This is a genomic window from Maribacter huludaoensis (assembly GCF_029350945.1).
In the GTDB taxonomy this organism is placed as follows: domain Bacteria; phylum Bacteroidota; class Bacteroidia; order Flavobacteriales; family Flavobacteriaceae; genus Maribacter; species Maribacter huludaoensis.
The window spans coordinates 417,655-475,325 of record NZ_JARKMS010000002.1; the positions used below are offsets into that span (position 1 = coordinate 417,655).

Annotated in this window: 49 protein-coding genes and 2 tRNA genes (2 of these 51 only partly in view); 33 read left to right on the forward strand and 18 right to left on the reverse strand. The window is 35.9% G+C overall.

Going from position 1 to position 57,671, the window contains the following annotated elements; translation table 11 throughout:
• The 14 genes from PXC01_RS06835 to tsaB all read left to right on the forward strand — a co-directional run.
• A protein-coding gene (locus tag PXC01_RS06835) for a cytochrome C oxidase subunit IV family protein (RefSeq protein ID WP_276471570.1) crosses the window boundary here: on the forward strand, positions 1–169 show its 3' portion. It extends 215 nt beyond the left edge of the window; the window shows 169 of its 384 coding nt (coding positions 216–384); its start codon lies beyond the left edge, outside the window; its stop codon occupies positions 167–169.
• Positions 170–294: 125 nt separating this feature from the next.
• Complete coding sequence (locus PXC01_RS06840; protein ID WP_276471571.1) at positions 295–924, forward strand: thioredoxin domain-containing protein; 630 nt, start codon at positions 295–297, stop codon at positions 922–924.
• Positions 924–1,658 carry an SCO family protein gene (locus tag PXC01_RS06845; RefSeq protein ID WP_276471572.1) on the forward strand — a complete coding sequence of 245 codons (735 nt, stop codon included), beginning with the start codon at positions 924–926 and terminating at the stop codon, positions 1,656–1,658. Before PXC01_RS06840 ends, PXC01_RS06845 begins: the two co-directional genes overlap by 1 nt.
• Before the next feature lie 4 nt (positions 1,659–1,662).
• Positions 1,663–2,196, forward strand: a complete 534-nt coding sequence (locus PXC01_RS06850; RefSeq protein WP_276471573.1) for a DUF420 domain-containing protein — start codon at positions 1,663–1,665, stop codon at positions 2,194–2,196.
• Positions 2,186–2,404 (forward strand): hypothetical protein, encoded by a 219-nt coding sequence (locus PXC01_RS06855; RefSeq protein ID WP_276471574.1) that lies wholly within the window; start codon positions 2,186–2,188, stop codon positions 2,402–2,404. The genes PXC01_RS06850 and PXC01_RS06855 overlap by 11 nt, the downstream gene beginning before the upstream one ends.
• A gap of 115 nt (positions 2,405–2,519) precedes the next feature.
• On the forward strand, positions 2,520–3,767 hold the full coding sequence (locus PXC01_RS06860; protein WP_276471575.1) for an ABC transporter permease: 1,248 nt from the start codon (positions 2,520–2,522) through the stop codon (positions 3,765–3,767).
• 39 nt (positions 3,768–3,806) lie between these two features.
• Entirely contained in the window at positions 3,807–5,063 is a 1,257-nt protein-coding gene (locus PXC01_RS06865) for an ABC transporter permease (protein WP_276471576.1), read from the forward strand.
• A 30-nt stretch (positions 5,064–5,093) separates the two neighbouring features.
• Entirely contained in the window at positions 5,094–6,209 is a 1,116-nt protein-coding gene (locus PXC01_RS06870; protein ID WP_276471577.1) for an efflux RND transporter periplasmic adaptor subunit, read from the forward strand.
• Positions 6,210–6,304: 95 nt separating this feature from the next.
• The gene (locus PXC01_RS06875; protein WP_027064946.1) at positions 6,305–7,006 is read left to right on the forward strand and encodes an ABC transporter ATP-binding protein; all 702 of its coding nucleotides are present in this window, start codon (positions 6,305–6,307) and stop codon (positions 7,004–7,006) included.
• Positions 6,999–8,228 carry an ABC transporter permease gene (locus tag PXC01_RS06880; protein ID WP_276471578.1) on the forward strand — a complete coding sequence of 410 codons (1,230 nt, stop codon included), beginning with the start codon at positions 6,999–7,001 and terminating at the stop codon, positions 8,226–8,228. Before PXC01_RS06875 ends, PXC01_RS06880 begins: the two co-directional genes overlap by 8 nt.
• Position 8,229: 1 nt before the next feature.
• Positions 8,230–9,486 carry an ABC transporter permease gene (locus PXC01_RS06885; RefSeq protein ID WP_276471579.1) on the forward strand — a complete coding sequence of 419 codons (1,257 nt, stop codon included), beginning with the start codon at positions 8,230–8,232 and terminating at the stop codon, positions 9,484–9,486.
• Positions 9,487–9,530: 44 nt separating this feature from the next.
• Positions 9,531–10,655, forward strand: coding sequence for an efflux RND transporter periplasmic adaptor subunit (locus PXC01_RS06890; RefSeq protein ID WP_036151949.1), 1,125 nt, complete (start codon positions 9,531–9,533; stop codon positions 10,653–10,655).
• A 67-nt stretch (positions 10,656–10,722) separates the two neighbouring features.
• Positions 10,723–12,117: a TolC family protein gene (locus PXC01_RS06895; protein ID WP_276471580.1), complete on the forward strand. Its 1,395-nt coding sequence runs from the start codon at positions 10,723–10,725 to the stop codon at positions 12,115–12,117.
• Positions 12,118–12,202: 85 nt separating this feature from the next.
• Positions 12,203–12,883 (forward strand): tRNA (adenosine(37)-N6)-threonylcarbamoyltransferase complex dimerization subunit type 1 TsaB, encoded by a 681-nt coding sequence (gene tsaB / locus PXC01_RS06900; RefSeq protein ID WP_276471581.1) that lies wholly within the window; start codon positions 12,203–12,205, stop codon positions 12,881–12,883.
• Positions 12,884–12,941: 58 nt separating this feature from the next.
• Here tsaB and PXC01_RS06905 read toward each other — a convergent pair whose 3' ends face one another.
• The 4 genes from PXC01_RS06905 to PXC01_RS06920 all read right to left on the reverse strand — a co-directional run bounded on the left by PXC01_RS06905 (position 12,942) and on the right by PXC01_RS06920 (position 17,150).
• Complete coding sequence (locus PXC01_RS06905) at positions 12,942–13,769, reverse strand: mechanosensitive ion channel family protein (RefSeq protein WP_276472119.1); 828 nt, start codon at positions 13,767–13,769, stop codon at positions 12,942–12,944.
• Positions 13,770–13,847: 78 nt separating this feature from the next.
• Positions 13,848–15,899, reverse strand: a complete 2,052-nt coding sequence (locus PXC01_RS06910) for a thioredoxin domain-containing protein (protein ID WP_276471582.1) — start codon at positions 15,897–15,899, stop codon at positions 13,848–13,850.
• 67 nt (positions 15,900–15,966) lie between these two features.
• Complete coding sequence (locus PXC01_RS06915) at positions 15,967–16,167, reverse strand: dodecin family protein (protein ID WP_036151958.1); 201 nt, start codon at positions 16,165–16,167, stop codon at positions 15,967–15,969.
• Between the two features lie 71 nt (positions 16,168–16,238).
• Positions 16,239–17,150, reverse strand: a complete 912-nt coding sequence (locus tag PXC01_RS06920) for a NifU family protein (RefSeq protein WP_276471583.1) — start codon at positions 17,148–17,150, stop codon at positions 16,239–16,241.
• Between the two features lie 123 nt (positions 17,151–17,273).
• Here PXC01_RS06920 and PXC01_RS06925 point away from each other — a divergent pair, with 123 nt between their 5' ends.
• Positions 17,274–18,296 carry a PorP/SprF family type IX secretion system membrane protein gene (locus tag PXC01_RS06925; RefSeq protein WP_276471584.1) on the forward strand — a complete coding sequence of 341 codons (1,023 nt, stop codon included), beginning with the start codon at positions 17,274–17,276 and terminating at the stop codon, positions 18,294–18,296.
• A gap of 38 nt (positions 18,297–18,334) precedes the next feature.
• Here PXC01_RS06925 and PXC01_RS06930 read toward each other — a convergent pair whose 3' ends face one another.
• Positions 18,335–19,510: a vWA domain-containing protein gene (locus PXC01_RS06930; protein WP_276471585.1), complete on the reverse strand. Its 1,176-nt coding sequence runs from the start codon at positions 19,508–19,510 to the stop codon at positions 18,335–18,337.
• A gap of 202 nt (positions 19,511–19,712) precedes the next feature.
• Between PXC01_RS06930 and PXC01_RS06935 the strand changes: the two genes are divergently transcribed.
• The 7 genes from PXC01_RS06935 to PXC01_RS06965 all read left to right on the forward strand — a co-directional run bounded on the left by PXC01_RS06935 (position 19,713) and on the right by PXC01_RS06965 (position 31,296).
• Complete coding sequence (locus tag PXC01_RS06935; protein ID WP_276471586.1) at positions 19,713–21,917, forward strand: histidine kinase; 2,205 nt, start codon at positions 19,713–19,715, stop codon at positions 21,915–21,917.
• On the forward strand, positions 21,914–22,645 hold the full coding sequence (locus PXC01_RS06940) for a LytR/AlgR family response regulator transcription factor (protein WP_276471587.1): 732 nt from the start codon (positions 21,914–21,916) through the stop codon (positions 22,643–22,645). Before PXC01_RS06935 ends, PXC01_RS06940 begins: the two co-directional genes overlap by 4 nt.
• Positions 22,646–22,655: 10 nt before the next feature.
• A complete protein-coding gene (locus tag PXC01_RS06945; protein WP_300026121.1) occupies positions 22,656–23,165 on the forward strand; it encodes a gamma carbonic anhydrase family protein in 510 nt (169 codons plus the stop codon).
• Positions 23,166–23,241: 76 nt separating this feature from the next.
• A complete protein-coding gene (gene fabD, locus PXC01_RS06950; RefSeq protein WP_276471588.1) occupies positions 23,242–24,129 on the forward strand; it encodes an ACP S-malonyltransferase in 888 nt (295 codons plus the stop codon).
• A gap of 155 nt (positions 24,130–24,284) precedes the next feature.
• Positions 24,285–28,385 (forward strand): Calx-beta domain-containing protein, encoded by a 4,101-nt coding sequence (locus PXC01_RS06955; RefSeq protein WP_276471589.1) that lies wholly within the window; start codon positions 24,285–24,287, stop codon positions 28,383–28,385.
• An 8-nt stretch (positions 28,386–28,393) separates the two neighbouring features.
• The gene (locus PXC01_RS06960; protein ID WP_276471590.1) at positions 28,394–29,374 is read left to right on the forward strand and encodes a PorP/SprF family type IX secretion system membrane protein; all 981 of its coding nucleotides are present in this window, start codon (positions 28,394–28,396) and stop codon (positions 29,372–29,374) included.
• 11 nt (positions 29,375–29,385) lie between these two features.
• Positions 29,386–31,296, forward strand: a complete 1,911-nt coding sequence (locus tag PXC01_RS06965; RefSeq protein ID WP_276471591.1) for an OmpA family protein — start codon at positions 29,386–29,388, stop codon at positions 31,294–31,296.
• Between the two features lie 21 nt (positions 31,297–31,317).
• On the opposite strand, the gene PXC01_RS06970 is transcribed toward PXC01_RS06965, so the two are convergent.
• The 5 genes from PXC01_RS06970 to mutS all read right to left on the reverse strand — a co-directional run bounded on the left by PXC01_RS06970 (position 31,318) and on the right by mutS (position 36,270).
• Entirely contained in the window at positions 31,318–32,568 is a 1,251-nt protein-coding gene (locus PXC01_RS06970) for an NRAMP family divalent metal transporter (RefSeq protein ID WP_276471592.1), read from the reverse strand.
• Positions 32,569–32,616: 48 nt separating this feature from the next.
• On the reverse strand, positions 32,617–33,198 hold the full coding sequence (locus tag PXC01_RS06975; RefSeq protein ID WP_276471593.1) for a SanA/YdcF family protein: 582 nt from the start codon (positions 33,196–33,198) through the stop codon (positions 32,617–32,619).
• Positions 33,199–33,389: 191 nt separating this feature from the next.
• Positions 33,390–33,476, reverse strand: a tRNA-Leu gene (locus PXC01_RS06980).
• Between the two features lie 42 nt (positions 33,477–33,518).
• A tRNA-Gly gene (locus tag PXC01_RS06985) sits at positions 33,519–33,590 on the reverse strand.
• A 97-nt stretch (positions 33,591–33,687) separates the two neighbouring features.
• On the reverse strand, positions 33,688–36,270 hold the full coding sequence (gene mutS, locus PXC01_RS06990; protein WP_276471594.1) for a DNA mismatch repair protein MutS: 2,583 nt from the start codon (positions 36,268–36,270) through the stop codon (positions 33,688–33,690).
• Positions 36,271–36,436: 166 nt separating this feature from the next.
• On the opposite strand from mutS, the gene PXC01_RS06995 reads away from it, so the two are divergent.
• Positions 36,437–36,967, forward strand: coding sequence for an RNA methyltransferase (locus PXC01_RS06995; protein ID WP_276471595.1), 531 nt, complete (start codon positions 36,437–36,439; stop codon positions 36,965–36,967).
• Positions 36,968–37,085: 118 nt separating this feature from the next.
• Here PXC01_RS06995 and folK read toward each other — a convergent pair whose 3' ends face one another.
• The gene (gene folK, locus PXC01_RS07000) at positions 37,086–38,228 is read right to left on the reverse strand and encodes a 2-amino-4-hydroxy-6-hydroxymethyldihydropteridine diphosphokinase (RefSeq protein WP_276471596.1); all 1,143 of its coding nucleotides are present in this window, start codon (positions 38,226–38,228) and stop codon (positions 37,086–37,088) included.
• A 71-nt stretch (positions 38,229–38,299) separates the two neighbouring features.
• Here folK and sppA point away from each other — a divergent pair, with 71 nt between their 5' ends.
• Genes sppA through PXC01_RS07015 form a run of 3 tightly spaced genes read left to right on the forward strand, consistent with a single transcriptional unit; the run spans position 38,300 to position 43,555 of the window.
• On the forward strand, positions 38,300–40,060 hold the full coding sequence (gene sppA / locus PXC01_RS07005; protein ID WP_276471597.1) for a signal peptide peptidase SppA: 1,761 nt from the start codon (positions 38,300–38,302) through the stop codon (positions 40,058–40,060).
• Between the two features lie 3 nt (positions 40,061–40,063).
• Positions 40,064–40,780: a queuosine precursor transporter gene (locus PXC01_RS07010; protein WP_276471598.1), complete on the forward strand. Its 717-nt coding sequence runs from the start codon at positions 40,064–40,066 to the stop codon at positions 40,778–40,780.
• Between the two features lie 33 nt (positions 40,781–40,813).
• A complete protein-coding gene (locus PXC01_RS07015) occupies positions 40,814–43,555 on the forward strand; it encodes an AsmA-like C-terminal region-containing protein (RefSeq protein WP_276471599.1) in 2,742 nt (913 codons plus the stop codon).
• On the opposite strand, the gene PXC01_RS07020 is transcribed toward PXC01_RS07015, so the two are convergent.
• Positions 43,548–44,342: a DUF2797 domain-containing protein gene (locus PXC01_RS07020; RefSeq protein WP_276471600.1), complete on the reverse strand. Its 795-nt coding sequence runs from the start codon at positions 44,340–44,342 to the stop codon at positions 43,548–43,550. The two genes, PXC01_RS07015 and PXC01_RS07020, sit on opposite strands and share 8 nt — an antisense overlap.
• 79 nt (positions 44,343–44,421) lie before the next feature.
• On the opposite strand from PXC01_RS07020, the gene PXC01_RS07025 reads away from it, so the two are divergent.
• Both PXC01_RS07025 and PXC01_RS07030 read left to right on the forward strand, forming a co-directional pair.
• Entirely contained in the window at positions 44,422–45,936 is a 1,515-nt protein-coding gene (locus PXC01_RS07025) for a GH3 auxin-responsive promoter family protein (protein ID WP_276471601.1), read from the forward strand.
• Between the two features lie 254 nt (positions 45,937–46,190).
• Positions 46,191–46,748, forward strand: coding sequence for a hypothetical protein (locus PXC01_RS07030; protein WP_276471602.1), 558 nt, complete (start codon positions 46,191–46,193; stop codon positions 46,746–46,748).
• Between the two features lie 80 nt (positions 46,749–46,828).
• Here PXC01_RS07030 and clpX read toward each other — a convergent pair whose 3' ends face one another.
• From clpX to PXC01_RS07060, 6 genes are all read right to left on the reverse strand, one after another.
• Positions 46,829–48,064: an ATP-dependent Clp protease ATP-binding subunit ClpX gene (gene clpX, locus PXC01_RS07035; protein ID WP_276471603.1), complete on the reverse strand. Its 1,236-nt coding sequence runs from the start codon at positions 48,062–48,064 to the stop codon at positions 46,829–46,831.
• 88 nt (positions 48,065–48,152) lie between these two features.
• Entirely contained in the window at positions 48,153–48,833 is a 681-nt protein-coding gene (gene clpP, locus PXC01_RS07040; protein WP_036151998.1) for an ATP-dependent Clp endopeptidase proteolytic subunit ClpP, read from the reverse strand.
• A gap of 88 nt (positions 48,834–48,921) precedes the next feature.
• The gene (gene tig / locus PXC01_RS07045) at positions 48,922–50,244 is read right to left on the reverse strand and encodes a trigger factor (RefSeq protein ID WP_276471604.1); all 1,323 of its coding nucleotides are present in this window, start codon (positions 50,242–50,244) and stop codon (positions 48,922–48,924) included.
• Between the two features lie 100 nt (positions 50,245–50,344).
• Entirely contained in the window at positions 50,345–50,692 is a 348-nt protein-coding gene (locus PXC01_RS07050) for a phage holin family protein (protein WP_276471605.1), read from the reverse strand.
• A 26-nt stretch (positions 50,693–50,718) separates the two neighbouring features.
• Entirely contained in the window at positions 50,719–51,495 is a 777-nt protein-coding gene (locus PXC01_RS07055) for an alpha/beta fold hydrolase (RefSeq protein WP_276471606.1), read from the reverse strand.
• The gene (locus PXC01_RS07060) at positions 51,492–52,205 is read right to left on the reverse strand and encodes a pyridoxine 5'-phosphate synthase (protein WP_276471607.1); all 714 of its coding nucleotides are present in this window, start codon (positions 52,203–52,205) and stop codon (positions 51,492–51,494) included. The genes PXC01_RS07055 and PXC01_RS07060 overlap by 4 nt, the downstream gene beginning before the upstream one ends.
• 92 nt (positions 52,206–52,297) lie before the next feature.
• On the opposite strand from PXC01_RS07060, the gene PXC01_RS07065 reads away from it, so the two are divergent.
• The 5 genes from PXC01_RS07065 to PXC01_RS07085 form a co-directional block, all read left to right on the forward strand.
• On the forward strand, positions 52,298–52,954 hold the full coding sequence (locus PXC01_RS07065) for a CBS domain-containing protein (RefSeq protein WP_276471608.1): 657 nt from the start codon (positions 52,298–52,300) through the stop codon (positions 52,952–52,954).
• Between the two features lies 1 nt (position 52,955).
• A complete protein-coding gene (locus tag PXC01_RS07070; protein ID WP_276471609.1) occupies positions 52,956–53,837 on the forward strand; it encodes an NAD kinase in 882 nt (293 codons plus the stop codon).
• Positions 53,838–53,949: 112 nt separating this feature from the next.
• A complete protein-coding gene (gene porG, locus PXC01_RS07075; RefSeq protein ID WP_276471610.1) occupies positions 53,950–54,636 on the forward strand; it encodes a type IX secretion system protein PorG in 687 nt (228 codons plus the stop codon).
• An 8-nt stretch (positions 54,637–54,644) separates the two neighbouring features.
• Positions 54,645–55,385 carry an isoprenyl transferase gene (locus PXC01_RS07080; protein ID WP_276471611.1) on the forward strand — a complete coding sequence of 247 codons (741 nt, stop codon included), beginning with the start codon at positions 54,645–54,647 and terminating at the stop codon, positions 55,383–55,385.
• Positions 55,386–55,389: 4 nt separating this feature from the next.
• Positions 55,390–57,671, forward strand: the 5' portion of a protein-coding gene (locus PXC01_RS07085; RefSeq protein ID WP_276472121.1) for a BamA/OMP85 family outer membrane protein. The gene runs 316 nt beyond the window's last position; only the first 2,282 of its 2,598 coding nucleotides appear in the window; its start codon is at positions 55,390–55,392; its stop codon lies off the right edge, out of view.

A 57,671-nucleotide genomic window follows, 5' to 3' on the forward strand; every position in this document is an offset into this window, starting at 1 on the left:
CTATATCGCTTGGGATTTTATGCATTTACGTGATGAGAAGTCGGCTTTAAGACGGGCAATAGTTTGGACACCGATATTTTTGGTTATTTATTTGACATTTATACTGCTTGTAGAGGCAGATTATATCTATAACGTATATAAAGAAGGCTTCGTAGGTTGGAACTTCTAAGTTATAATTAACAGTATTAAAAGACGGTTTTATAGCCGTCTTTTTTATTTTTGTATAGTTTGTAATATATTGATTATCTCTGTTGTAACCGTTTAAGTGTTTCAGTGTACCAGTCTTCCTTATTTATGAAAAAGACCTTTGTTCTAGTTGTTTTATTTGTGCTGCCAATAGTGGCCTATTTATTCTTTGCTTCAGGTGTCACTAATTTTGGTAAGCTGTCTCAATTGACCAAAAATGTTGCAGAGCTTGGGTTTTCGGATTCAACAAAATTTAAAGATAAGATTACCGTTTTGGGTTTTTTAGGGGCTGATGTGGAAGGTAGAAAAGGTAATGCCTTTAACTTGAACCAAAAGATATATAAGCGTTTTTATGAGTTTACGGATTTTCAATTTGTAATGATGGTTTCTAATAATACCAATGAGGAAGTTAACGCCCTTAAAAAAGAGTTGGCTACCTTGGCGGACAATGATAAGTGGAAATTTGTTTATGCCAGTGATGAGGAGATAAAACAGTTATTCTCTAGCCTTAAAACCGATATTGAGTTGGATAAAAATAATAGTACCCCTTATGTATTTATTATTGATAAGGATTTAACTCTAAGAGGTAGGTCAGATGATGAGGATGATGGTACAAAGTATGGCTTCAATTCTACATTGGTATCTGATCTTAATAACAAAATGGTAGATGATGTAAAGATAATTTTGGCAGAATATCGTCTAGCCTTAAAAAAGAATAACGCAGAACGTTCTAAATAATGAATAAAAAGTATACTTACGTTTGGGTTTCACTGATCGTTCTAATTTTTGGGATTATAGTAATACCAAGAATTGTAGATAGACTGTCCTCTGGTTCGGTCGTTGAAAATGACCGATTAAATTCAGAAGGTAAAAATAGTGATGATGAAGAATTGGCCTATATTTTGTTAGATGGCAAAAGGAGAAAAGTGCCTTCCTTTGAATTTATAAATCAGGACAGCGTTTTGGTGTCCGATAAGGATTATTTGGGTAAGGTCTATGTGGTAGATTTCTTTTTTACCAGATGTCCAAGTATCTGTCCTGTAATGACGACTAATTTGGTAGGTGTTCAAAAGCATTTTAAGAATGCTGATGATTTTGCACTGGCTTCGTTTAGTATTACTCCAGATGTAGATACACCTCAAGTATTAAAAGCTTATAAAGAGAAGTATGGGGTTACCGGTGAAAATTGGAATTTTATGACCGGTGATCAAGAAGGTATTTATGAATTGGCAAACGCAGGTTTTAATATTTTTGCTGCTGAAATGCCAGATGTACCTGGTGGTTTTGAACACTCAGGTCTATTTGCCCTGGTTGATAAAGAGGGATATTTAAGATCAAGAATAGACGAGTACGGTAATCCAATTGTTTATTACCGTGGAGCTATATTAGAGGAAAAAGGGGTCAATGATCATGGTGAAACCGAAGAAATAGGTATTTTAAAGGTTGATATTCAAAAATTATTAGAGGAATAGGATTATGCAGACTAATGCAAAAGAAGAGAAAAAATTTAATAGGTTAATCACTGTAGTTTCAATTATAATACCAATTGTAGTGGCTATTCTTTTTGGAGTCAAGTTGCCAAACGTAGAGCCACTGTCCTTTTTGCCACCTATATACGCCACAATTAATGGATTAACAGCGGTTTTATTGTTGGTAGCGGTTTGGGCTATTAAAAATGGGAATGAAAAACTACATCAGTATTTAATGACAACAAATATTGTATTGTCATTACTGTTTTTGGTTATGTATATAGCATATCATATGACATCTGATTCTACTAGCTATGGAGGTGAGGGAGCAATTAAGTATGTGTATTATTTTATATTGATTACCCACATAGTGCTGTCAATTGCTTTAATTCCTTTGGTATTAAGGACATATGCCAAGGCATATTTAAAAAAGTTTGAAGAGCACAGGGTTTTGGCCAAGTATACTTTTCCTGTTTGGTTATATGTTGCCGTTACCGGTGTAGTGGTTTATTTAATGATATCTCCTTACTATGCGTACTAAACAGTTTTTCTTATTGATAGTGGTATCACTTTTATTGATTCCAATTGATGTAGAAGCGCAATGCGCTATGTGTAGAGCCGTTTTAGAAAGTGAGTCTTCTGGTAAAGCAGCTGAAGGTATTAATAATGGTATCGTTTACTTAATGGCCGTCCCTTATGTTTTGGTGGCCGGTCTTTTCTATTTTATATATAGAAAAATGAGGGCTTAAGCTTTTTTTTTATTTTTTTCCATAAAAAGTGTAACATTATCTTCTTTGGTTAGTCTTATGATTGTGTGATAGTTAAATCGCGCTCATCAATCAATCAAACTAATCAATCCATCTTATGTTCGACTTAGAACGTTGGCAAGAAATTTTCGATACTATTCGCAAGAATAAGTTACGTACATTTCTCACAGGACTTTCCGTTGCTTCAGGAATTTTCATTCTAGTTATTTTATTGGGTTTTGGTCAAGGTATGCAAAATGGTATTGCCAAAGAGTTTGAGCAAGACGCTGCCACAAGTGTTTGGGTTTGGCCCGGTGTAACCACTATTGGTTATAAGGGTATGAATCCTGGTAGGCCTATTCAGTTTAGGAATGAGAATTATGATATGTCCGGTACTTTGTTCGAAGATCAAATAGAGAACAAATCTCCAAGGTTATTTGTTAGAGATGTATTTGTAAATTATGGTAATGATGCTTTGGCATATAACGTGCAGGGCGTCTCTCATCAATTTCAGTTTATTGAAAATGAATTTATGACGCTGGGTAGATTTCTGAATCAGCAAGATGGCGATACTAAAGCTAAAGTGGCCATCATCAGCAACAAGATCAATAGAGAAGTGTTTCAAGAGTTGGAGACTCCCATAGGGGAGTTTTTAGATATTTCCGGTATTCCTTTCAAGATTGTTGGGGTTTATGGTGATATAGGAGGTGAACGCGAAGAGGATCGTATTTATATTCCCGTGAGCACTGCACAGCAAGTTTTTAATGGTGCGGATTATTTGAACAACCTCTCTTATACATTGCCTCCGGTAGACGATTTTGAAACTGCCGTAGCACAATCCATAAAATTTAAAAATGAATTGAAATCATATTTGCAAAATGCACATATGGTTGCACCAGAAGATACTAGTGCGATACAGGTCTATAATCCAATGGAAGAAGCCAAACGCTTTTATTCCTTAATGGGCGGTATTAAATTTTTCTTTTGGTTTGTTGGGGTATGTACCATAATTGCGGGTATAGTAGGTGTTAGTAATATCATGTTGATTGTGGTTAAAGAACGTACAAGGGAAATTGGTATTCGTAAAGCTCTGGGTGCAAAGCCATGGTCTATTGTGGGCATGATTTTACATGAAGCAATTTTTATTACGGCAATAGCAGGTTTTACGGGACTTATATTGAGTATGGGTCTTTTGGAAATTGTAGGTCCACATGTAGAGGTAGATTATGTTTTAAATCCCTCCGTAAATTTCAACGTAGCATTGACCACAGTATTTGTTTTGATTTTTGCAGGAGCTATTGCGGGATTTTTTCCTGCCTGGAGAGCAGCTAAAATTCATGTAATAGAAGCATTGCGAGACGAATAATAAAAAAAGAAAACTTAATTAACTAACTAACATGTAATCATGTTCAATAGAGACCGGTGGAAAGAAATTCTAGAAGTGCTGTCTAGCAATGTATTTAGAACATTGGCTACCTCTTTTGGCGTGGGGTGGGGTATATTCATTTTAATTATTCTGTTAGCGGCGGGTAAAGGTCTGGAGAATGGTATTCGTGCAGATTTTGGGGACATTGCTACCAATACCATGTTCATGTGGTCCCGTAATACGACCATGTCATATAAAGGTTTGCCAAAGGGCAGGCGCTTTAGTTTTAAATTAGAAGATGTGCAGGCCATAAGGGATAATGTTCCTAATTTAAGGTTCATATCCCCCCGAAACCAATTAGGCGGTTTTGGTGGCGGTAACAATGTGGTTCGTGGTTTAAAAACAGGGGCTTTCAATGTCTATGGGGATTATCCTGAAATAATACGTCAAGAGCCTATGACAATTACGGCCGGTAGGTTCGTTAACCATAATGATATACAAGATAAACGTAAGGTAGCAATTATAGGTAACGGCGTAAAAAATGAACTTTATGATCAAGACGAATCGGCTTTAGGTACTTATATAAAAATCCAGGGGGTCAACTTTATGGTCGTAGGTACCTATCAAAAAAAAGATGATGGAGGTGGGGAAGAAGGGCAAAAACAAATTTATGTTCCCTTTACGGCATTTTCACAAGCTTTTAATATGGGCAATGATGTGGGTTGGATGGCGATTACCGCTCAAGATGGAAATTCTATCTCAAATTTAAAAGAAGATATTGTTGGGGTGGTCAAAGAAAAAAGAAAAATTCACCCAGATGATAAACGTGCCGTTGGTTATTTTGATCTGTACGAGCAGTTTAATAGGGTGGAAAGTCTTTTTGGTGCGTTACGATGGGTGGCTTATTTCGTTGGGGTACTTGTTTTATTATCGGGAATTATTGGGGTAAGTAATATAATGCTCATTGTTATAAAGGAACGAACAAGAGAAATTGGAATACGTAGGGCATTGGGTGAAGGGCCATGGTCGATAAAAAAACAAATTTTAATGGAGTCTATTTTCTTGACGATTATTTCGGGAATGATCGGAATCGTTTTCGGGGCGATATTTATTTATGGCGTAAATGCGGTTTTAGATTCCGTAGGTCCCGTGGACATGTTCGTTAATCCTAGTGTAAGTTTGGGCGTGGTAGTAAGTGCTTTGGTCATTTTAATATTCTCTGGCCTGTTGGCAGGTTTCATACCTGCACAAAGCGCAATTAAAATAAGACCTATTGAGGCTTTAAGAACAGAATAAATTCATCAATAAAATATAATCGATCACAAAATGAAAAAGTCAACAACAATTGTAATTTTATTAATTATAGTACTGGCCTTTGGTGGCTCAATGTTTTATTTGTACTCAAAGAATGCGGAGGATCCGGTGGTGTATGATACGGAAGAACCTAGCAAGCAGACCATAATTAAGAAAACAATGGCTACGGGTAGTATTCTTCCATTAGAGGAAGTGCTTATCAAGCCAAATATTTCAGGGGTTATCGATAAGATTTTTGTAGAGGGCGGTGATTACGTGAAATCTGGTGATTTGCTTTGTACCATTAAAGTGGTCCCCAACTTAAGTGCTTTGAACGATGCTAGAAATACTATAGATGAAGCTAAAATAAATTTAGATGATCAATTGCGGAATTTGGAACGTCAAAAAGGTCTGTTTGCCAAAGGGGTCATTTCTAAAGTAGACCTAGAGCGTGCACAAGTAACTTATGACCAATCTAAACAGACCTATGCAGCCGCAAATAAACGCTATGATATTGTAAAGACCGGTACCACCTCTGGGTACGGTAATGCGGCAAATACCCAAATACGGGCTACGGTTAGTGGTATGGTATTAGAGGTGCCGGTAGAAGTAGGAAATCAGGTAATAGAAAGCAACAATTTTAATGAAGGTACTACCATAGCCGCAATTGCAGATGTAGATAAAATGATTTTTGAGGGTAAAGTAGATGAATCCGAGGTAGGAAAAATTAAAGAAAATCTTCCGCTAGAGATTACGGTTGGTGCTATTGAGGACAAGGTGTTCGATGCCGTTCTGGATTATATTGCACCAAAAGGAAACGAGGAAAATGGCGCTATTCAGTTTGAAATAAAAGGGACACTTAAAAAACAAGATTCCGTATTCATCAGGGCAGGTTTAAGTGCCAATGCCTCAATCATTTTGGCTAGGGCGGATAGTGTGTTGGCCGTGAAGGAGGCCTTGGTGCAATTTGATGATAAAACGAAAAAACCATACGTAGAAATTGCAACAGGTGACCAAGAGTTTGAAAGAAGGGATATTGAGTTGGGTATAAGTGATGGTATTCATGTACAGATCAATTCTGGCATAAACGAAGGCGATAAAATTAAGGTTTGGAACGAGGTAAAGCCCGATGAGCTTGCCGAAAATTAAAAACCAAAAAAAATTAATTCAATTCATGTAACAAATATTATACTACATAGTCTAATGAATAGGCAGTGTAAAAATTGTTCAAAACAACAACCAACATGATTCAAATTAAAGATCTTCACAAGTCCTATAAAATGGGCAAAAATTCACTTCACGTTCTTAAAGGAATAAATTTTAATGTTGAAGAAGGTGAGCTAGTAGCTATCATGGGTTCTTCTGGTTCGGGCAAATCTACCTTATTGAATATTTTAGGAATGTTGGATAGCTCTGATTCCGGAGAATATATATTAGATAATGTTCCCATAAAAGATTTAAACGAAACCAAAGCTGCCAGATATAGAAACAAATTTTTAGGTTTTGTTTTCCAGTCGTTCAATCTTATCAATTATAAAAGTGCCGCAGAGAATGTTGCCTTGCCTTTATACTATCAAAAAGTGCCAAGAAAAGAACGTCAAGAAAAAGCTTTAAAATATTTGGAACAGGTTGGTCTTAAGGAATGGGCGGGTCATTTGCCAAGTGAACTTTCCGGTGGTCAAAAACAACGTGTTGCCATTGCCAGGGCATTGGCGGCCGAGCCTAAGGTATTACTTGCCGATGAGCCTACAGGTGCATTGGACAGTAAGACATCTTACGAGGTAATGGACCTGATACAGAAAATTAACGATGCGGGGAATACCATATTGATAGTTACCCACGAGCCTGATATTGCTGATATGTGTAAGCGTATTGTGCATTTGAAGGATGGGGTTATCATAGAGGATAAGAAAATAGAACAAGTAAGAGCCGAGCAATATGTTTGATAGAGACATTTGGCAAGAAATATACCATAGTATAAGCAACAACAAGCTTAGAACTTTCCTAACCGGATTTTCGGTAGGTTGGGGTATTTTCATTTTGGTATTGCTTTTGGCTTCTGTAAAGGGAATGCAAAACGGCTTTACGCTTCAATTTAGTGATGACGCTACCAACTCCATTTTTGTAAGAACAGGTACAACTTCTTTGGCTTATGGCGGATTTGAAGCTGGGCGAAGAATTCAAATGACAAACGATGATGTTGAATATATTAAAAGAAGTTTTCCTAATGATGTAGAATATATAAGTCCTAGGGTATATCAAAATACATCGGCACGTTATAAGAGCGAAACGGGTAGTTACAATATACAAGCGGTTCACCCTGATCATCAGGCTATTGAAAAGACCATAGTCAACAAGGGGCGCTTTATTAATACCAACGATTTGATCAATGCCTCTAAGGTAGCGGTAATAGGTAGAAAGGTTGAAGAGGATTTGTTCAAGAGCGAAGATGCCATTGGTAAGTTTGTTGAGTTCAACGGTCTACCCTTTAGGGTCATAGGAACATTTACGGATGATGGTGATGATAATGCAGAAAGAAATATCTATGCGCCAACAACTACTTATCAAAAAATGTATGGGCAAACCGATCATATCGATCAAATTGCTTTGACTTATAACCCTAATTATGATTTAACCGAAGCACTTGCATTTTCTGATAGGTTGGAAAATGTTTTTAGAAGAAGGTTTAAAATTGCCCCACAGGACCAAGCAGGTATTCGAATCTTTAATTATGCAGAGGTTTTTGAGGATATCAGCAATTTTACTGGTGGTTTGGATATCGCCGTTATTATTGTGGGACTTTTAATTTTGTTATCTGGTATTGTTGGCATCGGTAATATTATGGTGTTCATAATTAAAGAACGAACAAAAGAAATAGGCGTACGTAAAGCACTTGGTGCCGAACCTTGGTCCATTATAAAATTAGTGTTGTTCGAGTCTGTTTTTATTACGGCTTTATCCGGTTTTATAGGACTGGGAATAGCAACAGGATTATTGGCTGCTATAGGACCTAATATTCAAACGGGCGCTTTTGCAAATCCTTCTGTAAGTATGTCCATGGTGGTAACCGCAACTATAATTTTGGTTGTGGCAGGTGTACTTGCAGGGTTGATTCCGGCAATGAAAGCGGCAAGAGTAAAACCAATTGTAGCATTAAGCGATAAGTAATATGTGGATATTTGATAGAGATTTATGGTCAGAGATTTTTGCCACATTAGGTAAGAACTTGTTTCGCACATTCTTAACCATGTTAGGGGTTATCATCGCTATGATAATTCTTGTATTGCTTTTAGGTGGTGCAAACGGAATGAGTAATGGTTTTCAAAAAATATTTGCAGGTACCGCATCTAACAGTCTGTTTGTATGGAGTCAAAGTACATCAGAGCCTTATAAAGGATTTGAAAGAGGACGTAGAATTCAATTTAAATTGGAAGATGCTACCATTTTAAAAGAACAGATTCCAGAAATAGAAGTTCTTGCCCCAAGAATAGAACTTGGTAGTCATAGAGGAGTGGTTACCGTATATAGAAATGGTTTGACTAGTGGTTCGGCAGTTTATGGTGATTATCCTAATGTCGATGAAATCATGAAGAAGAAGCTAGTAGAAGGTAGATTTCTAAATGAAAATGACATGACCGAGTCTAAAAAGGTGTGTGTTATTGGAGAAGAAACGTATAAACTATTATTTGAAAAAGGTGAAAATGCTATAGGGGAAGATGTTCGTATTAACGGAGTGTTTTTTAATATAGTAGGTATTTATAAGCCAAACCAAAACATAAATATTGACGGAGAGAATTCGGTTTATATTCCGTTTTCAACATTTCAAAAAGCATTTGGTTCTGGAGATAGAATGGGATGGATGGCAATCTCGGTTCAGTCAGATACCAAAGTACCTGTAGTGGAAAGTCAGATAAAACGTTTGCTGAAGAACAAATATGATATCAACCCAACAGACGAACGCGCCATTGGTAGTTTCGACATGTCTGAAGTGTTTAATAATGTATCGGCATTTACAGGTGTGTTACAAGGCGTCTCTTTCTTTGTTGGAATTTTGACTTTATTGGCAGGTGTCATTGCTATTAGTAATATTCTTTTAATTACCGTAAAAGAACGTACAAAAGAAATAGGAATTAGACGCGCCTTGGGTGCAACCCCTAAAGTAGTAAAGAGACAAATTGTACTGGAGTCTATCGTAATTACGGTATTTGCAGGTTTTGTCGGTTTTGCAATCGCAATCGGGTTTCTAGCTATTGCGAATAATATGATCGGCGAGAATAGTGATGTACCCTTTTATAACCTTATGATCAGCATACCACAATTTTTAGGTTCCTTTGTTTTAATGGTAGGTCTTAGTGTTTTAATAGGATTGATACCTGCGAATAGAGCCATTAGAATAAAACCAATAGACGCTTTAAGAGAAGAGTAACAGACCAAACAACAAAAGAATAAATAACAATCAAATAGTTGAGCATGAACAAGTATGTAAAGTACGTATTAATAGGATTAGTAGTTTTTGGAATACTGGCTGCAGTAGTCTATTTCATGAAAAAGAACAGCACTCCTTTAAAAACATATGAAACGGAGACCGTTGAAAAAAGAGATATTACCAACAAGGTTGTTGTTACCGGTAAGGTAATACCACAAGATGAAATTGAGATCAAACCTCAAATTTCTGGTATCATTCAAAAAGTATATTTAGAAGAAGGTGTTCAAGTTAAAGCGGGTGATCTAATTGCTACGATAAAAGTTGTACCTAATGAACAGTCTTTAAATCAGGCTCGTGGTAGAGTAAACAATGCCAAAATTTCTTTAAGTAATACAAAGATTGAATACGACCGAAATAAAACACTATTCGATAAAGGAGTGATTTCTAGTCAAGATTTCAATGCGTTGCAATTACGTTTTGATCAGGCTACGCAAGAACTGCAAAATGCTCAGGCAGACTATCAGATAATTAGAGTAGGTTCTGCAGGTGGCTCATCTAGTGCCAATACCAATATTAGGGCTACGGTAACTGGTACTTTATTAGAAATCCCAGTAGAGGTAGGTGATCAGGTTATTGAAAGTAATAATTTCAATGACGGTACTACGATTGCATTTATTGCAGATATGTCTAAAATGATTTTTGAAGGCGAAGTTGATGAAGCTGAAGTGGGGAAACTTAAAGTAGGAATGCCATTAGAAATTAGCATGGGTGCTTTACAAGATGAAAAATTTAATGCCAAATTAAAGTTCATAGCACCTAAAGGTGTTGAAGAAGAAGGTGCCGTTCAGTTTAAGATAGAAGGTGATTTGGTAGTGTCTGATAGTACTAATATTAGAGCTGGTTATAGCGCAAATGCAGCAATTGTCTTAGAAGAAAAGAAAGATGTGCTTTCTATTAAAGAAGCATTGTTGCAGTTTGATAAAGAAACCAATAAGCCATACGTTGAGGTAGAGACAGGTGATAATGAATTTGAAAAAAGAGAACTTGAGCTTGGTGTAAGTGATGGTATAGATGTGGAAATTGTTTCTGGTATCGATGAAGATTCTAAAATAAAAATCTGGAACAAGTTAGAAGCTAAGAGTGAAGACAATGGTCCGAACGAGGATTAAAAATAATCAATCAAATCAAAAAACGAATCGAGCAGCCTATGTATAGGTTGGTTTAAAAAAGAATAAAATGAAAGTAAAAATCACGGGATTACTACTATTATGTTCTGTTGTAATGGGTATGGCGCAGCAAAAGAAATGGACTTTAGAGGAGTGTGTGGCTTATGCTGTAGAAAATAACCTGACAATAGAACAATTGGAATTGGATTTGGCAACGGTTAAAATAGATAAATCAGATGCGGTCGGAGCATTTTTGCCTAATTTAAATTTAAGTTCTGGAGTTTCTGAAAGGTCAGGTTTAGTTGTTGACCCTAATAGTAATGCAAATGTTTCTGGAACTATATTTTCTGTTACTCCTGGTATTACCACTGGCGTTACACTTTTTGATGGTCTTCAAAATATCCATAGATTAAACAGAGCTAAATTAAATACTATAGCAAGTCAATTTCGTTTGGATGATTTGAAAGATGATATTCGACTTAGCGTGGCTAATTCATACTTGCAAATATTGTCCAATAAAGAGGCTTTAGAGGTAGCTAAAGCGCAATACGCAGTAACTGAGCAGGATTTAAAAAGAACTAAAGAGTTAGTGGATTCTGGAGTTGTGCCCAGAGTAGATTTATTGGAAATACAAGCTACAGCAGCTACCCAAGAACAACAAATAGTCAATAATGAAGGTCTAATTTTAATATCTAAGATTAGTTTGGCTCAGATTCTACAAATAACGGATTATGCTAATTTTGAGATAGCAGATGAAGAGTTTAATATACCTCTTTCAGACATTTTAAATAACTCGGCAAAGGATATTTTTTCTAAAGCATTAGAGTTTAGAAACGATATCAAGGTTTCAGAATCTAACGTCGCAATTGCTGAAAAAGATCAACAAATTGCCAAAGGGGCACTTTATCCTACCATAAATGCTTTTTTTAATTATAATACATTTTATACAAATCAATTTGCGCCAGTACCAGACCCTAATAATCCTGGGCAATTTTTGTTTGACCCCAATAATCAAGGCACACTTCTCTTAACTAGAGAATCAATTACTAACCAGTTTTATCTTAATGATGGTATTTCTTATGGTTTTCAAATTAATGTACCAGTCTTCAATGGATTCAGTGTAAAGAATAACATTAAACGTGCAGCGATTAATTTGGAAAGTTCAAAGCTTCAATTAGAACAAGATAAGCTTGCCTTGGAGGCAGAAATACAGCAAGCATATGTTAATGTGTCTACCTTTTTAAAATCATATGAAGCAGCCGAAAAAACTTTGGAAGCGACAACGTTGGCTTTTGAATATTCAAAAGAAAGGTTCGATGTAGGTTTAATGAACGCTTTCGAATATAGTCAGGCTCAATCAAGGATTGACAATGCAAAGGCAGATGTTATTAGAACGAAATACGATTACATATTCAGATTAAAAATATTAGAATTCTATTTTGGTATTCCTATTTCGTTAGAATAGAATAAACAAAACTATAATTGATGAGCCTGTAACATTTTAATGTATACAGGCTTTTTCATTTTATAGTATGTAATACCTTTGCAATATGGGAGTATTATTAAACCTAGAAACATCATCCACCAATTGTTCTGTGTGCGTTGCTAAAGATGGAGAAATTCTTGCAATAAGGGAATTGAACTCCGCTAACTATTCACATGCAGAAAAGCTACATATCTTCATAGAAGAAGTAATGCTGGAGGCTTCTTTAAGAATGGAAGATTTAGAGGCTGTAGCGGTCAGTAAAGGACCGGGCTCGTATACGGGTCTACGAATAGGCGTTTCTGCTGCAAAAGGTCTGTGCTACGCTCTGGGCATTCCTTTGGTAGCTGTTTCTACCTTAAAAAGTATGGCATCGCAAATTAAAATTAAAAACGATGCCGTTTTGATACCGGTTTTGGATGCTAGACGTATGGAAGTTTATTCCTGTGCGTTCGATGAAAACGGCAATGAATTAAGGGAAACAAGAGCGGAAATTATAGATGAAAACTCTTTTCAGGAATATATAAACGATAAACATATTCACTTTTTAGGAAGTGGTGCAGAAAAAATAAAAGAATTTTTTCCTTTAGAATCCATTACCTTCCATTGTGAAATAGTGCCTTCGGCCAAGCAAATGGCTACTATTTCATCGAATAAATTTTATGCTAAGGATTTTGAGGATGTTGCGTATTTTGAACCTTACTATTTAAAGGACTTTGTGCTTCAAACTAAAAAAGTAAAATCATAATATTTGAATATTAAAAAAGCCCTTGAGTAATCAAGGGCTTTTTTATTCAACAAATTGGTTAGTTCACTTTCATCTGTGTAACCACTCTTTGTGGGAAAGGAATTTCAATTCCTGCAGCATCAAAACGATATTTTATTTCTTCCATTACATAAAAATGTGCGGCCCAAAAATCAGCGTTGTTCGCCCAAAAACGTAAGGTAAGATTTACCGAACTATCACCTAATTCACCTACGTAAACTTCAGGGGCGGGAGTTTTATGTATTGTATCCCTTTCATTACAGATGGCCAAAAGAATTTCTTTAGCTTCTTTAATGTTAGAAGTGTAACCTATACCTACATCTATTTTATCCCTTCTGGTATCTTGTGCATTGTAATTGGTAATGGTATTGTTAGAGAGCTGACCATTGGGTATAATTGCAATTTGATTTCCAAATGTGCTTACTTTTGTAGTGAATATCGATATTTCTTTAACGGTACCATCCACACCTTGGGCAGATATAAAATCTCCAATTTTAAAAGGTTTAAAAAGTAATATTAATACTCCGCCGGCAAAATTGGCTAAAGAACCTTGAAGGGCTAGACCAATGGCCAAACCAGCAGAAGCTAAAATAGCGACCAATGAACTTGTTTGAACTCCCAATTGGGTAATAACGAGTATAAAAAGTATAATTTTTAAAGCTATACTGATAAAGCTTTGTAAAAAGGTTTCTAGCGCTAGGTCATAATCTTTATTGGCGAAGAACTTACGTATCATTTTATTTAAAAAACGTATTACATAGGTTCCGGCAATCAATAGAAATATTGCCCATAATATACTAGGCAACACGTCCCAAAGCCATGCTATTGCATTATCTGCATGTTCTTGCAGATTCATTATTTTATCCATCATTTTTGTTTAATTTTTTAATCAGCCAAGCAGACCAATAATGAATGACCCGGACATGTCATGTCTATTCTACGATTGTTATATATTAGAAGTAACAAGGTTTAAAGCTTTACTAGGTTCTTCAACGGGCATTTGACAGCTACCGTGATTACAAACATAGATAAGTGTCTTGTTCATAACATATCTGTTCATCAATAAAGGTAAATTGCTAATTTTAGCATTAGATGCAGCAAATATAGCGTTTGGCAAGTAGTTCTTTAACAGTGTTCTGCAAATGAGTTCAAAGTTTTCACCGATAACGACCAGTTCATAGAAATCCTCGCTCATTAGCTGTGATAAGTGAAGCCAATTGGCATGATTTTGTGGATTCTCAATAATTGATGATTTCATGCTTTGCATCATATTATGCAAGCGAACATCAAAATTATCTTCTGGAAAATATTTTGAAAGCTTATGTAGGTTGTGTGCCATCATAGAGTTGGATGACGGAATTACATTATCTGCTACTTCCAAGGTCTTTCTAATAAGGTTGTCATTGTTAATGCTAGTGAAATAGAAAAGACCCGTATCCGGATCTGAAAAGTTATCAATAACATATTTTGTTAGGTCCAAGCTTAAATTAAGCCACTTTTCATCAAAAGAAACTTCATATAAACCAATGAAACCGTCTATAACAGAAGCATAGTCTTCAAGAAAACCATGAATGGAACTTTTACCATTTTTAAAATTGCGGTATAGACCACCTTCTTGGGTAAGCATATTGTGCAAAATGAAATTGGCGTTGTCAACGGCTAGCGATAGATATTTCTCGTCTTCTAAATACCTATAGGCATCGGTTAGTCCTTTTAATGCCAGTCCGTTCCAAGAGGTGAGAATTTTATCATCTAGTCTTGGCCTATTTCTTTTTTCTCTTTCGTTTTTCAATAAAGACAAACATTTAACGATAATTTCTTGTAACTCTATTTTGGTAATAGAGTGCTTCATGGCAATTTCTAGAGCATCGCCATCCCTGATCAGTACATAGTTATCTTCTTCCCAGTATCCGTACGAGTTTATATTGTAATAATCGGAAAAAATTGGATAATCATCTTTTAGTAGTTGTTGAAGTTGTTTTTCTTGCCAAACATAAAAGGCACCCTCTACCAGTTTGTTGTCATCGGTTATGCTGTCTGCGTCTAAAGAAGAGTAAAATCCGTTACTTTTATCCAAAAGTTCTTCTTCTAAAAAGGCAATGCTTTTTTCAACTACGCTTTTATATAGTTCGTTTTTTGTAGCGGCATAAGCATTGGCGTAAAGGCTAATCAATAGTCCGTTATCATAAAGCATCTTTTCAAAATGGGGTACATGCCACTTCGTATCTACGGAATATCTGGAGAATCCGCCACCAACATGATCAAAAATACCTCCCCAAGCCATTCTGGTCAAGGTTGTATCAACGTATTCACTTACCGCATCATTGTTTTTGGCGTGAGAATAATATTTTAAAAAATGGAGATTGGTAGGCATCATAAATTTTGGTGCCCGTTTGTAACCGCCTAAAAATGTATCGAAGTATTTTGACCAATTTTCAACAATGTCATCAATTTCAGAGGATTTTACCAAACCATCATCCTTGCCTGTACTAATCGCATTAATTTCCTTTAATCCTGTCGCCATGTTTTCGGCATATCCAATAATTTTACTAGGGTCGTCGATATAAAGTTGTTGTAATTGGTTCAATACCTGTATCCACTCTTGTTTTTTTACAAATGTTGCGCCCCAAAAAGGTCTTCCGTCCGGCAATGCAAGAATATTCAATGGCCAGCCACCACTACCGGTCATCATTTGTAAGGCATCCATGTAAATATGGTCAATATCTGGTCTTTCTTCCCTATCTACTTTTATATTGATGAAATGGGCGTTCATGGTTGCGGCCACTTCTTCATCTTCAAAACACTCATGTTCCATAACATGGCACCAATGGCAAGCGGCGTAACCTATACTAACGAGGATTAGCTTGTTTTTTTCTTTGGCTTTTTGTAGTGCTTCATTGTTCCAAGCTTCCCAATTTACAGGGTTATGCGCATGCTGTAGTAAATAAGGACTACTTTCTTTGCTAAGATTGTTTGTGTATTTTTTTGAGGTAGACATGGGATTAATTTTATTTTGAAAACAAAAAAAAGCGCCTTTTGGCGCTTTTGGTCTTGTTGAGCAACTGCTATTTCACTTCAAAAGTGATTTTTACGTTTACTCTATAATTTTTGATTTTACCATCTTCAACTGTTGCACTTTGCTCGTTGATGTAAACTGATTTAATATTTTTTACTGATTTAGATGCTTCTGCTACTGCTTTTTTAGCTGCGTCTTCCCATCCGTTATCAGAATTTGCCAATATTTCAATTACTTTTAAAACTGCCATAATTATTAATTTTTAGATTTTCTACAAGTTACAAAAACTAATGGCAATGTTTAATTCAATTGATTCAATAATTAGCCGTTTAACGCAACCACTTCATTTACCTTATCGCCCATCATATTCTTTAACATGGTTTCAATACCATTTTTAAGGGTGAAGGTAGAAGAAGGACATCCACTACAGGCGCCTTGTAAAATAACGTTTACGGTTTTACTTTCTTCATCGTAAGATTTGAACATAATATTGCCACCGTCACTAGCTACTGCCGGTTTTACGTATTCTTCTAAAATGTCAACTATTTCTTGAGAAGTTTCGTCTAGTTCAACATTGTTTTCTGCAGTTATAGTTTCAGATACTTGGGCTTCTTGGCCAATTGCTTTTGCATTGTCCGCTACAATCTCTTTGCCTTCCGCAATAAAATTTCTAATTACTTCACGTAATTCAACCGTAATATCGTTCCATTCCGCAACTTCATATTTAGATACGGAAACGTAGTTCTCATCTATAAAAACTTGCTTTACAAACGGGAATTGAAATAGCTCCATAGCCAATTTAGAATCTCTGGCCTCATCAATATTTTTAAACTCAAATGCCGATCCTACTATTTTTTTGCTGGCAACAAATTTCATGGTAGAAGGGTTAGGTGTAACCTCGGCATAAACAGTAACAGGTACTGGTTTATCCATATCCTCTTCTATTACTATTGGTTCGCCGGCGTTTAAATATTCTACTAATTGTTGTGCAACTTCATCTTTTACATCTTCCCATTGAACAATGTCATATCGCTCCAGGCCAATAAAATCTCCAGAGATATATACTGTTTTGATAAAAGGTAAATGAAACAATTGCTGCGCTAAAGGTGAGTTTTTAGCATCGTCAATATTCTTGAATTCGTAGTTTTTTCGTTGTACTAAAATATGATTAGTTTCGAACTTTAATATATTTGGGTTATTGGTCTTTACAACCGTAATCGAATACTCTTTCATTTCGTCAAAAATTTTAAGCAAAAGTACAAAGGAAATCTTAGTTTAGCAGCACATAATAATGTTCAGGTTAAGTCGTTATTAACTTTGTAATAGCGAAACTAATTCTAGTTTTAACATCCCAAGATGAAATACAACTTTTTATTGATATTGATTTTCCTTTTTGTTGGTTCTAAATCTACCGCACAAGAAGGTATTCCTGTTTATTTTGATTATTTATCAGATAATTACTATCTGGTTTTTCCATCTATGGCAGGTATTAGCGAAGGAGGAAAAGTTAGGGCTACGGCTAGAAAACAATGGTTTGATGTTGACGATGCACCGAGTTTACAGACCATTAATGCTCATTTTAGGTTAGGAGATTCGCCAAGTGGTATTGGGGCAATTGTATTTAATGATGCCAATGGGTACCATTCTCAAACAGGTTTAAAATTAACATATGCGCACCATTTAAGAATGGGAAGTAATGACGTTAGAGTTTTAAATCAACTTTCTTTTGGTTTAAGTGCCACAATTTTACAAAGTAGTTTGGACGAGACCGAGTTTAGGTCTACTACTCCAGACCCGGCAGTGTCAGGAATTAAGCTTAGTTCATCCTATACAAATGTGGATATTGGTATTTCTTATAATTATCAAGAATTTTACACCCACTTTGCGGTTACCAATGCACTTACAGGAAGTAAAAGGAATGTATATTACAGGGACAGGCAAGATAATCCAGATCAATTGGTGATCGATAATATTAGAAGATTTTTAATCTCTACCGGTTATGTTTTTGGTAGAAGCGAATGGCAATTTGAACCTTCAGTACTGTTTCAATTGACAGAATTTACCAAGGAGAAGACTATTGATATGAATGCCAAAGTATACAAAGATGTAGATTTTGGTCGTATTTGGGGAGGTATCTCCTACAGAAGAAGTTTCGATGGTGCCCAGTTTCAGGACAACGGCACTTTTGGTGAACAGCGATTGCAATTGGTTACCCCTATAGTTGGTGCAAACATTAATAATTTTATGGTCTCTTACAACTATTCGTATCAAATGGGAGATATCCGTTTTGACAATGGAGGTTTTCACCAAATAACCTTAGGTTATGATTTTGGTCAAACAGGGCGTAAATATGATTGTTACTGTCCTGCAGCCAACTAGTAAAAGTCTGCCCTTTGGTAGAGCAGACCTTTAATTGATTATTCCCAGCTGTAATTTTTGGACTTGGCTTGTTTTTTTATTGCCTTGATCATAGCGTTCTCAAGCTCGCCTGATTTTTCATCTTTTTGATGTTCTGCTATATAGGCTAATCTTTTCTTATTGTACGCTTGTATTTCTTTTTGAATCTCTTCTCTTTCGGTCTTTTTAGATTCAATATATATTTTGATCTCATTTTCGCTTTTGCCCTGTAACCCTTCGGGTAGTTCGTTATTGTCTACTGAGCTAATTTCAAATTCGGCATCATCATAGGCATCAACTAAATCCCATTTTTTATTATTGTAGAGTCTAGAACTTTTGCTGACCGCTCTTTTAACTGCAACGGCTTCTTCCATTTCCATAGCATTGCTGTCTTGTACTTCTTGAGCAATAATTTTTGATTTGCCCATAGAACCAAAGGAAATATAGGTGGTATTTAATTTAGAGTTCAGTTTAATGATAATGTCGTCATACGGTGTATTAATATGAACAACTTTCTTGTTATGGTCAATGGCCATATATTCCCCACCTGTTATAGAGGCACCATTTTTCCAATCGGTATTCACTCCTAAATCATAGTTTCCGCAGAAAATGGTATTTACTACTACATTTTTTTCTTTGGCATTTGCCAATGCAGTTCTGTAATTATACCTACCCTGGTTAAAAGGCTCGTTACCGGCAATAAAAATCATACGTAATAAATCAGGATTTTTGTTCCAAGGTAATTGGTGTAAAGAGGTCTGTAATACCTTGCCACAGTATTCCTCACCTCCGTTGGTAGTCAATGAAAACAACTTTTCCGATATTTCGTCCAGATCACTACTAAATCCAAGTACTTGCTGAATATACCCTTCATTGGCGGAAAGATTGTCGTTTCCATATTGATATAGGGCTATTTGTAAATTTGGTCTAGAGTCGTTACCACATTTGGCATAGCTAAATTCGTTCACAATATCCCAAAGCTGAGATTTTGCCTGGTTAATTAAGCCGTCCATACTATTACTGGTATCCAATAATAAAGCTATTTGAACAATATTGTCTTCTTTTGTTTCTATAGGTTCAGTTGCATGTGCAATTAGTTCAATTGGTTTTTTCTTTTCGGTAATATTACAGGCATAAACGGTAGATAGTGTTAATAATGCTATGCCAATTGATCCAAGTTGTTTAATTGTTTTCATCCTTATCGTTTTAAATTCAGAGCTAAACTAACGGCAAAGTATTTCTTGTAATAACCATAATGAGGGAATGGACCATTTCACTTAGTAAAGTGGTTTGCAGCGTTTGTAAACCTATATTTTGATAGGGTAAAAACTACTAATATGGGTATTTGATATTTTTTAGTGCCACAATAATCAGCTAAGTTTACCGTAGTTATAGCAGATGAAAAATTATAGTGTTTACATATTATTATGTTTTCTTTTGGGATGGAATATGCTTCATGCCCAGTTACAAAATGACGCCCTACGATTTAAACTTGAAGGTAGGGTAGAAGTTAGAAATACAGGGAAACCAATTTCTGGTGTTTCTATATCCAATACTTTAGGAGACTATGTAATAACTAACGGTTTAGGAGAATTTGAGATTAATACTAGAATTGGAGATCAACTCATTATTCAACATGATGATATTGAAACTTTAAGGTATGATGTGCAGAAAAATGATGATGTTTTAATTTTAGTTGAAGATTTTGATTCATCATCTGTAAGAAGCAGTTCTAAGTCTGTGCCAGACATAGCCGTAAAACATCAACAATTGTTAGATTCTGCAGAAGAATATAAGGCTAAAGATATAGAACGGAGTATAGATTTGGTTGCGCAATCTATTTCTATTTTAGGTAAAAGAGGTAGAAAGAAAGAATTGGCAAGATCACTTTCCAAACTTGGCGAAATCTATCAGTACCACAAACAATTGGATCTGGCCATTGATAATTACGAAGACGCGTTGGAAAATAATAAAACCATTGCCACATCTTTATTGTTAGGTAGAGCTCTTAACCAAACTTCAAGATATGATGAAAGTATAGATTTGCTTTATCCATTATTGGATTTCAAATCTATGCCACCAAAACAAAGTGCCGTACTTTATGAACTATTGGGCGATGCCAAAAAAGGAGCGGGGAAGACAAATGAAGCTTTAGATTTTTATAATAGAGGTTTGTTGATAGCAGATAAGAATCAGATTACCTCTAAAATGATCGATTTAAATTCTAAGATAGCAGATACATATTCTTTAGGTGACAGGAATATGGAAGCAGAAGCTTATTACGATAACTCTTTGGAGCTTGCAACGCAATCCGCCCCAAAAAGGGCTTTGCAGGAGAAAGAAAAAGTAGCGGATTTTTATAATACCAAAAGTAGGTTCAATGAAGAAATTAATATGCGTAAAAGCAGTCTACAAGAGTTAAAAAAGCTTAGTTCTCCAAATGCTGGTGTAAAGAAATTAGAACTTGGGGACACTATAACTTCTCAGCGTATAAATTACAAAATTGCAAACGCCTATATTTCTCAAGACAAGTATAATGAGGCAATACCATTTTTGGAGAAGAGTATTGTTGAAGCAGATTCAGATGATGATTTGGTAGTGCAGAAAGATGCTACCAGAAAATTATCGGAGGTGTACAAAGTTAAAGGCGATTTTACCAAAGCTTTAGATACCTACCAAACCTATGTGGCATTGGTAGATTCTTTGTACGTCCGTAAGGAACAGGAGATTTCTAGGGCAAATCGTTTTAATAGGGAAATATCCAATGCACAAAATAGACTTACCGGACTAGAGCAGGAGCGAGAATTGTCTCAAAGTAAATATGACCTTGCATTAACTGAGCAAGAGTTGGTTAAAGAAAGTAATAAGCGACAACAGTTGGTAATTTATTCATTAATATTTGGATTGCTATTGACCTTGTTGGCCGCTTTTTTCTTTTATCGTAGCAATCAACAACAAAAACTGGCAAATAACTTATTGGCACTAAAGTCGTTGAGGTCGCAGATGAATCCGCACTTTATATTCAATGCATTGAATTCAGTAAATAATTTTATTTCAAAAAGTGATGAACGCAGTGCAAATAGATATCTAAGTGATTTCTCTAAGTTAATGCGTTCCGTTCTTGAGAATTCCGAAGAAGATTTTATTCCCTTGGAAAAAGAATTACATCAGCTGGAACTGTATATAAAACTGGAGCACTCTCGTTTTGAAGATAAGTTCGATTATCAAATACATGTTGATGAGAACGTACAGGTCTCCAAATTTCAAATTCCGCCCATGCTATTGCAACCCTATATAGAAAATGCTATTTGGCACGGATTGCGATATAGGGAAGAAAAAGGAGCATTACTGGTGACCATAAAAGAGAATACGGCAGATTCCATAATTATTACAATAACCGATAATGGTATAGGTAGAAAGAAATCTGCAGAGATCAAGACCAAAAACCAGCGTAAGCAGAAGTCTAAGGGAATGGGCATTATTAAAAAACGTGTGGCTATTTTGAACGATATGTACACAGATAAAGTAGATATCAAAATTTCAGATTTGCAGTCAGACGGTACAGGAACTAAGGTCCTGTTCATTTTAAAAAGAGAAAAATGAGCTTAAATGCAATTTTAGTAGAAGATGAGGCAAACAGCCGTGAGATATTAAGAAATTATATTGCCAAATATTGCCCTGGCGTAAATTTAATAGGCGAGGCTTCGTCCATTAAGGAAGCGCTGGTCTTAATTGCGGAAAATGACTTGGATCTGGTTTTTTTAGATGTGGAAATGCCTTTTGGTAATGCATTTGATTTACTAGATCAGTTACCAGATAGAACTTTTGAAACTGTTTTTGTCACGGCTTATGATCACTATGCTAAAGATGCATTGAATAACCATGCCGCTTATTATTTAACGAAACCTATAAATATAGATGAGTTGATAAATGCCGTGGAGTATGTGGAAGGTGTACGAGAGAAAGAAGCAAGTTTAGAAGGAGAGGTTTTAAGTACTAAATCTAACGGAGTAGAAGGGAAGTTGACATTGCCCCAGCAAGACGGATTTCAAGTATTGAATATTGCCGAAATATTATATTGCAAAGCAGATGACAATTACACGGAAATTTATCTTTTAAATAAGAAAATACTGGTAAGCAAAACTTTAAAGTATTTTGAAGATGCCTTAAACGATTATCCTTTTGCACGGGTACATAAATCTTTTCTTGTAAATGTGAACGAGGTAGTAAAGTATAGAAAAGGAAAAGGTGGTAGTGTGGTAATGTCCAACGGAAAAGAAGTAATGGTATCCGCTTCTAAAAAGAAAGATTTTCTATCTTATTTTAATTAAACGAATTATAATGATAAAAGCGGTTAGAGGAAAAGAACCTATTATAGGTGAAGATTGTTTTATTGCAGAAAATGCAACCATAGTAGGTGAGGTGAGTATGGGTAAGCAATGTAGCGTGTGGTTCAATGCTGTATTACGTGGCGATGTTCACTATATTAAAATGGGTGATAAGGTTAACGTGCAAGATGGCGCAGTAATACATTGTACCTATTTAAAATCTCCTACTACGATTGGTAATAATGTATCGATCGGGCATAATGCCATTGTGCATGGATGCACTGTTCATGATAATGTGTTAGTAGGTATGGGTAGTATTATAATGGATGATTGTGTTGTAGAGAGTAATAGTATAATTGCGGCCGGAGCTGTGCTTACAAAAGGAACGCATGTACCGTCTGGAAGTATTTTTGCCGGTACGCCTGCTAAGAAAATAAAAGACATTAGTCCAGAATTAAGTTCTGGGGAAATTAATAGAATTGCCGAGGCATATACTATGTATTCCGGTTGGTTTAAGGAGTAAAGGTTGACCCAAAAAACCAATTACTTGTTGCAATCTATCTAAATTATGTACTTTTGAGCCACCAAAACTAAAAGTTATGAACGCGTATGTTTTTCCTGGGCAAGGTGCTCAATTTGTTGGAATGGGTTTAGATTTATATGAAAAATATCCTATTGCAAAGGAGTTATTTTTAAAGGCAAATGAAATATTGGGCTTTGACATTACAGAAGTAATGTTCAGGGGCACTGCCGAAGGATTAAAAGAAACTAAGGTTACACAGCCAGCAATATTTTTACATTCCGTTATTTTAAGTAAAGTAATGGGAGATGCATTTAAACCAGACATGGTTGCGGGTCATTCTCTTGGTGAGTTTTCTGCCTTGGTGGCAAATAATACATTAAGTTTTGAAGACGGTTTAAGATTGGTATCCCAACGTGCTTTGGCAATGCAGAAAGCTTGCGAACTTAAACCATCTACTATGGCTGCGGTTTTAGGTTTGGAAGATGCTGTTGTTGAAAATGTTTGTGCGGATATTTCGGGAATTGTTGTTGCTGCAAATTATAATTGTCCCGGTCAATTGGTGATTTCAGGTGAAATTTCGGCAGTTGAAGAAGCTTGTGAAAAACTAAAAGAAGCAGGTGCTAGACGTGCCTTGATGCTTCCTGTTGGTGGAGCATTCCACTCACCATTGATGGAGCCTGCTAGAGAAGAATTAGCTGCTGCAATAGCTAATACTACGTTCTCGACACCTAGCTGTCCAATATATCAAAATGTACCGACAACCGCGGTTAACAATGCTGAGGAAATTAAAAAGAATTTAATGCTGCAATTGACAGCACCTGTAAAATGGACGCAGAGTGTTCAGCAAATGGTAAAGGATGGTGCTACGGTTTTCACTGAAATAGGTCCAGGTAAGGTATTACAAGGTTTGGTAAGAAAAATTGAACCAAGTGTTACCACACAAGCCCCAGAGCTGGCAGAGTAACCAATGTTTCTTTAATATTACCATTTAACCTATAAATCCTTTTTTCAACTGTTTCTGAGCGGTTTACCTTGATTTTTTTGTAATATTGAGACCCTCTTTTCGGTTGCGGATTTAGAACTTTTCCAATCACACTGCAGGGTATGATAAAGAATGCTATGAAAATAAGTGTATATAATAGTTTTTTGACTCTTAGTTTTAAAAGGAGTTTTAAGAAATTCCTTTTCGTTTTCGGATTCCTTTTTTTAGGTGCTTTTTCACAGAGTTCCTTTGCACAAACGGTAAATGTTACTAAGATTAGAGATGCTGAAGAAGGAGGGTTGACCGGTAGATTTAGAATTACCGTTATTGGTACTGGTCCAAATACCATAACTGTAAAATACAATGTATTGGTTTCTAGTACCGCTACAGAAGGTGATGATTATATTGCTTTGCCTGGTGAAATCGATGTTGATTACTCTGTTTTTGGTTCTGGTAGTGAGACTATAAACTTAATTTCTGTCAATGATAATTTTGTAGAAGGTAATGAGACCGTTATTATTGAGCTGATAGAGAATGATGATGAAGTTTATACTATTGGAGCAAATAGTGAAGTTACTATAAATATTGAAGATGATGATACTGGTGAAGTAACTTTAAGTGTGCCAAATGTTTCTAGAAGTGAAACTTTAGAGGGTGTTACTACTAATACTGAGTATGCCCTTTTTAGAATAACCCTTAGTGAGACTAATAATACAGGTGGTCCTGTGACGGTTGATTATGAATTTAGTGGTGGTACAGCTACAGAAGATGATGATTATTCTGTGGTTAGTACTGCGGTTATTGCTGATGGTGCATCATTCACAAATCTGTTGATTAATCCCGTAGATGATGATTTAGTAGAAGGTGGTGAAACAGTTACTATGACAATAACTGGTGTTGATAGCGATTCTTACTCAATTGGTACTCCAGATACGGATACGGTTACAATTCTAGATAATGATATTTTTGAAGCCTCTATAGAATCTACAACCGCTACCGCTAGGGAAAGCCCTTTAACCGTAGGTGTTTTTTTGGTTGATGTAGATAAAATAAATGCGACCGGAGCACCAATTGAAATTGAATATGAAGTAAATGGTACAGCAGATGAGGGTGATGATTTTACAGCTCTATCAGGTACGGTCATAATTGAAGAAGGAGAAAGTACAGGTGTTATTACACTTACGCCAATTAATGATACGGATATTGAAACAAACGAAACAGTTGTTTTAACATTAGTAGATGGTCCTGATTATACGGTTGGCGGTCCTGATAGTGCTACGGTGGTAATCGTAAGTGACGATGCTAATGTTGCCCAGATTACCGCATCTGATGGTACTGCAGCAGAAAGTAGTGGAACGGTTTCAACCGGAGAATTTACCGTAAGTTTAAGTGCTCCCAATAATACTACTGGTCCAATAATAGTTAACTATAACATTTCTGGTACAGCTGAAAATGATATTGATTATGACGAAATAAGTGATAATGCCGTAAGTATTCCAGTTGGTGAACAAGAGGTTGGAATTGAAATTTCTCCTATAAACGACGCCATTCAAGAGGGGACCGAAACTGTTATCTTGACTTTAATTAATGGTACGGGGTATGATTTAGGAACTGCGGCTACGAGAACGGCGACTGTTGAAATTGACGATAATGATCAGGCTACATTGACAATTTCAGATGAATCGTTAAATGAAGATGCTACTGTTGGTGAAATGATTTTTGATGTGGTTTTGGATTTGGAAGTTGTAGGTGGTACAACCGTAACTTATTCCTTTGCTGATGATACGGCTACAGAAGGTGAAGATTACACAGGGGTCAGCGGTTTGCTTACTTTTGATGGAGATGCAGGTGAAGTACAACAGATTACAGTGCCGGTTATCAATGATGCTATTTTAGAAAATACGGAAACATTTACGGTTCAATTAGGGATACCGACTAATAATGTACAAAGGGGAAGCAATGGTTCTGCTATAGGTACTATACAAGATGATGATAATTGTGTTGCGGCGCCTACTTTAGATACTTCGGTTTCCAATATCTATTGCGTAGAAGCGGCAGGGGATGATTTTTCTGCGAACTTATTCGATTTTACAAGTAGTACGGCTCCTGCCGGTACGGTTTTAACTTGGAGTAGGGTTTCTAATCCGCTAAATACCAATTCACACTTAACGGTTGCTGAGGCCCAAGATGTTGATTTACCTGCATCATATTATGGTTTTTTCTATGATGAAGCCAATAATTGTGCTAGTGGAACTATAGAGGTGCAAATTGTTCGTAATGTGTTGCCACAGTTAACCGAAATTAACGATAACGAACGTTGTGGTCCTGGTACATTGCTGTTAAGTGTAGAGCCAACTGATGGTGCCTCTGTAAATTGGTATGATTCTTTAGATGCGGTTACGCCTATAGCAATGGGTGAAACGTTTACGACTCCTTCATTGAACGCTACGGCTACTTATTACGTTGAAGCTACAGAGAACGAATGTACTACAGAAAGGCAGCCTGTAGTTGCAAGAATAGGTTCACAGGCAACTACCGGAACAGCAACAAACGGTTCTATTTGTAATGTAGCTGCGAATGGACTTACAACTATTGATTTAGATTCAAGACTTTCTGGTGCTGATCCCGGAGTTTGGATTTTTGTTTCTGGTCCTGAAACAAATGTTGATATCAGTTCTACCAATGTTGTAGATTTTGAAGGTGCTACTTCTGGTGCTTATATATTTAGCTATACAACAACTAATTCTACGGCACCTTGTGAAAACCTTACCGTAGAGGTCACTATAAACGTAAGCGATTGTGAAACCGATGATGATGATGACGGTCTTTTAGGTGGTCAGGAAGTAGTTCTTGGTACTGATTCTACTAATGAAGATACAGATGGTGACGGTATTAATGATGGTGATGAAGTTGGTGATAATATCGATAATCCTTTAGATGAAGATGGTGATGGAATAATAGATGCGCTAGATTCGAATACGGAAGATGCCGATAATGATGGTGTTAATGACCAGCAAGATCCTGCAAATAACAATCCTTGTATTCCCAGCCGTTTTAACGGTAGCTGTGATACGGATGGTGACGGGGTTTCAGATTTGGACGAACAGACCAATGGCTCTGATCCAGATGATCCTTGTGATCCAGTGGCAACGCCCAACTGCGATGATCCTATAGATTTAGAGGTGTTGAAATCTGTTGATAATGTTGATGCTCTAATTGGCGATACCATTATATTTAAAATATTGCTTACCAACTTATCGGATAGAACAGCACGGGCTATTGTTGTTGGCGATCTTTTAGAATTAGGTTTTGATTTTGTTTCGGCAGATGCTCCTGAGGCTACAGAGTATGATGAGGTATCTGGTAACTGGACTATTTCAGAGCTAGCGGCAGGAATATCTTTAGAATTATCCATTACCGTAGTAGTTGCAGAGCAAGGTCCTTATACCAATACAGCTGTGTTGTTAGAATCTATTCCTTCGGACAATAACCCAGAGAATGATGAAGCTACGGTTGAATTAAGTACTGAAGCGCCAGAAGGCGTTGATCTTAAAATTGAAAAAGAAGCTCGTCCAGATACGGTATTGGTTGGTGATGAAGTAGAATTTATTATTAGGGTTACCAATGTTTCAGAATCTGATGTGGTAACGGACATCGTTGTCAGCGATTTAATTGCTATTGAAAACGGATTTGAATTTGTTTCTGCTGAGTCAGACTTTAACGGTACATATGATGAGATAACCGGTAATTGGAATATTCCGACTTTAAATAGGGAAGAGACTGCAACATTGATTATAAGAGCAAGGGTTCCTGCCACCGGATCGTTTACAAATACCGCAAACATTATTAGGTCTACGCCTAGAGATGGTAATACTGAAAACAATGAAGCTACGGTAACGGTCGAGGTAATAGAGAAAAGCCCTGCCGATCCAGGATTTCTTTACAATCAATTCTCCCCTAACGGGAATAACCAGAATGAGGTTCTTCGTATCAATAGAACTATGACCGATCCAGTCACCGGTGTGCAGGTAGAGGTTAATTTGCAATACAAAATAAAAATTTACGATCGCTACGGAAACCTTGTTTTTGAAACAGAAAAAGTAAACGATAGCGATGTTTGGGACGGTACTTATGAAGGTAAGGAATCACCAAAGGGAACTTATTTTTATATCATGAACTATAGTGTTAATAATCAACCTGCCGTAATGGAAAAAGGTTGGATACAGCTTATTAGATAAAATAAATTATGGATTATAACTTTTATAAACCGAGTTATACTATTGCTTTAGTGCTATTTTCTCTGTTAAGCTTTAAGGCAATTGCGCAGAAAGAACCACAGTATACACAGTACATGTATAATATAGGTAGTTTTAACCCGGCTTATGTAGGTACGGTTGAGAATCCTGAATTTTCAGGTCTGTACAGGGCTCAATGGATAGATATACCTGGTGCACCCAGAACATTTCGTTTTGGTGCTAATTTGCCGTTTAAAAATGAAAAAGTAGGTTTGGGAATAAATATCGTAAATGATGAATTGGGGCCTGCAACGCAGACCTATGCGGATATTTCATATTCATACCAAATTATGGTTACGGATGAGACAAAATTATCGTTTGGTATCGATGCAGGAGGCTCGTTCTTAAATGTTGATTTTTCTAAGGGAACTTTTGAAAACCCAGGCGAAAATCTTAATGATGAAATGCTTACCAAGTTCTATCCAACGGTTGGCGCCGGTGCGTTCTTATACTCAGAAGATTGGTATCTAGGTGCTTCGGTACCTAACTTCTTGACAGAAGGCATATATAATGATGAGATTGCGTCTATAGTGGAAGATAAAATTCAGTTTAACTTTATTGGTGGTTATGTTTTTGAACTTTCGGACAATTTAAAGTTCAAACCTGCCTTCTTGATAAATACCATATCCGGCTCACCGGTGAACGTTAACCTATCAAGTAATTTCTTGATATCCGACGTGGTAACCGCTGGGGTTTCTTATCGATTGGATAATGCTTTTAGCGGTTTGGCTGGTTTTCAAATATCCAATACCTTGTTTGCAGGATATTCATATGATTACAATACAAACTTGCTTGGAGATTTCAATAATGGCTCTCACGAAATTATACTTAAGTTCTATTTAGGTAGAAAGGGACCTTCAAAAAGCAAGAGTAGTAGTGATAAGAATGCCAAGGGTAAGCCTAAACAAGTAGATTCGCCTAGATTCTTTTAAAGAGAACGTAAATGAAATTTAAATTAATCATAGTATTACTGCTTTTTGTACCATTTTTTGGTACGGCACAAAACAAAAAGTCTAAAGCTGACGATCTTTTTTATGGCTATCAATATGAAAAAGCTATTGAAGCGTACAAAAGTGAAATGCAGAAAGATTCATTGACCAACCATCAATTGTTAAATCTTGCAGATTCTTATTTCAGTACCGGTAGGTTTGATAATGCCTCTGAACTTTATTTAAAGGTAAATAGGAACGATACTATTATGTCTGTAAACAGATTTAATAAAATGTTGCAGAGTCTTTCTAAAAATTCGGAAAAAGATAGGGTTAAGATGTTTTTGAAGTCAAAAGCGGATAAATTGTCTCCTGAACTTTTGGAGAATGCCGAATTTAATTACAGCTTATTGGATATTCCATCGAATATGGATAATAGTCTTGTGCGTGATTTAGGTATTAACAGTGCTCAAGGAGATTTCTCGCCTGCTTTTTATAAGAACGGAATATTGTTCAGTAGTAGTAGAGGTAGAAACAGTAAAAATGTATATGAGCCTACCGGTGAATCTTATTTAGATATCTATTTTGCAAGATTAAGCGCAAACAATACCTTGGTAGAAGTTGAGAATTTCAAAGAAATTCCGGCAACTGAATTTCATAAGTCTACACCTTACTATTCTGAAAAGTTGGAAACGTTTTTTTATATTCTATCCAACGAAGAAGACGGCGAGCTTAGATATGACGAGAACGGTAAAAATGCTCTGGCGATCGGTACACTTGCAAAGAATAATAGATTTAGATTTATATTAAAGGATTTAAGTACTTCCTTTTACTACCCTTACTTTGACGATGCTACCGAGCGTTTGTATTTTGCCGCTAATTTTGATGATAGCTATGGCGGTACAGATCTATATTATGTGTATACTAACAACGGGCAAATTATGTCTGCGCCAATTAATTTAGGTCCTAGAATTAACTCACCTGGTAACGAAATTGCACCGTACGTTTTTGACGGTAGTTTATACTTTTCTTCTGATATATTCTATGGACTTGGTGGAATGGACATATACAAGGCCAATATGTTGCCCAATGATTCTTATACCATACCCGTTAATTTAGGTGCGGGAATAAATTCTAAAGCTGATGATTTTGGATTTATTATTAGAAATGTTGAGAATACAGGCTTGTCAGGTTTCTTTGCTTCTAATAGAGAAGGCGGTAAAGGTGGTGATGACCTTTATGGTTTCGAATTTAAAAATACACCTGGTTTAAAAACATTTGCTCTAGGTGGTAAAGTGGTCAACCTAAGAAATAAGGTTGGTTTAAAAGGTGCTCAGGTAAGATTGTTGAATCAACAAGGCGATATTTTAAAAGAAGTTATAGCTGGTGAAAACGGTAGCTTTAGATTGGAGATACCATGGACATCTCAAGTTACCATACAGGCTATGAACGATGGGTATTCTATATTCTCCACGACATACTCTGAGGAGGGCATGGAAGAAATACAGAATACATCTTTTAATATGGGTCTTGCAAGAATGGAAGATTTGGTGACACAAAAAGAAGATAAAACGGTTATAAAACTTAACAAATTCTATTTCGATAAAGGTAAGTCGGTAATAAACGCTCAGGTGGAAAGTGAATTGAAGAAGGTAATAGATGCCGTTGAACGTTTTCCTCAAATGAGACTAAGAATACAGTCTTATACGGATACTAGGGGAAGTAGTTCATCCAACAAAAGATTATCACAGGCTAGGGCCGATGAAATTAAAAACTATCTTCTGAGTAATGGATTGAACTCGAACAATATTATCGAGGCAACTGGTTATGGTGAAGAAAACATTGTAAACAATTGTGTTAATGGTGCCTATTGCCTGGATTTTCTTCACAAACAGAATGAACGTACGTTATTTGTCGTAGAATGATGATGTTCATTTTTATGTTGTTTAGATTACAATAATGTAGAAATAATAAAGTGCAAAGCACGAGAGAAATAAAATACCGGCGTAGGTAAGTATTTTTAATCTTCTACCGGGTCGTAATTTTGGGTCTATATCGTTACTGGTCACATTTTTAAGATTCATGTATCCTATGATGGGGGCTACGACAAAAGAAACAAAGGTTGCCAGGGCTACCAAATTACCCATATTGGCGCTAAATGCTGCTATAACTACAAAATTGATAATGGTCAAGACCAATACTGCAATAGCGAAAGCTGTTTTGGTAATGTACCATTTATTTTTTGGTCTTAATAGAGAGATAATATCCAAACTAACTCTAGCTAAAGCGTCATGTGCGGTCATACAAGTACTGAACATAGTGGCGAAAGCCGAAATGGCGATAAAGAGATAGGCCCATGATCCAATATGTTGGGTAAATAATTTAACTACTTGATCGGCAAAACTTACCGCATTGTTACTTAGTTGCATATTTGTGCCATAGAGGGTAAACCATCCTATAGTCATGAAGAAAATAGCCAATATAGCCGTAATGGTATATCCTATATTAAATTCCTGTAAAGACTCTTTTAGGCTAGGCTTACTTTGAGTTTTCCATTTTTCTATACTCCATAAACTAATCCAACTAGAGGCTTCTACACTGGTTGGCATCCATCCAATGAGTCCTATTAAAAATAATATTCCCATTTCGTTGAATATGGGTAAAGGTTCAAAGCTTGGGGCATGTGCAACCGGTCCTTTCACCAGTACTAAAATGGTGGTCACCAATAGAGCAACGAACAGTATGCTGACAACGAATTTTAAACTGATTTCCAAAAACTTATATTTTCCAAAAATGAGTAACGCGCTTATAATTAAAAATAAGATCAATGCTATCATGGCTATTGAACTATGGCCAATACCAAATAGATTCATAAAAAGCCCTGCGGTAACCGTATACAAGGCCGCTAGGATGGTAAAGGTAGTTACTAAAGTAATTATGGCATAAAACCATAGATAGTCCTTGCCGCGGTTTAAATAGCCTTCTATTAAAGTCTTGTTAGTAACATTTGTATAGCGAACACCGAATTCAAAGAAAGGGTATTTTAAAATGTTTGCCAGAATAATAGGTATGACCATTACCCAGCCATATTGTGCTCCTGCCTTGGTAGATAAAACTAGATGAGATGTGCCAATGGCCATACTAGCAAACAAAAGTCCGGGACCTAAATTTTTTAGAATTGTTTTAAAATCGAGCATTATAAACGGTTTGGTTGGTGCTCTTAAATTTACTCTATTTAATATTATTTATTTAATTTCTATAGTAGTGCCGTAAAATTTGGGTTGTGTATTCAATATCATATCTATGAATACTTTGACCCGGGCAAGGTATTCCCTTATTTGCACTTTTAGTCCTTGGCTGGTAGAAACATCTTTGGCATTGAAGCCTATAGCGTTCAAGCCCTTTTGTTTGGCTATATAAATAGCTCTTTCATTATGAAACTTTTGTGAGATTACCGTAACGTTGTCCAGGCCGAAAATAAATTTTGCCCTGAACATGGAATCTAATGTACGAAAACCTGCATAGTCCAAGAAAATCACTTTTTCTGGGATGCCCGCTTTTACCAAATCTTTTTTAAATGTATCCGGTTCATTATAGTAGATGCTACCATTATCTCCACTAACAAGAATAAATTTGATTTTACCTGCATTATAGAGTGCTTTGGTAGCGTTAATGCGATACGTGTAGTATGGGTTTGGGGATCCGTCAGTTAATCTGTTAGAGGTGCCTAAAACTAGTCCGACGCGATTAGTTGGAATTAAAGATATATCTGAGTACGTTCTTTCTTCTGCAGTGCTTGAGATAATAATATTGCAGATCAAAATCATTATTATTAATGCTAATAGTAATAAGCCGGATATTTTTAATATTTTTTTTAGCATGTAATCTATATCGTAACTAAAGTTAATGAATAACTACATGATTTAAATTATTAAAAATTCTTTTTGGGATCCGGTTGCCCTAAAGGTTGCCCTATAAAATAAAAAAACCCCTGAAATCAAATGATTTCAGGGGTTTGTGGTACTCGAGGCGGGACTTGAACCCGCACGCCCCAAAGAGCACAGGATTTTAAGTCCGGCGTGTCTACCAATTCCACCACTCGAGCAAACTTAGCATTAAAAAAATGTTGACGGGCAACATTTCTTTGAGCGAAAAACGGGATTCGAACCCGCGACCTCCACCTTGGCAAGGTGATGCTCTACCCCTGAGCTACTTTCGCAAATTTAAAAGAACGTGCATCTCTTAAAAGATGCGGGTGCAAATTTAATACAATTCTGTAAAAACCAAAGTAAAAATGTGCAAAAGAATTAAAATAATTACGAAGTTGCTTTTTTGTCCTTGGTTAACAGCCTTTTAATCTCATTTAATTTCATTAAAGCTTCTACCGGTGTAAGCGTATCTATGTCTAAATGCGTAATTTCTTCCTTGATTTCTTCCAATAACGGGTCATCTAAATTAAAAAAGCTGAGTTGCATTTCATCAGCGTCACTTTTAAGTTTATCGCCAACATCTTCGCTAACATGTTTGTTTTCCAACTTTTTCAAAATCTTGTTTGCTTTCTGAATTACTTGTTGGGGCATGCCCGCCATTTTGGCCACATGAATACCAAAACTGTGCTCACTACCACCTGGAACCAATTTTCTTAGAAATAAGACAGTGTCTTTTAGCTCTTTAATGGCAACATTATAATTCTTAATGCGATTAAAGGTATTGGTCATTTCATTGAGCTCATGATAATGTGTGGCAAACATTGTTTTTGCCCTTGCCGGGTGCTCATGCAGGTATTCTGAAATTGCCCATGCAATAGAAATACCGTCATAGGTACTGGTACCTCTCCCTATTTCATCCAGTAGCACAAGGCTACGTTCAGAAAGATTGTTTAGAATAGATGCCGTTTCGTTCATTTCTACCATAAAAGTAGATTCGCCCATTGAAATATTATCACTGGCGCCAACTCTTGTAAATATTTTATCTACTACACCAATTTTAGCCGTTTCCGCAGGTACAAAACTACCCATTTGTGCCAGTAATACTATTAAGGCGGTTTGCCTTAACAGTGCAGATTTACCACTCATATTAGGACCGGTAATCATTATAAATTGCTGATTGGAGCGGTCTAATTGTAAATCATTGGTAATATATTGCTCGCCTAAAGGAAGTTGCTTTTCTATCACCGGATGTCTACCATCTGTTATCTCCAAATCCGTAGAGTCGTTCAAGGACGGACAGTTGTAGGCATTTTCTTTGGCTAGTTGGGCAAAACCACAAAGGCAATCTAATTGTGCAATTAAATAGGCATTATTCTGTACCGGGGAAATATATTCTTGCATCCAAACTACCAATTGGGAGAATAGTTGTTGTTCCAAGGTGGTGATGCGATCTTCTGCTCCTAATATTTTTGCCTCATATTCTTTAAGCTCATCTGTAATGTAACGTTCGGCATTTACCAAGGTCTGTTTGCGTGTCCAACTTTCAGGCACTTTGTCCTTGTGTGTATTTCTAACTTCTATATAGTACCCAAAAACATTATTGGAAGCTATTTTTAGGGAAGTTATACCTGTTGCGGCAGTCTCCCTTTCTAGCATGTTGTTCAAGTAATTTTTGCCAGATGTTGCCAACCCTCTAAGTTCATCAAGTTCTTCTGAAAAGCCTTCCGCAATTGTGCTGCCTTTCAAAATATTAACAGGCGCTTCTTCGCTAAGCATTTCCTTTATCTTCGCCCTAAGCAAATCGCAGGATTGAATTTGGTCTCCCGTTAAAGCGAGCGACTCGTTTTTAGAAGCGGTTGCCAATTGCTTTATAGGTATTAGAGCTTCTAAAGAATTTTTTAATTGTACTACTTCCTTAGGATTGACTTTGCCAGTTGCCACCTTGGAAATTAATCGTTCCAAATCGCCCATTTGTTTAATATGATGTTGAAACTTTTCCAATATTATTTCATCATCATATAGAAAAGAAACAATCTGCTGCCTCCTTTTTATCTTTTCCAGATTTTTAAGAGGTAGGGCAAGCCACCTTTTGATCATACGCCCACCCATTGGTGAGATAGTTTTGTCTATGATATCTAAAAGTGTTACTGCATTGATATTGGTAGAATGGTACAGTTCCAGATTTTTAATAGTAAATCGGTCCATCCATATATAATCATCCTCTGCTATACGTTGTAGTTTTGATATATGCTGTAATTGGCGATGTTGTGTTTCTCCTAAGTAATGCAAAACCACACCAGAAGCTATGATGCCGCAAGCTAAGTGGTCCACTCCAAAACCTTTTAAGGTCTTGGTGTTAAAGTGTGAGGTAAGGTTTTCTAAAGCATAATCTTCTTGAAAGACCCAATCCTCTAGATAAAATAGATGATGATTTTTTCCAAATACCTCTAAGAATTCTTTTTTATTCGCTTTGGATAGTAATACTTCGTTGGGTGAGAAATTCTGTAATAGTTTGTCTATTTGTTCTTCGCTACCTTCAGATGTCAAAAACTCACCGGTAGAAATATCTACGAACGAAATTCCTATTTTCTTTCTTCCGAAATGAACGGCACAAAGAAAATTATTGGTTTTAGAGTTAAGTATGTCATCGTTCATTGCAACGCCAGGAGTAACCAACTCGGTAACGCCACGTTTAACGATTGTTTTGGTCTGCTTGGGGTCTTCCAATTGGTCACAGATAGCAACTCGCTGACCTGCTTTCACCAATTTAGGTAAGTAGGTGTTTAAAGAGTGGTGCGGAAAACCTGCTAACTCTGTCCTTTCGCCACCGTTATTTCTATTGGTTAATATAATTCCTAAAATACGTGAAGCTTTTACTGCATCTTCACCAAAAGTTTCATAAAAATCGCCTACACGAAACAATAATAGGGCATCAGGATACTTGGTCTTGATGGTATTATATTGTTTCATTAAAGGAGTTACCTTTTTTGTCTTGCTTTTATCCGCCACTTTATCTTTTATCTCATTAATTTTGCTCCTTCACGAAAGTATGGTTTAATCTTTTGAAATTTAATTATTGTTGATATTTCAGGATAAGTTTATATCCATTTATACCAATGAAACTGAATTGTAACGTATGAGGAAATTAAGAAATGACGAGCTGGATAGGATTGATGTTGAGGCGTACAAACTAGCTGGAAAATCTCCTATAATAATCGTTCTTGATAATATAAGGAGCTTAAATAATATAGGTTCTGTCTTTAGAACTGCCGATGCCTTTTTGATCGAAAAAATATACTTGTGCGGTATTACCGCTAAACCGCCGCATAAGGATATTCACAAAACTGCTTTAGGTGCTACGGATAGTGTAGACTGGGAGCATGTTGAAGATACCGTTACATTGGTTGATAAGTTAAGAAAAGATGGATGCCATATTGTTTCTGTAGAACAGGCAGAAAAGGCAACGCAATTAAATGACTATGCACCTGCGAAAAATAAAAAGCAGGTGCTCATTTTTGGGAATGAGGTAAAGGGCGTTGCCCAGAATGTAGTTTCCGCCAGTGATGAGGTTTTGGAAATTCCCCAGTTCGGCACTAAGCATTCTTTGAATATTTCTGTAAGTGTAGGTGTTGTTGTTTGGGATTGCTGGAGTAAATTAAATGCATAAAAAAACCTGGTCTTGGACCAGGTTTTTTAGTATAGTTTGAGTTAGTTAGTTGCACGTATGCCTTCACAATAAAAGATTTTCTTTTCATTTACGCAAGAATTTAACCAATTTATAATGGTTATAAGTTGGCTAGGGCAAAGTCTTCTATCTTCGTTAAAATAGCCTGATAATCATCTTGGTTTTTTACAAAATCTAGTTCGCTAACATCTATAATGAGCTGGTTTTCTTTAGGATATGTCTTTAGAAAGTCAAAATATCCGCGGTTGATCTTTTCTAGATATGCTAGTTCAATATTCTGTTCATAATCCCTGCCGCGTAGTTTTATTTGTTGTAATAATCTTTCCGTGGTTTGGTACAGGTAAACGTAAACTTTAGGCTTTTTAACCTCTTTGTACATAAAATTAAACACCCTTCTGTAAAGATCAAATTCATTTTGTTGTAGCGTTACCTTTGCAAAAATCAGCGACTTAAAAATGTCATAGTCGCTCACCATAAAACTTTTGAATAAATCTAATTGACTGGTGTCTTCCGTAAATTGTTGGTAACGATCTGCTAGAAAAGACATTTCTAACGGGAATGCATATCTGGCTTGGTCTTGGTAAAAATTTGGCAAGAACGGGTTTTCGGCAAACCGCTCTAATATTAATTTAGCATTGAAGTCTTCTGAAATTTTTGTGGCCAATGTAGTTTTTCCCGCGCCAATGTTACCCTCTATGGCAAGGTACTGTATACTGGCAAAAAATGTGTGTCTGTTCTTAAAAAGTCTTTTTATTTGCTTTGTTATAGTGCTTTTGTCCTTACATTCCTGTAATAAATTTCTGGTGTCTTTATTGAAAATAGGATGGTAAAATTGCGGAGTAATGTCGGCAAGTGGTTTCAGGATAAATTTTCTGTCCTGCAATTTTGGGTGTGGAACCGTTAAGTTCTTTGTGTTGATAATTTCTTTCTCGTAATAGATAATGTCAATGTCCAAAGTTCTGCTTTGGTAACTGCCACTTTCGTTTCTTTCCCTACCAAATTCAGTTTCTATACTTAATAATTTTGCTAATAATTCTTCGGCGGTCAGTAATGTCTGTAGTTCTAAACAGGCATTCAAAAAATCTTCGCCCTCAAAACCCCAGGACGGAGTTTCATAAACAGCGGAAACCTGCCTGATTTCACCGGCAATTTTGCCGATTTGGAAAATGGCTTTTTGCAATAACAGTCGACGATTGCCTAAATTACTGCCAATAGATAAAAATGCTGTTTTGTATACTCCCATAATATTAGGGCAAAATAACTAAAACATATTCACATTAGTTATCTTTGTTAAGTATTAAAATAAAGATTTAAATGAATTTTTTAAGAAATTTTCTTGCTTCTATATTGGGGTGCCTGTTTGCATTTGGGATCATGTTTGTAATGTTTTTAATTTTTGTAAGCTTGGTCAGTAGCGGTGAAGACACTGTTACCGTTAAGGACAACTCTATTCTGGAATTGCAATTGCAGAGACAGATTTCAGATTATACAGGTAACAATGAATTGGATCCATTTGCTGGTATTTTTAATGAGTCTCAAGGGTTAGATGAAATAATACAAGCAATTGAGGTTGCTAAAAATGACGATCGCATAAAGGGTATCAGTATCAACAATAATTTTATCATGGCCGGGTTGGCGCAAACTCAGGCTATTAGAAGGTCATTAGAAGATTTTAAAGCTGAAGGTAAATTCATTTATGCCTATGCGGATTTTTTTATGCAGCGAGATTATTATTTGGCAAGTGTGGCAGATTCAATTTTTATTAATCCCGTAGGGGTTTTGGACTTTAAGGGTTTGTCCACAGAAGTACTTTATTATAAAGAACTTCAAGAGAAATCTGGAATTAAGATGGAGGTTATTCGTCATGGAAAATATAAAAGTGCCGTTGAACCATATTTAGAGAACAACATGAGTGAAGCCAATAGAAGCCAATTAACTTCTTTATTGCAATCTCTTTGGAATTCTATGATTGTAGATATTTCAAAAACACGTTCTATTTCTGAATCTGATCTAAATGTCATTGCAGATACCTTAGGAGGAAGAACTCCTGCATATGCTAAGCGATCAGGTTTAATTGATGATGTAGTTTTTTATGATGAGTACGAAGGTAAACTGGCAAATGCGCTAATGCTTAAAAAGGATGAGGATATCAATTATAGCAAATTAGATGACTATGTAAAGTATTCGAATAAAAAGAAATTGAAATCAGGAGATGATAAAATTGCTATTGTATTTGCACAAGGTGAAATATTGTACGGTGAGGGCGGACCAAATATAATTGGGCAAGGTATTATTAACGAAGCACTTATAAAAGCTCGTGAAGATGACAATGTAAAGGCCATTGTTTTGCGTGTAAATTCACCCGGTGGTAGTGCCTTGACCTCAGATATTATTTGGAGAGAGGTAGAGCTTGCCAAAAAAGTGAAACCCGTAATTGTTTCTATGGGTAATGTTGCGGCATCCGGTGGGTATTACATTGCGGCCGGCGCCAATAAGATCTTTGCCGAGCCTACTACAATAACGGGGTCGATCGGTGTATTTGGAACTGTGCCGAATATGACGGAACTGGCAGATAATGTTGGTATTAATGCAGAGCAGGTGGGTACAAATAAAAATGCTGTGGAGTATTCGCTTTTTGAGCCTATGCAGGAAAGCTTTAAAAATCAGGTTCAAGAAAGTATTGAAGAAACATACCGTACATTTTTACAAAGAGTATCAGAAGGTAGAAATATGACTATGGCACAAGTTGATAGTGTTGCCCAAGGTAGGGTTTGGAGCGGTACTGAAGCCTTGCAGGTTGGTTTAGTAGATGAACTTGGTAATTTAGATGATGCTATTGATGCTGCAGCGGAGATGGCCGAACTTAGTTCTTATGGTATCAAGAAATTTCCAAAATACAAAAGCGGATTTGAACGCTTTATGGAAGATTTGGAAGGAGCAAGTATGCTAGTAAAGCAGAACTTGTTAAAAGATGAAATAGGGGATGATGCTTATAAAGTGCTTAAAGAGCTACAATCTTTTAAAGAGCAAAAAGGTATACAGGCAAGAATGCCGTTTGCATTAGATATTAAGTAATATATGACCTTAAAGGATAGAAAACTAGCACAGCGTATATATCTGTATTTGGGGGCTTTGTTCATCACTTCTCTAGTGGTTTCCAACCTTATATTTCAAAAATTTTTTTATTGGAATCCCTTCGGGGATTTCACTCTTTATGGGGTTTCGCTTTTTGAAGTTTCCGTAGGTATTTTACCTTACCCTATAACCTTTCTTATTACTGATCTAATATCGGAGATATACGGTAGAAAAATGGCGAACCAGATTGTTACCGCCGGTATATTTGCTTCTTTCTTTTCTATGGGTATTATTTTGTTGGCAGAAGTAGCACCTGCAATTCCTTCTTCACCTATAAATGATGAAACTTTTACACAGGTTTTTGCCCTATCACCAATTGCGGTTTTGGCTTCGATGATCGCTTATTTGTTAGCGCAATACGTTGATGTGGCCATATATCATTTTTGGAAAAGGTTGACCAAAGGGAAGTATTTATGGATACGTAACAATTTTTCAACATTTCTATCACAATTTCTTGATACGTTTACCGTTGTGGGGTTGTTATGTGTCTTCAAAGTACTACCGTGGGATCTTTTTTTCGGTCTTGTTGTCAGCGGATTTATTTTTAAGATTTTTATAGCATTTCTAGACACCCCTTTTCTCTATTTCTTCGTATATATTATGAGAAAGCGTTTTAATCTGAAGCCAAATGAAGAATTGGATTTAGATGTTTTAGAATAAGAACTTTAAAGAAAAACAGTATAAAATTATACTATGGGTAAGAAAATATTAAAAATTGTAGGGGTATTATTAGTGTTGATTATTGTTGTTTTAATTGCAGCTCCTTTCTTTCTGGAAGCAAAAATAGGAGAGATTATAAAAAATAATGTCAACCAGAATGTAAATGCCACTTTAGATTTTTCAGAGGCTAATTTAAGTTTGGTCAGTAGTTTTCCCAATGCAGAAGTAGATTTTAAAGATGTTGTTTTATTGAATAAGGCTCCTTTTGAAGGCGATACCTTGTTTAAGGCCAAGAATTTGGATTTAACAATGGGTATTATGCAATTGTTTAAAAGCGAGGGTGATGCCATAGCAATTAATAATATAAATTTAGATGGTGCATTTATTAATGTAGTGGTAGATAAAGAAGAGAATGCAAACTATGACATAGCTTTGGCGTCTGACACTTCTGCTACGGTAGAAGAGGAGACTAGTACTACAGATGGTTTCAACTTAGATTTGCAGTCGTATGAAATTAGGAATACAAGAATTTATTATACAGATAATTCAACGGGTATAGTATTTAAATTAGATGATTTTCAACATAAAGGTACCGGGGATCTGTCATTGGCAAGTTCTGAGCTAGATACGCATACAGATGCTTTGATTTCTTTGGAGATGGATAGTGTTAACTATTTAAACAAGAACACCATAAAGTTAGATGCGCTTATAGGTATTGATTTAAATGAAAATAAATATTCTTTCTTAAAGAATGAGGCGTTGATCAATCAATTACCATTGGTCTTTGACGGTTTTATTAAATTGAACGAGAACAGTCAAGAAATTGATTTAACGTTTAAAACGCCATCTTCGGATTTTAAAAACTTTTTAGGGTTGATACCAGAGGTGTATTCTAAAAATATAGAGAATGTTACTACTACAGGTGATTTTGCCGTTAATGGTAATTTTAACGGTGTTGTTGATGAGACACATATTCCCAAATTTCATATTGACCTAATGTCAAATAATGCATCATTTAAGTATCCTGATCTACCAAAGGCTGTACGTAACGTGTTTTTTGATATTCAATTAAATAATAAAACGGGAATTGCCGAAGATACTTATGTTGATGTAAACAAGGCTTCTTTTATGATCGATGAAGATAAGTTCAATCTTACCTCGCACATAACGGAATTAATGGGCAATACTAAGGTTAAAGCGCATGTTGATGGGGATATGAATTTGGCCAATATTTCAAAAGCTTACCCAGTGCCGGCAGAGTATGATTTAAGAGGTATGTTGAAGGCCGATATTTCCACTGCTTTTGACATGCAGTCCGTAGAGAAAGAGCAGTATGACAAAACAAATACGATTGGAGATTTAAGCTTGACTGATTTTGAGTACAATTCTGATGAGCTTGCAAATCCTGTAAAATTTAAAGCGGCACGTTTAACTTTTAACCCTAAAACGGTTACTTTAAATAATTTAAACGGTACTACGGGTACAACGGATTTTGATGCAACCGGTACAATTAATAATCTGTTAGGGTTTATGTTCAACGATGAAAAAGTTGAAGGGAACTTTAATCTAAAATCTAACTCTTTTGCTATAAGCGATTTTATGGTTGCCGAAGCTGAGGTCCCTTCGTCTGCGGGCAAGGGTAGTACATCTGATGAAGGAACCGTTGTAGAAGAAAAAATCAAAATACCTTCTTTCTTAGACGCTACAATCAATGCAGATGCCAAAAAGGTAATTTATGATGATATTGTTTTAAGTGATGTCAAGGGAGTTTTAAAAATTAAAGATGAAACTGCTACGCTCAATAACATGACAGCCGGTATGTTTGGTGGTAAAGTTGCTTTTAATGGTGATGTGTCTACTAAAAATGAGACTCCCACTTTTAATATGAAGTTAGATTTGAACCAACTAGGTATTCAAGAAACTTTTGCTTCAGTAGATTTGTTCCAAAGTATTGCGCCAATAGCTAAAATGTTGAATGGTAAATTAACTTCGGATATTTCTTTGTCCGGTAATTTGACCGATGATCTAATGCCAAATTTATTATCATTAACAGGTGAGTTGTTTGCAGATCTAATGACTGAAGAAGTAAATACCGAAGAGGCACCTGTATTAAATTCTTTGGTTTCTAACTTAAACTTTATAGATTTAAAACAATTGAATTTAAAAGATTTGAAGACTTCATTGTCATTTAAAGATGGAATTGTGGTGGTGAAACCTTTTACCCTAAACTATAAGGACATTGCAATTAATGTAGATGGAAGCCATTCATTTGACCAAAAATTAGATTATAAGGCTACCTTACAGGTACCTGCAAAATATTTAGGTTCGGATATTACCAAATTGATTGCAAAAATTGATGACCCTTCGCTCAATGACCTTACGATACCTGTTGTTGCAAATATTGGCGGACTTTATAATAGTCCCAAAGTGTCTACGGATATGACCACCGGTGTAAAGCAATTAACTACGAAGTTGATAGAAGTTGAAAAACAAAAGTTGATAACTAAGGGTACGGATAAGGCCAAAGACCTTATAGGTGGTTTGATCAGTGGAGATAAAACTTCTACAGATTCTACCGGTCAAAAATCCACTAGTACTAAAACAGCGGCAAAAGATATTCTAGGGGGTATATTGTCAACTAAGAAAGATACCGCAAATGCTAACACGGTAAAGAAAGATTCTACACCTGTTAAAACGGAAGAAGCTGTAAAAGAAAAAGCGAAAGATATCTTAGGTGGCTTATTCGGTAAAAAGAAAAAAGACAGTACTAACTAATTGTTAACCCTACATAATAACCTTCGCTACCTCTTACATTGAATACGGTGTTATCTTCAAAGATGAGATATTGGCCTTTAATTCCCTTTAACTTGCCTTCAAAATTAGGTGTTTTGGTCAAATTAAGGCTTTTTACTTTAGTGGGGTATTGCAATACAGGAAACTGCATTTCTGTTTCTGAGTTAGATTCTAAGAAATAGGGTATTGCCTCTTCTGGTATATACTGCTTTAATTTATCTCGCCATTCTTGAAGATTTTCGTCCACTACGTTATTGGTAAGCATAGTGCGCCAATTCGTTTTGTCACCAACATAGTCTTTTAGCGCAACTTCTGTAATACCGGCTAAATACCTATTCGGTACCTCTACAATTTCTATCGCTTCATGAGCACCTTGGTCAATCCAGCGTGTAGGTATTTGCCCTTTTCTAGTAACCCCTACTTTTACATTGCTTGAGTTGGCCAAGTAAACAATATGAGGTTGTAACTGTACTTTTTTCTCATAAGCCAAATCTCTGTCCTCTTGGTCTAAATGCGCTTTGCTAAGTTCTGGTCTCATAATCCAATCTCCTGCAGATGGTATTTCAAAAAAGCAAGTACGGCAAAATCCTTGTCTGTAAATAGGTCGGTCATTACCGCAGTTCAGGCATTGGTGTTTTATGAATTCTATTTTTAGTGTTCTGTCCAAAACTTGGTTTACGTTTAAAAAGTCGGATTCGAACAACATATAATATTGAATAGGACTTCCAATTTCTGTCTGCATTTTTTTTAGTACACCTTCGTATTGCATGTAAATTTGGCTTATTGAATTATCTATTTGAAAATGATAGTGAGATACGCTACTTTTAACAATACAAAGATACCTATAAATGCCAATAACCTTATTTAATTCAATAGCCTCATGGTTACTGAAGAAACGATATCATCAGATAGAACTTTTTTTGAAATATCCTAATGAGGTTCAAGAAGAGGTTTTATTGCAGTTGCTTGAATTTGCAGAAGATACAGAGGTTGGTAGAGCTTACGATTTTGAATCTATTGAATCTTATAGAATCTTCAGGGAGCGACTGCCTATTGTGTCGTATGAAGAGGTGCAGCCTATTATAGAACGCACTAGAAAAGGTGAGCAGAATTTATTTTGGCCTACCAAGGTAAAGTTGTTCGCCAAAAGTAGTGGTACTACAGATGCCAAAAGCAAATTTATACCTGTTAGTGCAGAGGCGTTAGAAGACTGTCATTATAAATCAAGTAAAGATTTGTTATGTCTTTATTTGAACAACAATGAAAATTCCCAATTATTTACGGGTAAGAGTTTGCGCCTAGGGGGTAGTAAAGAGCTTTATGAAGATAATGGTTCTTTATTTGGTGACTTGTCCGCTATTTTAATAGACAACATGCCCTTGTGGGCAGAGTATAGTAGTACGCCAAGTAATAAGGTGTCCTTAATGAGCGAGTGGGAGAGTAAGCTAATGGCTATCATTCACGAAAGCGTTCAAGAGAATGTAACCAGTTTGGCGGGCGTGCCTAGTTGGATGCTGGTTTTAATGAATAAGGTATTGGAAGAAACCGGTAAAGAAAATCTATTTCAAGTTTGGGAAAACTTGGAGGTATATTTTCACGGTGGGGTAAATTTTAATCCTTACAAAGAGCAGTATAAAAAGATATTGCCAAAGAGAAATTTCAGATATTATGAAATCTATAATGCTTCTGAAGGCTTCTTCGCTATTCAGGATAGAAACGGAGCAGATGATTTATTGTTGATGCTGGACTACGGAATTTTCTATGAATTTATTCCAATGGATGTTTATGGTTCTTTTGACGAAGAGGCAATACCCTTGTGGGAAATTGAATTAGGTAAAAATTATGCCATAGTAATTACCACCAATTCAGGATTATGGCGCTATAAAATTGGGGATACGGTACGTTTTACTTCTAAAAATCCGTATAGAATAAAGGTTACCGGTCGTACCAAGCACCATATTAATGTATTTGGTGAAGAATTAATTATTGAGAATGCCGAAGAAGCATTAAAAATAGCCTGTGCAAAAACCGAGGCTGAGATAATGGATTATACGGCAGGTCCTGTTTTTATGGTAGGAAAAGAAAAAGGAGCCCATGAATGGGTTATGGAGTTTAGAACTTTGCCTAAAGATTTTGATGCTTTTATAGAGATATTTGACAATGCTTTAAAATCGCTTAATTCTGACTATGAAGCAAAAAGATTAAATAACATTACCCTTACTGCACCAAAAGTTCACAAGGCGCGCAAAAACTTATTTTATGACTGGTTAAAGAAAAATGATAAGCTTGGCGGGCAACATAAGATTCCAAGACTTTCTAATAAAAGAGACTATTTAGAAGAACTTTTGCGAATGAATAAATAATGTGCTCCATTCACACTAGATTTTGACCTAATCACAACAAAGTTTTATATTTTTTCAATACTTAATTTACATTTGTCTTCTAAAATGTAGTTAATAGATTACGCGTTTGTTGTAGTTAATTTCTGGGATAGTTTTTCCTATAAATTGGACTACAACGATAATTTTAAGCGTGTAAACAATTAAATGGGTGTTAATGGAGTTATTATTCCAACTTGCTTAAGTAAAACTTAACCAAAACTATAAATACTATTATTATGGCAGAGAGATTAGTGATTGTTTCCGATATGTGGGGTGCTAAGAAAGGACTATGGATTACATCGTACTTAGGGTATCTTCAACAATATTTTGATATTACTTTTTATGATAGTCAACAACTTGCCAATTTAGATATACTTATACAGACCGAAGAGAACGTGCATAATGCTTTTTTAGAAGGAGGCATTGACACTGCGGTATCTCATTTACTTAAAAAAGAAACGGAGCCTTGTTACTATCTAGCTTTTAGTACTGGTGCTAGTATTGTTTGGGAAGCTGCTAAGAAAGGTTTGCCGGTTAAATCTTTATATGGCGTTTCTCCTACTAGAATACGTAAGAAGAACGATAGGCCAAATATTCCTTTTCAATTGGTTTACGGTGCTAACGATGCATTTAGACCAAGTGAAGAATGGGCTGATAAACTAGGTATTGAAATGGAGGTTTTACCAAATTACGGTCATACACTATATACCGATGAGAAAATTATACAAAAGGTTTGTATGGACTTGCTCCAAGAAGTTACTAAAATTACGCCACAGGTGAAGAAAGTGGTTTGAAAAAATATATGATTATAAAGCATAAAAAAAGCGAAGATTTAAATCTTCGCTTTTTTTTATATCTAAGAATAATTGAAATTTTAAGAAACCGCTTTTAGTTTTTTAATGGTATCGTGAGATAACATTTCTTCGGCATAGGGCTTTGTTACTTTAAAATTACTATCTCCTGAACTTGGCATTTCAAACATTGCATCTGTAAAAATAGCTTCACAAAGAGATCTTAAACCTCTAGCTCCAAGTTTATATTCAATGGCTTTATCTACTATATAGTCTAAAGCTTGGTCTGTTATGGTAAATTTAATATCGTCCATAGCAAACAGCTTTTCATATTGCTTGATAATAGCATTTTTTGGTTCGGTCAAAATAGCTCTTAACGTTTTTTTATCTAAAGGATTCATATGTGTAAGAACAGGAAGCCTTCCAATAATTTCTGGTATAAGTCCAAAATCTTTTAAATCTTTAGGTATGATGTATTGCAATAAGTTGCTATCATCTAAGAAGCTGTCAGATTTAGAAGCGCTATAGCCTACCGCTTGCATATTTAAACGCTTTGTTATTGCACGCTCAATACCGTCAAAAGCTCCACCGGCTATAAATAGAATATTTTCTGTATTTACTTCAATGAATTTTTGATCGGGATGCTTTCTTCCTCCTTTAGGTGGAACGTTTACCGAAGTACCTTCCAATAACTTTAAAAGTCCTTGTTGTACTCCCTCTCCAGAAACATCTCTTGTAATTGAAGGATTGTCGCTCTTGCGGGCAATTTTATCGATTTCATCAATAAAAACGATACCTCTTTCCGCTTTTTCCAAATTGTAGTCCGCAGCTTGCAAAAGGCGGGTCAATATACTTTCTACATCTTCGCCTACGTAACCAGCCTCGGTAAGTACGGTTGCGTCAACAATTGCCAATGGTACATTAAGTAATTTTGCAATGGTTTTGGCCATTAAAGTCTTACCTGTACCGGTTTGACCGACCATTATTATGTTACTTTTTTGAATTTCCACATCATCTTCTTGAGAAGATGGTTGTAGTAATCTTTTGTAGTGATTGTAAACTGCAACGGACATTACCTTTTTGGTGCGCTCTTGTCCTATGATAAAAGTGTCTAAAAATTCCTTTATTTCCTGCGGTTTTTTCAGAACAAGTTCAGAAGAAAGATCGTTGGTCTTTGTCTGTTTTGACTCTTCTGCAACAATGCCATGGGCTTGTTCTATACAACGGTCGCAGATGTGTGCGTCTAGACCGGCGATCAACAAGTTTGTTTCAGGCTTTTTTCTACCGCAAAATGAACATTCTAAATTTTCCTTTGCCATTATCTATCTTCTCTATTCTATTCCTTAACGATCAAAAATCGTTTTTGGTTTAAATGTCATTAAATTATTTGATTCAATCAGTCCGAAATTATTTTTTCTCCCTTACCAATATTTCATCAATCATACCGTATTTTAAAGCTTCATCAGCTTTCATCCAGTAATCACGGTCACTATCATCACGTACTTTTTCAATATCAGTACCTGAGTGTTCAGCAATAATTTGGTAAAGTTCGTCTTTCAGTTTCAAAATCTCTCTAGCTGTAATTTCAATATCACTAGCTTGACCTTGTGCGCCACCAAGTGGTTGGTGAATCATAACACGAGAGTGTTGCAAGCCACTACGTTTACCTTTTTCACCTGCGCATAATAGTACAGCGCCCATAGAAGCGGCCATACCTGTACAGATAGTAGCAACATCAGGAGTAATAAATTGCATGGTGTCATAAATGCCTAAACCTGCATATACACTGCCGCCTGGTGAATTGATGTAAATTTGTATGTCTTTTTTAGCATCAACACTTGCTAAAAACAATAATTGTGCTTGTATAATGTTGGCTACTTGGTCGTTAATGCCAGTACCCATAAAAATGATGCGGTCCATCATTAAACGCGAATAAACGTCCATTGCAACTATGTTCATAGAGCGCTCTTCAATAATATTGGGCGTCATGTTCGTTGGGTACATGCTGCTCATAATAGAATCGTAATAAGTGCTGCTAATACCTTGGTCGTTTATAGCGAAATTCTTGAATTCTTTTCCGTAATCCATAAATTGTATGTCTATATTTTAGAGTAAAAAAAGGTGCCGAAAATTTCATTTCCGGCACCGTAAAGATACTTAATTTATTGTTTGGAATTTATCCGTAAACTTCTTTCACGAAATTTTCATAGGTAACTTCCTTTGTCTTAAGGTTCGCTTTTTCCTTGTAAAGATTCAATAGTTTCTGACTCATCAATTGTTCCGACAGTCTTTTTACTTCATCTTGGTTGCCAAGAACCCTAGCGGCTATAGAATCTAACTCTTCCTCTTTAGGGTCAAGTTGGCCAAATTGTGCCATTTGAGAACGAATAAATCCTTTGGAAAATTCTTTCAACTCATCAAATTGAACTTGAAGGTCATTGTCACGAATTATTTTACCTTCAATAAGTTGGTAACGTAATCCTTTTTCAGATTTGGCATATTCTTCAACAGCTTGCTCTTCTGACAATGGCTCTTCACCGGTCATTTGAATCCACTTTGTCAAGAAACCGGTTGGTAATTCAAATTTTGTATTTTCAATAAAATACTCGGTAACGTCATTTAATAACTTTTGATCGGACTGCTGCTCAAATTGTTTTTCTGAATCTTCTTTGATACGCTCTTTTAATTCCTTTTCAGATTTTACGCTGTCAGGGCCAAATAGCTTATCAAATAATTCTTGGTTTAGCTCAGCTGCTTCTCTTTCGTTAATTTCAGTAATGGTAAACGTAACTTCGGTATCAAGAGATTCTGCTTTTTGCTTATCAATACCCAAAGCGCTAGATAGCATGTGGTCTTCATTGAAAAGACCTTTGGTCTTTAAAGTAACAACATCACCAACTTTTTTGCCTTTTAAAGCGTCTAAAGCTTTTTTGCTTTTCAACTTGCTGGTCTCGATCATTGTTGTGCTGTCGATCTCTTCGGCTTCATTGGTAAAAGTTCCGCTTACTTCATCGTTCTTGCTAACAACATCTTTGCTTACAAGTTTACCGTATTGTTTTTGAATACGTTCTACTTGCTCATCGATCATTTTCTTGTCTGCAACAATTTTGTATTGAGTAATTGCTTTTTTAGTTTTTAAAGAAACTTCAAAATCAGGAGCTAAACCTAATTCAAACTCAAAAGCCAATTCATCTTGGTCCCAATCAAAATTATCTTGTTGTTTTGGTAACGGGTTACCTAAAACGTCCAACTTTTCTTCGGTCAGGTATTTGTTAAGATTGTCTTGTAACAATTTATTTACTTCGTCTACCAATACGGCCTTGCCATATTGCTTTTTGATAAGGCCCATAGGAACTTGGCCTTTTCTAAAACCAGGAATATTAGCTTGCTTCTTATAATCCTTTAAAATGGTGTCTACCTTATCTTGGTAATCTTCTTTCGTGATAGCAACTTTAACTACTGCATTTAAATCGTCTATCTGCTCTTTCGTAATATTCATTCCTTAATATCTATTTGCATGTGTAAAATGGGATGCAAAAATACTATATTTTGCAAAGTCCACCAATTTTTTAAAGTATTGAATTTCAAATCACAAGCAACTATGACTTGTCATCTTTTAACAGTGTAAAAAAGATTGATTGCAAAAATGAGAGCAAGAGGCTAAAAATCAATGCCCACCAAATGTTGCCGACCGCAAACCCATCAATAAGTTTGTCTGCCAATAATATGATTATAGCGTTAATGATCAATAGAAAAAGACCGAAGGTAATTACGGTTACGGGTAGCGTTAAAATCACCAAAATAGGTTTTACCAGCAAGTTTAAAATACTTAAAACAACTGCAACGATTACCGCGGTAATAAAGCCGTCTACAGAAACATTTGGCAAAACGTTGGCTAAAATGATTACGGCTACTGCGCTTAATAGAATTCTCAAAATTAATTTCATGGCTTATCGTATTATATGGTTATATTTTATTCTTGGTTTAAAAAGGTAATTGTTTTTTCAAAGAATTGTTTGGGATTTTCTGCATGTAACCAGTGTCCTGCATTTTCAATAGTTTCAACGGTTGCTTTAGGGAAATGACGATGTATAATTTCAAAATCGTTATTGGCAACATATTCAGATTTATCTCCTCTTAAAAATAAGGTCTGCCCATTAAAGCTATCCGTGCTATTGATGTTGTCGCCAATTTCCTCCATCTTATTGCTCAGTACTTTTAAATTAAATTTAAAGCAAAGTTTTTTGTCTTCGTTTCTTTGAAGATTTTTCAATAGAAATTGTCTGATGCCCGGGTTGGAAAGATGTTTTTTTAACTGTTCATCGGCATCTTTTCTTGATTTTAAATTGGTGGTATCTATAGCGTTTAAACCGTTAATTATTTCTTGATGATGTGGTGGGTAATACTTTGGTGCTATATCCGCAATGATTAATTTATTTACTCGCTCTGGGTAAGTGCATGCAAATTGCATTGCAGTCTTGCCACCCATAGAATGACCAATTAAGGCGGTATTTTCTATGTTGTGTTCGTCTAAATAATTTAGAAAATCATTTGCAAGTATGTCGTAATCAAAATCTGGCGAATGAAAACTTTTACCATGATTTCTTTGGTCGATCAAATGTACGCAAAACCCATTTTCTGCATACAATGTGCCAAGTGTTTTCCAATTGTCCAGCATGCCTAAAAACCCGTGTAGTATGCACAGTGGTTTTCCTTCTCCTAAAATTACCGAATGTAATATCTGTTTCATTTTAACCTATGTAAGTACATGTTTACTACGTTGTCCAAGCCTAAATACAGTGCTTCGCTTATAAGAGCGTGGCCAATAGATACTTCTAGTAAGTTAGGAATATTTTTGGCAAAATATTGAATATTGTTCAGGCTAAGGTCATGACCTGCGTTAATGCCCAGGCCTAGTTCGTTGACACGTATGGCGGCTTCAATGAATGGTTTTATAGCTTCTTCTTTATTGTTATCGTAATCTGTTGCGTAACTTTCTGTGTATAATTCTATTCTATCTGTGCCAACCGCTTTTGCGCCCTCTATCATTTTTGGGTCTGGATCAACAAAGATCGAAGTGCGAATACCTGCATCTTTAAAGGTTTTGATAACGTCGGTCAAAAATGCTTTGTTTTTAACCGTGTCCCAGCCAGCATTAGAAGTAATGGCGTCTACAGCATCGGGTACTAGTGTAACCTGTTCTGGTTTTACCTCTAAAACCAATTCAATGAATTTAGGAACCGGATTGCCTTCGATATTGAATTCTGTAGTTACGGTTTTTTTTAAATCTCTGGCGTCTTGGTATCTAATATGGCGTTCGTCCGGTCTGGGATGAATGGTGATGCCTTGGGCTCCAAAACTTTCTAAATCTTTAGAGACCTTAAGTAAATCTGGAACATTGCCGCCACGGGCATTTCTAAGAGTTGCAATTTTGTTTACGTTAACGCTAAGTTTTGTCATTATGTCTTATTTACCTTTTAAGAGTATCAAAAATACAAATAAGGCACGCCTTTTGATATTATTAATTGTTATTTTGCGTTATATAAAGGTCTATGAATATTCAAGAACATATCATTACGAATTTACCGGTATTCGATATTAACGATACCGTTGAGAAACTCTTGCAGTTTTTTCATGATACAACGTATTCACATATTGCTATTCTGGAAGACGGGAGGTTCTTGGGCCTTTTTTCTGAAATAGATGCCGATGGATTATTAGCTGATGCTAAAATTGATGAATTCAGGTATGAGCTGCAAAACTTTTTTGCCCGTAGAGATACCAATTGGTTAGATGTGTTAGAGGTTTTTGCTAGAAACGAGGCCAATTTGCTTCCTGTTCTTAATGAAAAACAAGAGGTAGCCGGTTATTATTGCTTAACACATGTTGTTGCCGAGTTTATTGACACGCCTTTCTTTACCGATCCCGGTAGTATTTTGGTGGTTGCAAAAGGTTTTAAGGATTATTCGTTCAGTGAAATTGCTCAGATAGTAGAAAGTAACAACGCTAAGCTTTATGGTGGTTTCATAACAGACACGCAAAATGACATTATTCAGGTAACCTTGAAAATTACCGCCAATAATTACAATAAAGTGGTGCAGACCTTTAGGCGTTACAATTACCATATTATTTTTGGCAACAGTGATGATGAGTTTTTAGAGGACCTAAAAAATAGATCGGATTACTTGGATAAATACCTTAATGTATAATATGAAAGTAGCAGTTTACGGTCAAACTTATCAAGATAATGCCATTGAATATCTCGTAGAGCTTTTAGATGAGTTACAAACGGTTTCTGCGGTTGTTCATATAGAAAAGGAATTCTACGATTTGTATAAATCCAAGGGTAATGCGCAAGACTTTCCTGTATTTACAATGACAGAAGGTTTAAATGCTTCTTTTGACATGTTCGTTAGTTTTGGAGGTGACGGTACTATATTAAGAGCTACTACTTTTGTAAAAGACCTTGGTATTCCTATTGTAGGTGTCAATACAGGGAGGCTAGGTTTTCTTTCTACCTTTAAAAAAGAAGATGTTAGAAAAGTTGTTCAAGAATTCAAGCAAGGCGCATATACGGTAGTAGAACGTAGTTTGGTTCAGTTGAATACTGAAAAATTGGATGCCGAGTTTGGTGATTTAAATTTTGCATTGAACGAAATTACCGTAAGTAGAAAAGAAACTACTTCTATGATAACGGTCGAGACCTATTTAAATAATGAGTATTTGACATCTTATTGGGCAGACGGTTTAATTATTTCTACCCCAACGGGATCTACTGGGTATTCTTTAAGTTGTGGTGGTCCTGTAATAGTGCCTACAGCTAAATCTTTGGTGTTGACCCCAATTGCTCCACATAATTTAAATGCGCGGCCTTTGGTCATTTCAGATGATACCGTAATACGTTTAAAAGTGTCCGGTAGGGAAGAAAACCACTTGGTTTCTTTAGATTCAAGAATAGCTTCATTAGAAAATGGGGAGGAGATTACTATTAGTAAAGCTCCTTACACAATAAAAATGATAGAATATACTTCAGAAAGTTTTTTAAAGACCTTAAGGAATAAGCTTCTATGGGGCGAGGATAGGCGAAATTGACCAAACATTTAAACAATAATTGTCCTTAATCGCTGTTTATCTTTTGAGAACTTAAACTTATTGCATTTTCAGTATTAATTATTAAATCTGCAATAATCGTAAAATTTATTTTATGCGTTATATAACGTTGTTAATATTACTTTTTTCATTGTCAGGTTTGCATGCGCAGACTTATGAGGTGGGTATTTTTGCAGGTGGTGCCAATACAATTAGTGATGTTGGTAGAACAGATTATTTGCTGCCTTCTAATATTGCTTTTGGCGGCTTGTTTAAATGGAATATCAGTAAAAGATATGCATGGCGTGGTAGTTTAACCTATGGTAAGTTTACTGCAGATGATACTAAATCTAGTTCCACGGCAAGACAGCAAAGAGGTTATGTAATAGATAACTCGATCTTTGAGGGTTCTGTAGGTTTGGAATTTAATTTCGTAGAATATAATTTACATAAACTTGGGCCTGCTTTTACACCTTATTTATATACTGGACTTACCTATTTTAGGTATGATTATCAGTATTTTAATGGTGGTGTATTACAGGATATAAACCAAAAAGAAGGAAGTTTTGCTGTGCCAATGACCATAGGTTTTAAGTATCGTATCAATCAGTTTCTTATTTTTGGGGGCGAAATTGGTGCTAGGTACACTTTTACGGATAACTTGGATGGTAGTAACCCTGAAGGTTCTAACTTTGAAGAATTCCAATTTGGTAATATATTTAGTGATGACTGGTATGTGTTTTCTGGTTTAACTTTAACCTACACTTTTGGAAGGAAACCTTGTATGGATTGTTTTGAGTAAATTATACGATGAGTGATATAAACGATATAGATAAACTAAATGTTCCTAAGCATCTTGCTATCATTATGGATGGTAATGGTAGATGGGCAAAAGAACGTGGTAAACTAAGAGTTTTTGGTCACGAACATGGGGTAAAAACCGTTAGAATTGTTGTGGAACAATGTGTTCAGCTAAAAGTTGAATATCTTACCTTGTATACATTTTCTACAGAAAATTGGAACAGGCCAAAGATAGAAGTGCAGACGCTTATGCGCTTATTGGTGTCTTCATTAAAGAAAGAACTTAAAACTTTTAACAAAAATAATGTACGCCTAAATACTATAGGCAACATAGATGCACTACCTGCAAAAGCTTATAAAGAGTTGGTAGAGGTTATGGATCAAACCAAACAAAATACAGGCATGACGTTGACTTTGGCGTTAAGCTATGGAGCTCGTGAAGAGTTGCAATCTATGGTGAAAGAGATAAGTACCAAAGTTAAAAATAATATAATTTCAGTTGAAAACATTGACCAAGAAATTATAAATAACCATCTTTACACGCATGATTTGCCAGACGTAGACTTGCTAATCCGTACTAGTGGAGAACATCGGATCAGCAATTTTTTATTATGGCAAATAGCGTATGCAGAGTTATATTTTATTGATGTATATTGGCCTGATTTTAGAGAGCATCATTTAGTTGAGGCCATAAAAAATTACCAGAACAGAGAACGAAGATTTGGAAAAACAAGCGAACAACTCACTTAAAGATATGGCCAGGTTCATATCATTGAACCACTTTTTAACTACCCTTTTATTTTTGATCACTTTTATTGCCGCCGCACAGGATCCTTCCTATGAGGATGGTAAAAGTTATATTTTAGGAGGTTTAGATGTTACGGGACTGCAAAGTTATAATGAGCAAACCGTAAAAACGTATACCGGTCTAAGGGTTGGTCAGCCTATAACATTGCCCGGGGAGCAGATTAGTGAAGTCATTAAAAAATTATGGGGTCTAGAGCTTTTTAGCGAGATAGATATCTTTATAACCAATATAGAAGAGAACACGGTCTTTTTGGAATTGAACATAATTGAGCGTCCAACCTTATCCAATGTTAAGTTTTACGGAGTTAAAAAAGGGAAAGTTGAAGGTTTAGTTAAGGATACAGATCTTAAAAAAGGAAAGAAAATTACCGAAAGTTTAATCTCTAACTCTAAAAATTATATTGCCAATAAGTATAAAAAACAAGGCTATCTAAATGCCGATGTTACTATTGCCACTTCTAAAGATACGCTTGATACTAACACCCGTAACATGGTTGTAAATGTTAATAAAGGTGATAAAGTAAAAATTAGAGATATCATATTTGAAGGTAACGAACAGTTGTCAGACAAAAAGTTACGTAAAGCCTTAAAGAACACTAAAAAGAAGAAATTAGGTCGTTTCTGGAAAAAGTCAAAATATATTGAAGAGGATTACGAGGAGGACCTAGGTCTGTTAATAGATAAGTTTGCTGAAAATGGATACCGTGATGCACGTGTATTATCAGACTCTATTATAAAGGTCGATGAAAATAATATTGATTTAAAGATAAAAGTTGAAGAGGGAGATAAGTATTACTTTGGTAATATTGATTTTGTTGGTAATACAGTGTATACCGATCGTCAATTAAATCAAGTCTTAGGTATTAAAAAGGGTGATACCTATAACGGTGTTTTGTTACGTGAAAGAATAGCGGACAATTCTAAGCCTGATCCAAGTGATGTTACCAGTTTATATCAAAATAATGGATACTTGTTTTCTACCATTAACCCTGTTGAGATATCAGCTGCAAATGACACTATTGATTTTGAAATTAGGATTATAGAAGGTAAAGAGACTTTCTTGGATCATGTTACCGTTTCCGGTAACGATAAAACCAATGATCACGTAATCTATCGTGAGCTACGTACTAGACCTGGTCAAAAGTATAACAAGGCCGATATTATCAGAACCATTCGTGAATTAGGTCAACTTGGCTTTTTTGATGCAGAACAGATAACACCAGATGTATTGAACGCAAACCCTAATGAAGGAACTGTGGATTTGGCATGGAATTTAGTTGAGTCTGGTTCTAGTCAAATAGAGTTGCAAGGTGGTTATGGTGGCGGTGGTTTCATCGGTACTTTAGGTCTATCGTTTAGTAACTTCTCTATTCAGAACTTGTTTAAGGGTGAAAAATATAAGCCTGTGCCAATGGGAGACGGTCAAACCTTTGCATTACGTTTGCAGGCCAGTCAAACTTACCGGGTTTATAGCTTAAATTTTGCAGAGCCATGGTTAGGAGGTAAAAAGCCGGTACGTTTCAATTTAAGTATGTCCAGAACGCAACAATTTGCAGCTTCTTTTGATAATAGCGGTGATATTGATGTAAGAAAAGATCAACAGTTTTCTATTACAGGTATAACTGCAGGTCTGGCAAAACGTGTACAATGGCCAGATGATTTCTTTACCATTTCTCACTCCCTTAGTTACCAGTTGTATGATTTCAGAAATTATAATATAGGTCTTTTTAACTTTGGTGACGGTAGGGCAAATTCATTGGCGTATACTTTTGGTATTTCTAGGAATGCTACACAAGGTGGTCGTATATTCCCAAGAGGTGGCTCTAACTTTGAAATAAGTGCTAAGTTTACTCCGCCATGGTCATTGTTCAGTGATAAGGATTATAGATCATTGCAAAATCAGGCAAATGAAATTGAGGATATTGCAACGGCCAATAGAACTAGTGCCGAACAGTCAAAGCTTGAAGAAATTGATCAAGAGCGCTTTAGATGGTTAGAGTATTATAAAGTGAAGTTCAAAGGTGATTGGTATACTACTCTTGTTGATAAACTAGTATTACGTAGTAACGCCGAATTTGGCTTTTTAGGGAACTATAACAGTGCTGTTGGTGATGTGCCTTTTGAAAGATTTTACGTTGGTGGAGATGGTTTAGGTAATTTTACGCTTGATGGTAGAGATGTAGTACAGCTAAGAGGTTATGAAAACCAAGCAATTACTCCTTACTCCGA

Bases quoted from the DNA above. Each gene is read 5' to 3' on its own strand.
- PXC01_RS07065 (WP_276471608.1), top strand. From the start codon at position 52,298: ATGAATATTCAAGAACATATCATTACGAATTTACCGGTATTCGATATT.
- PXC01_RS06925 (WP_276471584.1), top strand. From the start codon at position 17,274: ATGAAATACAACTTTTTATTGATATTGATTTTCCTTTTTGTTGGTTCT.
- tsaB (WP_276471581.1), top strand. From the start codon at position 12,203: ATGGGAGTATTATTAAACCTAGAAACATCATCCACCAATTGTTCTGTG.
- PXC01_RS06880 (WP_276471578.1), top strand. From the start codon at position 6,999: ATGTTTGATAGAGACATTTGGCAAGAAATATACCATAGTATAAGCAAC.
- PXC01_RS07030 (WP_276471602.1), top strand. From the start codon at position 46,191: ATGGCAGAGAGATTAGTGATTGTTTCCGATATGTGGGGTGCTAAGAAA.
- PXC01_RS06995 (WP_276471595.1), top strand. From the start codon at position 36,437: ATGAGGAAATTAAGAAATGACGAGCTGGATAGGATTGATGTTGAGGCG.
- mutS (WP_276471594.1), bottom strand. From the start codon at position 36,270: ATGAAACAATATAATACCATCAAGACCAAGTATCCTGATGCCCTATTA.
- PXC01_RS06945 (WP_300026121.1), top strand. From the start codon at position 22,656: ATGATAAAAGCGGTTAGAGGAAAAGAACCTATTATAGGTGAAGATTGT.
- PXC01_RS07020 (WP_276471600.1), bottom strand. From the start codon at position 44,342: ATGCAATACGAAGGTGTACTAAAAAAAATGCAGACAGAAATTGGAAGT.
- PXC01_RS06875 (WP_027064946.1), top strand. From the start codon at position 6,305: ATGATTCAAATTAAAGATCTTCACAAGTCCTATAAAATGGGCAAAAAT.
- PXC01_RS06955 (WP_276471589.1), top strand. From the start codon at position 24,285: ATGAAAATAAGTGTATATAATAGTTTTTTGACTCTTAGTTTTAAAAGG.
- PXC01_RS06970 (WP_276471592.1), bottom strand. From the start codon at position 32,568: ATGCTCGATTTTAAAACAATTCTAAAAAATTTAGGTCCCGGACTTTTG.
- sppA (WP_276471597.1), top strand. From the start codon at position 38,300: ATGAATTTTTTAAGAAATTTTCTTGCTTCTATATTGGGGTGCCTGTTT.
- clpP (WP_036151998.1), bottom strand. From the start codon at position 48,833: ATGGATTACGGAAAAGAATTCAAGAATTTCGCTATAAACGACCAAGGT.
- PXC01_RS06905 (WP_276472119.1), bottom strand. From the start codon at position 13,769: ATGGATAAAATAATGAATCTGCAAGAACATGCAGATAATGCAATAGCA.
- PXC01_RS07070 (WP_276471609.1), top strand. From the start codon at position 52,956: ATGAAAGTAGCAGTTTACGGTCAAACTTATCAAGATAATGCCATTGAA.
- PXC01_RS06930 (WP_276471585.1), bottom strand. From the start codon at position 19,510: ATGAAAACAATTAAACAACTTGGATCAATTGGCATAGCATTATTAACA.
- PXC01_RS07060 (WP_276471607.1), bottom strand. From the start codon at position 52,205: ATGACAAAACTTAGCGTTAACGTAAACAAAATTGCAACTCTTAGAAAT.
- tig (WP_276471604.1), bottom strand. From the start codon at position 50,244: ATGAATATTACGAAAGAGCAGATAGACGATTTAAATGCAGTAGTTAAA.
- PXC01_RS06860 (WP_276471575.1), top strand. From the start codon at position 2,520: ATGTTCGACTTAGAACGTTGGCAAGAAATTTTCGATACTATTCGCAAG.
- fabD (WP_276471588.1), top strand. From the start codon at position 23,242: ATGAACGCGTATGTTTTTCCTGGGCAAGGTGCTCAATTTGTTGGAATG.
- PXC01_RS06975 (WP_276471593.1), bottom strand. From the start codon at position 33,198: ATGATTTTGATCTGCAATATTATTATCTCAAGCACTGCAGAAGAAAGA.
- PXC01_RS06885 (WP_276471579.1), top strand. From the start codon at position 8,230: ATGTGGATATTTGATAGAGATTTATGGTCAGAGATTTTTGCCACATTA.
- clpX (WP_276471603.1), bottom strand. From the start codon at position 48,064: ATGGCAAAGGAAAATTTAGAATGTTCATTTTGCGGTAGAAAAAAGCCT.
- PXC01_RS06935 (WP_276471586.1), top strand. From the start codon at position 19,713: ATGAAAAATTATAGTGTTTACATATTATTATGTTTTCTTTTGGGATGG.
- PXC01_RS06850 (WP_276471573.1), top strand. From the start codon at position 1,663: ATGCAGACTAATGCAAAAGAAGAGAAAAAATTTAATAGGTTAATCACT.
- PXC01_RS07050 (WP_276471605.1), bottom strand. From the start codon at position 50,692: ATGAAATTAATTTTGAGAATTCTATTAAGCGCAGTAGCCGTAATCATT.
- PXC01_RS06840 (WP_276471571.1), top strand. From the start codon at position 295: ATGAAAAAGACCTTTGTTCTAGTTGTTTTATTTGTGCTGCCAATAGTG.
- PXC01_RS06915 (WP_036151958.1), bottom strand. From the start codon at position 16,167: ATGGCAGTTTTAAAAGTAATTGAAATATTGGCAAATTCTGATAACGGA.
- folK (WP_276471596.1), bottom strand. From the start codon at position 38,228: ATGGGAGTATACAAAACAGCATTTTTATCTATTGGCAGTAATTTAGGC.
- PXC01_RS07080 (WP_276471611.1), top strand. From the start codon at position 54,645: ATGAGTGATATAAACGATATAGATAAACTAAATGTTCCTAAGCATCTT.
- PXC01_RS06940 (WP_276471587.1), top strand. From the start codon at position 21,914: ATGAGCTTAAATGCAATTTTAGTAGAAGATGAGGCAAACAGCCGTGAG.
- PXC01_RS06910 (WP_276471582.1), bottom strand. From the start codon at position 15,899: ATGTCTACCTCAAAAAAATACACAAACAATCTTAGCAAAGAAAGTAGT.
- PXC01_RS07055 (WP_276471606.1), bottom strand. From the start codon at position 51,495: ATGAAACAGATATTACATTCGGTAATTTTAGGAGAAGGAAAACCACTG.
- PXC01_RS06855 (WP_276471574.1), top strand. From the start codon at position 2,186: ATGCGTACTAAACAGTTTTTCTTATTGATAGTGGTATCACTTTTATTG.
- PXC01_RS07025 (WP_276471601.1), top strand. From the start codon at position 44,422: ATGCCAATAACCTTATTTAATTCAATAGCCTCATGGTTACTGAAGAAA.
- PXC01_RS07010 (WP_276471598.1), top strand. From the start codon at position 40,064: ATGACCTTAAAGGATAGAAAACTAGCACAGCGTATATATCTGTATTTG.
- PXC01_RS07015 (WP_276471599.1), top strand. From the start codon at position 40,814: ATGGGTAAGAAAATATTAAAAATTGTAGGGGTATTATTAGTGTTGATT.
- PXC01_RS06890 (WP_036151949.1), top strand. From the start codon at position 9,531: ATGAACAAGTATGTAAAGTACGTATTAATAGGATTAGTAGTTTTTGGA.
- PXC01_RS06870 (WP_276471577.1), top strand. From the start codon at position 5,094: ATGAAAAAGTCAACAACAATTGTAATTTTATTAATTATAGTACTGGCC.
- PXC01_RS06920 (WP_276471583.1), bottom strand. From the start codon at position 17,150: ATGAAAGAGTATTCGATTACGGTTGTAAAGACCAATAACCCAAATATA.
- PXC01_RS06845 (WP_276471572.1), top strand. From the start codon at position 924: ATGAATAAAAAGTATACTTACGTTTGGGTTTCACTGATCGTTCTAATT.
- PXC01_RS06960 (WP_276471590.1), top strand. From the start codon at position 28,394: ATGGATTATAACTTTTATAAACCGAGTTATACTATTGCTTTAGTGCTA.
- porG (WP_276471610.1), top strand. From the start codon at position 53,950: ATGCGTTATATAACGTTGTTAATATTACTTTTTTCATTGTCAGGTTTG.
- PXC01_RS06965 (WP_276471591.1), top strand. From the start codon at position 29,386: ATGAAATTTAAATTAATCATAGTATTACTGCTTTTTGTACCATTTTTT.
- PXC01_RS06895 (WP_276471580.1), top strand. From the start codon at position 10,723: ATGAAAGTAAAAATCACGGGATTACTACTATTATGTTCTGTTGTAATG.
- PXC01_RS06865 (WP_276471576.1), top strand. From the start codon at position 3,807: ATGTTCAATAGAGACCGGTGGAAAGAAATTCTAGAAGTGCTGTCTAGC.